General features: G+C 67.0%; 50 protein-coding genes, 1 pseudogene and 2 riboswitches (2 of these 53 cut by a window edge). Of the genes and pseudogenes, 26 read left to right on the top strand and 25 right to left on the bottom strand.

Annotated elements, in window-relative coordinates:
* A protein-coding gene (locus ACFV4R_RS08725) for an FAD-binding monooxygenase (protein ID WP_377201960.1) crosses the window boundary here: on the bottom strand, positions 1-1,073 show its 5' portion. The gene continues 826 nt to the left of window position 1, outside the view; only the first 1,073 of its 1,899 coding nucleotides appear in the window; the start codon lies at positions 1,071-1,073; its stop codon lies beyond the left edge, outside the window.
* A gap of 257 nt (positions 1,074-1,330) precedes the next feature.
* Here ACFV4R_RS08725 and ACFV4R_RS08720 point away from each other — a divergent pair, with 257 nt between their 5' ends.
* From ACFV4R_RS08720 to ACFV4R_RS08695, 6 genes are all read left to right on the top strand, one after another.
* Positions 1,331-2,815 carry a fumarylacetoacetate hydrolase family protein gene (locus tag ACFV4R_RS08720; RefSeq protein ID WP_377202088.1) on the top strand — a complete coding sequence of 495 codons (1,485 nt, stop codon included), beginning with the start codon at positions 1,331-1,333 and terminating at the stop codon, positions 2,813-2,815.
* The gene (locus tag ACFV4R_RS08715; RefSeq protein WP_377201959.1) at positions 2,812-3,498 is read left to right on the top strand and encodes a GntR family transcriptional regulator; all 687 of its coding nucleotides are present in this window, start codon (positions 2,812-2,814) and stop codon (positions 3,496-3,498) included. Before ACFV4R_RS08720 ends, ACFV4R_RS08715 begins: the two co-directional genes overlap by 4 nt.
* 29 nt (positions 3,499-3,527) lie before the next feature.
* The gene (gene hpaE / locus ACFV4R_RS08710) at positions 3,528-5,039 is read left to right on the top strand and encodes a 5-carboxymethyl-2-hydroxymuconate semialdehyde dehydrogenase (protein WP_377201958.1); all 1,512 of its coding nucleotides are present in this window, start codon (positions 3,528-3,530) and stop codon (positions 5,037-5,039) included.
* Between the two features lie 110 nt (positions 5,040-5,149).
* A complete protein-coding gene (hpaD, locus tag ACFV4R_RS08705; protein ID WP_377201957.1) occupies positions 5,150-6,244 on the top strand; it encodes a 3,4-dihydroxyphenylacetate 2,3-dioxygenase in 1,095 nt (364 codons plus the stop codon).
* Between the two features lie 2 nt (positions 6,245-6,246).
* Positions 6,247-7,032: a 2-oxo-hept-4-ene-1,7-dioate hydratase gene (gene hpaH, locus ACFV4R_RS08700; RefSeq protein WP_377201956.1), complete on the top strand. Its 786-nt coding sequence runs from the start codon at positions 6,247-6,249 to the stop codon at positions 7,030-7,032.
* Complete coding sequence (locus ACFV4R_RS08695) at positions 7,017-7,832, top strand: aldolase/citrate lyase family protein (protein WP_377201955.1); 816 nt, start codon at positions 7,017-7,019, stop codon at positions 7,830-7,832. Before hpaH ends, ACFV4R_RS08695 begins: the two co-directional genes overlap by 16 nt.
* Before the next feature lie 43 nt (positions 7,833-7,875).
* On the opposite strand, the gene ACFV4R_RS08690 is transcribed toward ACFV4R_RS08695, so the two are convergent.
* Both ACFV4R_RS08690 and ACFV4R_RS08685 read right to left on the bottom strand, forming a co-directional pair.
* On the bottom strand, positions 7,876-8,112 hold the full coding sequence (locus tag ACFV4R_RS08690; RefSeq protein ID WP_377201954.1) for a hypothetical protein: 237 nt from the start codon (positions 8,110-8,112) through the stop codon (positions 7,876-7,878).
* 188 nt (positions 8,113-8,300) lie between these two features.
* Positions 8,301-11,009 carry a PEP/pyruvate-binding domain-containing protein gene (locus tag ACFV4R_RS08685; protein ID WP_377201953.1) on the bottom strand — a complete coding sequence of 903 codons (2,709 nt, stop codon included), beginning with the start codon at positions 11,007-11,009 and terminating at the stop codon, positions 8,301-8,303.
* 207 nt (positions 11,010-11,216) lie between these two features.
* Between ACFV4R_RS08685 and ACFV4R_RS08680 the strand changes: the two genes are divergently transcribed.
* A complete protein-coding gene (locus ACFV4R_RS08680) occupies positions 11,217-12,626 on the top strand; it encodes an aldehyde dehydrogenase family protein (protein WP_377201952.1) in 1,410 nt (469 codons plus the stop codon).
* Between the two features lie 33 nt (positions 12,627-12,659).
* Here the strand turns inward: ACFV4R_RS08680 and ACFV4R_RS08675 are convergent, their stop codons facing one another.
* From ACFV4R_RS08675 to ACFV4R_RS08650, 6 genes are all read right to left on the bottom strand, one after another.
* Entirely contained in the window at positions 12,660-13,046 is a 387-nt protein-coding gene (locus ACFV4R_RS08675; protein WP_377201951.1) for a hypothetical protein, read from the bottom strand.
* Positions 13,047-13,233: 187 nt separating this feature from the next.
* Positions 13,234-13,659 (bottom strand): heat shock protein transcriptional repressor HspR, encoded by a 426-nt coding sequence (locus ACFV4R_RS08670; RefSeq protein WP_056081345.1) that lies wholly within the window; start codon positions 13,657-13,659, stop codon positions 13,234-13,236.
* A 15-nt stretch (positions 13,660-13,674) separates the two neighbouring features.
* Positions 13,675-14,655 (bottom strand): DnaJ C-terminal domain-containing protein, encoded by a 981-nt coding sequence (locus ACFV4R_RS08665; RefSeq protein WP_172830016.1) that lies wholly within the window; start codon positions 14,653-14,655, stop codon positions 13,675-13,677.
* Between the two features lie 268 nt (positions 14,656-14,923).
* The gene (locus tag ACFV4R_RS08660) at positions 14,924-15,598 is read right to left on the bottom strand and encodes a nucleotide exchange factor GrpE (protein WP_377201950.1); all 675 of its coding nucleotides are present in this window, start codon (positions 15,596-15,598) and stop codon (positions 14,924-14,926) included.
* Between the two features lie 3 nt (positions 15,599-15,601).
* The gene (dnaK, locus tag ACFV4R_RS08655) at positions 15,602-17,473 is read right to left on the bottom strand and encodes a molecular chaperone DnaK (protein ID WP_015938771.1); all 1,872 of its coding nucleotides are present in this window, start codon (positions 17,471-17,473) and stop codon (positions 15,602-15,604) included.
* A gap of 241 nt (positions 17,474-17,714) precedes the next feature.
* Positions 17,715-18,035 carry a helix-turn-helix transcriptional regulator gene (locus ACFV4R_RS08650; RefSeq protein WP_045730691.1) on the bottom strand — a complete coding sequence of 107 codons (321 nt, stop codon included), beginning with the start codon at positions 18,033-18,035 and terminating at the stop codon, positions 17,715-17,717.
* Positions 18,036-18,129: 94 nt separating this feature from the next.
* Here ACFV4R_RS08650 and ACFV4R_RS08645 point away from each other — a divergent pair, with 94 nt between their 5' ends.
* Complete coding sequence (locus tag ACFV4R_RS08645; RefSeq protein ID WP_377201949.1) at positions 18,130-19,425, top strand: MFS transporter; 1,296 nt, start codon at positions 18,130-18,132, stop codon at positions 19,423-19,425.
* Between the two features lie 75 nt (positions 19,426-19,500).
* On the opposite strand, the gene ACFV4R_RS08640 is transcribed toward ACFV4R_RS08645, so the two are convergent.
* On the bottom strand, positions 19,501-19,791 hold the full coding sequence (locus ACFV4R_RS08640) for a hypothetical protein (protein WP_377201948.1): 291 nt from the start codon (positions 19,789-19,791) through the stop codon (positions 19,501-19,503).
* A gap of 203 nt (positions 19,792-19,994) precedes the next feature.
* Entirely contained in the window at positions 19,995-22,196 is a 2,202-nt protein-coding gene (locus tag ACFV4R_RS08635; RefSeq protein ID WP_377201947.1) for an MMPL family transporter, read from the bottom strand.
* A 220-nt stretch (positions 22,197-22,416) separates the two neighbouring features.
* On the opposite strand from ACFV4R_RS08635, the gene ACFV4R_RS08630 reads away from it, so the two are divergent.
* The 5 genes from ACFV4R_RS08630 to ACFV4R_RS08610 all read left to right on the top strand — a co-directional run bounded on the left by ACFV4R_RS08630 (position 22,417) and on the right by ACFV4R_RS08610 (position 27,453).
* On the top strand, positions 22,417-22,947 hold the full coding sequence (locus tag ACFV4R_RS08630) for a MarR family winged helix-turn-helix transcriptional regulator (RefSeq protein WP_377201946.1): 531 nt from the start codon (positions 22,417-22,419) through the stop codon (positions 22,945-22,947).
* Positions 22,948-23,014: 67 nt separating this feature from the next.
* Positions 23,015-23,833 carry a methyltransferase domain-containing protein gene (locus ACFV4R_RS08625; protein ID WP_377201945.1) on the top strand — a complete coding sequence of 273 codons (819 nt, stop codon included), beginning with the start codon at positions 23,015-23,017 and terminating at the stop codon, positions 23,831-23,833.
* Between the two features lie 144 nt (positions 23,834-23,977).
* Positions 23,978-24,601 carry a LysE family transporter gene (locus ACFV4R_RS08620; RefSeq protein WP_377201944.1) on the top strand — a complete coding sequence of 208 codons (624 nt, stop codon included), beginning with the start codon at positions 23,978-23,980 and terminating at the stop codon, positions 24,599-24,601.
* Between the two features lie 160 nt (positions 24,602-24,761).
* Positions 24,762-25,301 carry a low molecular weight protein-tyrosine-phosphatase gene (locus tag ACFV4R_RS08615; RefSeq protein ID WP_377201943.1) on the top strand — a complete coding sequence of 180 codons (540 nt, stop codon included), beginning with the start codon at positions 24,762-24,764 and terminating at the stop codon, positions 25,299-25,301.
* A gap of 19 nt (positions 25,302-25,320) precedes the next feature.
* Complete coding sequence (locus ACFV4R_RS08610; RefSeq protein ID WP_377201942.1) at positions 25,321-27,453, top strand: chorismate-binding protein; 2,133 nt, start codon at positions 25,321-25,323, stop codon at positions 27,451-27,453.
* Positions 27,454-27,481: 28 nt separating this feature from the next.
* On the opposite strand, the gene cls is transcribed toward ACFV4R_RS08610, so the two are convergent.
* Positions 27,482-28,921, bottom strand: coding sequence for a cardiolipin synthase (gene cls / locus ACFV4R_RS08605; RefSeq protein WP_377202087.1), 1,440 nt, complete (start codon positions 28,919-28,921; stop codon positions 27,482-27,484).
* Positions 28,922-29,051: 130 nt separating this feature from the next.
* Between cls and ACFV4R_RS08600 the strand changes: the two genes are divergently transcribed.
* Together ACFV4R_RS08600 and ACFV4R_RS08595 are read left to right on the top strand one after the other, a co-directional pair.
* On the top strand, positions 29,052-29,981 hold the full coding sequence (locus ACFV4R_RS08600) for an aminodeoxychorismate lyase (protein ID WP_377201941.1): 930 nt from the start codon (positions 29,052-29,054) through the stop codon (positions 29,979-29,981).
* 60 nt (positions 29,982-30,041) lie between these two features.
* Positions 30,042-30,506 (top strand): pyridoxamine 5'-phosphate oxidase family protein, encoded by a 465-nt coding sequence (locus ACFV4R_RS08595; RefSeq protein WP_377201940.1) that lies wholly within the window; start codon positions 30,042-30,044, stop codon positions 30,504-30,506.
* Positions 30,507-30,521: 15 nt separating this feature from the next.
* Here the strand turns inward: ACFV4R_RS08595 and ACFV4R_RS08590 are convergent, their stop codons facing one another.
* A complete protein-coding gene (locus tag ACFV4R_RS08590) occupies positions 30,522-31,229 on the bottom strand; it encodes a TetR/AcrR family transcriptional regulator C-terminal domain-containing protein (RefSeq protein ID WP_377201939.1) in 708 nt (235 codons plus the stop codon).
* 239 nt (positions 31,230-31,468) lie between these two features.
* Here ACFV4R_RS08590 and ACFV4R_RS08585 point away from each other — a divergent pair, with 239 nt between their 5' ends.
* On the top strand, positions 31,469-31,723 hold the full coding sequence (locus tag ACFV4R_RS08585) for a hypothetical protein (RefSeq protein WP_377201938.1): 255 nt from the start codon (positions 31,469-31,471) through the stop codon (positions 31,721-31,723).
* Between the two features lie 116 nt (positions 31,724-31,839).
* Entirely contained in the window at positions 31,840-32,433 is a 594-nt protein-coding gene (locus tag ACFV4R_RS08580) for a GNAT family N-acetyltransferase (RefSeq protein WP_377201937.1), read from the top strand.
* A gap of 34 nt (positions 32,434-32,467) precedes the next feature.
* On the opposite strand, the pseudogene opgC reads toward ACFV4R_RS08580, so the two are convergent.
* A pseudogene (gene opgC, locus ACFV4R_RS08575) lies at positions 32,468-34,947 on the bottom strand (OpgC domain-containing protein).
* A gap of 239 nt (positions 34,948-35,186) precedes the next feature.
* Positions 35,187-35,301, top strand: a riboswitch (SAM riboswitch).
* A 13-nt stretch (positions 35,302-35,314) separates the two neighbouring features.
* On the opposite strand from opgC, the gene ACFV4R_RS08570 reads away from it, so the two are divergent.
* The 3 genes from ACFV4R_RS08570 to ACFV4R_RS08560 are packed head-to-tail and all read left to right on the top strand — an operon-like array spanning position 35,315 to position 37,209.
* Positions 35,315-35,593: a DUF1737 domain-containing protein gene (locus ACFV4R_RS08570; RefSeq protein ID WP_377201936.1), complete on the top strand. Its 279-nt coding sequence runs from the start codon at positions 35,315-35,317 to the stop codon at positions 35,591-35,593.
* Positions 35,590-36,000, top strand: a complete 411-nt coding sequence (locus ACFV4R_RS08565) for a rhodanese-like domain-containing protein (protein ID WP_377201935.1) — start codon at positions 35,590-35,592, stop codon at positions 35,998-36,000. Before ACFV4R_RS08570 ends, ACFV4R_RS08565 begins: the two co-directional genes overlap by 4 nt.
* Positions 36,001-37,209 (top strand): O-succinylhomoserine sulfhydrylase, encoded by a 1,209-nt coding sequence (locus ACFV4R_RS08560; protein ID WP_377201934.1) that lies wholly within the window; start codon positions 36,001-36,003, stop codon positions 37,207-37,209. It abuts the gene before it with no gap.
* 95 nt (positions 37,210-37,304) lie between these two features.
* Here the strand turns inward: ACFV4R_RS08560 and ACFV4R_RS08555 are convergent, their stop codons facing one another.
* Complete coding sequence (locus tag ACFV4R_RS08555) at positions 37,305-38,525, bottom strand: glutamate--cysteine ligase (RefSeq protein ID WP_377201933.1); 1,221 nt, start codon at positions 38,523-38,525, stop codon at positions 37,305-37,307.
* A 66-nt stretch (positions 38,526-38,591) separates the two neighbouring features.
* The gene (locus ACFV4R_RS08550) at positions 38,592-40,115 is read right to left on the bottom strand and encodes a UDP-N-acetylglucosamine 1-carboxyvinyltransferase (protein WP_091723654.1); all 1,524 of its coding nucleotides are present in this window, start codon (positions 40,113-40,115) and stop codon (positions 38,592-38,594) included.
* 179 nt (positions 40,116-40,294) lie between these two features.
* Here ACFV4R_RS08550 and ACFV4R_RS08545 point away from each other — a divergent pair, with 179 nt between their 5' ends.
* Positions 40,295-41,143: a hypothetical protein gene (locus ACFV4R_RS08545; protein ID WP_377201932.1), complete on the top strand. Its 849-nt coding sequence runs from the start codon at positions 40,295-40,297 to the stop codon at positions 41,141-41,143.
* A 4-nt stretch (positions 41,144-41,147) separates the two neighbouring features.
* Here ACFV4R_RS08545 and ACFV4R_RS08540 read toward each other — a convergent pair whose 3' ends face one another.
* From ACFV4R_RS08540 to ACFV4R_RS08530, 3 genes are read right to left on the bottom strand one after another with little or no spacing between them, the layout of a single operon-like run.
* Positions 41,148-41,948 (bottom strand): energy-coupling factor transporter transmembrane component T family protein, encoded by an 801-nt coding sequence (locus ACFV4R_RS08540; RefSeq protein ID WP_377201931.1) that lies wholly within the window; start codon positions 41,946-41,948, stop codon positions 41,148-41,150.
* Positions 41,945-43,498, bottom strand: coding sequence for an ABC transporter ATP-binding protein (locus ACFV4R_RS08535; protein WP_377201930.1), 1,554 nt, complete (start codon positions 43,496-43,498; stop codon positions 41,945-41,947). The genes ACFV4R_RS08540 and ACFV4R_RS08535 overlap by 4 nt, the downstream gene beginning before the upstream one ends.
* Complete coding sequence (locus ACFV4R_RS08530; RefSeq protein ID WP_377201929.1) at positions 43,498-44,121, bottom strand: ECF transporter S component; 624 nt, start codon at positions 44,119-44,121, stop codon at positions 43,498-43,500. Before ACFV4R_RS08530 ends, ACFV4R_RS08535 begins: the two co-directional genes overlap by 1 nt.
* A 66-nt stretch (positions 44,122-44,187) precedes the next feature.
* A riboswitch (TPP riboswitch) is annotated at positions 44,188-44,325 on the bottom strand.
* 309 nt (positions 44,326-44,634) lie between these two features.
* Between ACFV4R_RS08530 and ACFV4R_RS08525 the strand changes: the two genes are divergently transcribed.
* Positions 44,635-46,842 carry a hypothetical protein gene (locus ACFV4R_RS08525; RefSeq protein WP_377201928.1) on the top strand — a complete coding sequence of 736 codons (2,208 nt, stop codon included), beginning with the start codon at positions 44,635-44,637 and terminating at the stop codon, positions 46,840-46,842.
* Positions 46,843-46,900: 58 nt separating this feature from the next.
* Entirely contained in the window at positions 46,901-47,164 is a 264-nt protein-coding gene (locus ACFV4R_RS08520; RefSeq protein WP_015938803.1) for a DUF4235 domain-containing protein, read from the top strand.
* A gap of 32 nt (positions 47,165-47,196) precedes the next feature.
* Here the strand turns inward: ACFV4R_RS08520 and mnhG are convergent, their stop codons facing one another.
* The 6 genes from mnhG to ACFV4R_RS08490 are packed head-to-tail and all read right to left on the bottom strand — an operon-like array spanning position 47,197 to position 53,754.
* Positions 47,197-47,607, bottom strand: a complete 411-nt coding sequence (gene mnhG, locus ACFV4R_RS08515) for a monovalent cation/H(+) antiporter subunit G (RefSeq protein WP_377202086.1) — start codon at positions 47,605-47,607, stop codon at positions 47,197-47,199.
* 4 nt (positions 47,608-47,611) lie between these two features.
* Positions 47,612-47,890, bottom strand: coding sequence for a monovalent cation/H+ antiporter complex subunit F (locus ACFV4R_RS08510; protein ID WP_091723671.1), 279 nt, complete (start codon positions 47,888-47,890; stop codon positions 47,612-47,614).
* A complete protein-coding gene (locus ACFV4R_RS08505; protein WP_377201927.1) occupies positions 47,887-48,432 on the bottom strand; it encodes a Na+/H+ antiporter subunit E in 546 nt (181 codons plus the stop codon). Before ACFV4R_RS08505 ends, ACFV4R_RS08510 begins: the two co-directional genes overlap by 4 nt.
* Positions 48,429-50,120, bottom strand: coding sequence for a Na+/H+ antiporter subunit D (locus tag ACFV4R_RS08500; protein ID WP_377201926.1), 1,692 nt, complete (start codon positions 50,118-50,120; stop codon positions 48,429-48,431). The genes ACFV4R_RS08505 and ACFV4R_RS08500 overlap by 4 nt, the downstream gene beginning before the upstream one ends.
* Complete coding sequence (locus ACFV4R_RS08495) at positions 50,117-50,743, bottom strand: Na(+)/H(+) antiporter subunit C (RefSeq protein ID WP_377201925.1); 627 nt, start codon at positions 50,741-50,743, stop codon at positions 50,117-50,119. The genes ACFV4R_RS08500 and ACFV4R_RS08495 overlap by 4 nt, the downstream gene beginning before the upstream one ends.
* Positions 50,740-53,754: a Na+/H+ antiporter subunit A gene (locus ACFV4R_RS08490; RefSeq protein ID WP_377201924.1), complete on the bottom strand. Its 3,015-nt coding sequence runs from the start codon at positions 53,752-53,754 to the stop codon at positions 50,740-50,742. Before ACFV4R_RS08490 ends, ACFV4R_RS08495 begins: the two co-directional genes overlap by 4 nt.
* Before the next feature lie 192 nt (positions 53,755-53,946).
* Between ACFV4R_RS08490 and ACFV4R_RS08485 the strand changes: the two genes are divergently transcribed.
* The 3 genes in view from ACFV4R_RS08485 to ACFV4R_RS08475 are tightly spaced (at most 39 nt apart) and all read left to right on the top strand, a layout consistent with a single transcriptional unit that may run on beyond the window.
* A complete protein-coding gene (locus tag ACFV4R_RS08485) occupies positions 53,947-55,350 on the top strand; it encodes an MFS transporter (protein WP_377201923.1) in 1,404 nt (467 codons plus the stop codon).
* Between the two features lie 39 nt (positions 55,351-55,389).
* Positions 55,390-55,872: a cation:proton antiporter regulatory subunit gene (locus ACFV4R_RS08480; protein WP_056081463.1), complete on the top strand. Its 483-nt coding sequence runs from the start codon at positions 55,390-55,392 to the stop codon at positions 55,870-55,872.
* A gap of 5 nt (positions 55,873-55,877) precedes the next feature.
* Positions 55,878-56,426 carry the start of a cation:proton antiporter gene (locus tag ACFV4R_RS08475; protein ID WP_377201922.1) on the top strand. Its footprint extends 633 nt past the window's final position, so only the first 549 of its 1,182 coding nucleotides appear in the window; the start codon lies at positions 55,878-55,880; its stop codon lies beyond the right edge, outside the window.

Raw genomic sequence — 56,426 nt, 5'->3', positions numbered from 1 at the left:
CCCTGGCCCGCCTTGGCGCTGTGCGTGTGGCAAGCGTCGCCGGTGATGAACACCCGCGGGGTGCGGGTGCCGCGCTCCTCCGGCAGGACGTCGTCGAACCTGTCCGTGAGCCGGTGGCCCACCTCGTACACGCTGTGCCAGGCGACATTCCGCACGTCCAGTGTGTAGGGGTGGAGGATGGCGTTGGCCTTGGCGATGATCTGCCCGATGCTGGTGTTGCGGACCTCGTGATGGGTGGCGGGGTCCACTTCGCCCAGGTCCACATACATGCGGAACAGGTGCCCGCCTTCGCGCGGGATCAGCAGAATGCTGCCCTCGGCGGCCTGGATGGCGCATTTGGTGCGGATGTCCGGGAAGTCCGTCACGGCGAGCACGTCCATGACACCCCAGGCGTGGTTGGCCTGGTCCCCGGCCATGGTGCAGCCGATTGCCTGGCGCACTTTGCTGCGGGCGCCGTCGGCCCCTACCACGTACTTGGCCCGGACCACCCGGTCCTTGCCCTCGTCCGGGCCGGCGGTGTGCCGGAGCGTGACGGTGACGGGGTGGTCGCCGCCGTGGGCCACCTCAAGCCCCACGAAGTCGTAGCCGTAGTCGGGCTTCATCCGGGTGGGTGCGTTGGCCATGTACTCGGCAAAGTAGTCCAGCACGCGGGCCTGGTTCACGATCAGGTGCGGGAATTCGCTGATGCCCATTTCGTCGTCGACGGCGCGGGCGGCGCGGGCGATGTTCGCATGATTGGCCGGGTCCGGCTTCCAGAAGGCCATCTCGGTAATCCGGTAGGCCTCGGCGATGATCCGTTCCGCGAAGCCGAAGGCCTGGAATGTCTCGACGCTGCGGGCCTGGATGCCATCTGCCTGGCCAATGGCGAGCCTGCCGGGGCGGCGTTCCACGATGCGCGTGGTGATGTTGGGGAACCGGGACAGCTGCGCCGCGGCCAGCATCCCGGCGGGGCCGGTGCCAACGATCAGCACGTCCACCTCGTCCGGAAGGTCCTCGGGCCGATTGAGTCCGACGCCGGCCGCGGGCTGGACACGCGGGTCGCCGGATACATAGCCGTGGTGATGGAACTGCACGGGATTACCTCACTTCGTTGTGGGCGGATGACCGCTGCGTCATCTCGTGGACCAAAGCCTGCGTAAGTGTTCCATATGAGAACACATCATTCGATAATAGAAACGTAGAGCTGGCTTCAACTGTACGCCGCCTGTGACGGAGGCGACAAGTAGTCCGCGGAAGGCCACGACGATGCCCGGAGATTCGGGGGTTGACGGCAGCAGCCGGATGGAGAATAGTGATCGTATACGATTTCGTACCTGATGAGGAGACGGTCTTGGAGCAGGTCAACGGCGACACCCTGGCAGCAGCCCGCAAGGTGATCGCAGTGCACATCAACTACCCCAGCCGGGCCGCCCAGCGCGGCCGCACCCCGGCCCAGCCGTCCTACTTCCTCAAGCCTTCCAGCTCCTTGGCCCTCAGCGGCAGCGTGGTGGAGCGGCCTGCGGGCTGTGAACTCCTCGGCTTCGAGGGCGAGATTGCCCTGGTCATCGGAAAGGCCGCACGCCGCGTCAGCGTGGAGGATGCCTGGAGCCATGTTGCCGCCGTGACCGCCAGCAACGACCTCGGCGTCTACGACCTGCGCTGGGCAGACAAGGGCTCCAACCTGCGCTCCAAGGGCGGGGACGGCTTCACCCCGGTCGGTCCCGCACTGATCCCGGCAGACGCCGTCGACCCCGCCAAACTGCGCATCCGCACCTGGCACAACGGCGAGCTGGTCCAGGACGACACCACCGAAGACCTGCTCTTCCCATTCGCCCGCCTCGTCGCGGACCTGTCCCAGCTGCTCACTCTCGAGGAGGGCGACATGATCCTCACCGGCACCCCCGCCGGTGCCTCCGTGGCCACGCCGGGCGACGTCCTGGAGGTGGAAGTCAGCACGGTCGACGGCGGGCTCACCACCGGGCGCCTGGCCACCACGGTTGAGGAAGGCACGACGGCGTTCGCGGACTTTGGTGCCCGGCCCAAGGCTGACGACCTGCAGCGGGAGGAAGCCTACGGATCCCGGGAAGCGGCGGGTTTGGCACCTGCGGAAACGGCCGCTGTCGGGCCTGTCCTTAGCCCGGAACTGAAAGCCAAACTCGAATCCGTGGCAACGGCCACCCTGTCATCCCAGCTGCGCAAGCGCGGCCTGAACAACGTCAGCATCGACGGCCTGCAGGCCACCCGCCCGGACCGCAAGGTGGTGGGCCTGGCACGGACCCTGCGGTACGTCCCCAACCGCGAAGACCTCTTCAAGACCCACGGCGGCGGGTTCAACGCCCAGAAGAAGGCCATCGATTCGGTCAATGAGGGCGAAATCCTGGTGATGGAGGCCCGCGGCGAGAAAGGCACCGGAACCGTGGGCGACATCCTGGCCCTCCGCGCCCAGGTCCGCGGCGCCGCCGCCATCATCACCGACGGCGGCGTCCGCGACTTCACTGCCGTGGCCGGCCTGGACATGCCCACGTACTTCGCCAACCCGCACCCCGCCGTGCTGGGCCGCCGGCACATCCCGTGGGACACGGACATCACCATCGCCTGCGGCGGAGCCACCGTGCAGCCGGGCGACATCATCGTGGCCGACTCCGACGGCATCCTGGTGATCCCGCCGGCCATCGCCGAAGAACTCGCGGACGACTGCGTCCAGCAGGAGAAGGAAGAAACCTTCATCTTCGAAATGGTCAAACAGGGCAACAGCGTGGACGGCCTCTACCCGATGAACGCCGAATGGCAGGCCAGGTACGCGGAGTGGGAACGCAAGGAAGGCAACGCCCAATGACTGAGACAGCAGTGACCGGCGCACCGGAACTCTCCGACGTCCCCGCCGGCAGCAAGTCCGAGCAGGCCTACCAGGCCGTCAAGGCCCGCATTGTCGAAGGCACCTACACCCCCGGCTACCGGCTGGTCCTGAGCATCATCGCCAAGGACCTCGGCGTCAGCGTGGTCCCCGTCCGCGAAGCCATCCGCCGGCTCGAGGCCGAGGGCCTGGTGACGTTCGAACGCAACGTCGGCGCCACCGTGGCAGGCATCGACCCCACCGAGTACCTCTACACCATGCAGACCCTCAGCATCGTGGAAGGGGCGGCCACCGCGCTGTCCGCTCCGCTGGTCGACGGGCAGGCCATCGCCCGGGCGCGCGCCATCAACGAGGAAATGCGGGACTGCCTGGACCACTTCGACCCCGTCCGGTTCACGAAGCTGAACCAGGATTTCCACTCCGTCCTGTTCGAGCACTGCCCCAATCCGCACATCCTGGACCTGGTGCACCGTGGCTGGAACCGGCTCGCGGCGCTGCGGTCCTCCACCTTCCGCTTCGTCCCCGGCCGCGCCCTCGGCTCCGTCGAAGAGCACGAAAACCTGCTGACGCTCCTCGAAACCGGAGCAGACGCCGACACCATCGAAAAGGCAGCCCGCCAGCACCGTACCGCCACCCTGGACGCGTACCTCGCCCAAACCCGTTAGCAGCTCAGCACCAGTAAAGGACTTCAACGATGACGACCTCAACAGAAACTGCCAAGCACTACATTCCCGAGGACCTGCCCACCCACATCCAGCACTACATCAACGGCGAATTCGTTGACTCCGTGGGCGGCAAGACCTTCGACGTCCTGGACCCGGTGTCCAACACGAACTACGCCACCGCGGCGGCCGGCCAGAAAGAGGACATCGACCTTGCTGTCGCCGCGGCCCGCGAAGCGTTCGTGAATGGCCCGTGGCCCAGGATGAAACCCCGCGAACGGGCCCGCGTCCTTAACAGGATCGCCGATGCCGTCGAGGCCCAAGAGGCCAGGCTCGCCGAACTCGAAACCTTCGACACCGGCCTGCCTATCACCCAGGCCAAGGGCCAGGCCCTCCGCGCTGCCGAGAACTTCCGCTTCTTCGCGGACCTGATTGTGGCCCAGTTCGACGACGCCATGAAGGTCCCCGGCTCGCAGATCAACTACGTGAACCGCAAGCCGATCGGCGTGGCCGGGCTGATCACGCCCTGGAACACCCCGTTCATGCTCGAGTCCTGGAAGCTCGCCCCGGCCCTGGCCACCGGCAACACTGTGGTCCTCAAGCCAGCCGAGTTCACCCCGCTCTCCGCCTCGCTGTGGGCCACCATCTTCAAGGACGCCGGCTTGCCGGACGGCGTGTTCAACCTGGTCAACGGCTTGGGAGAGGAAGCCGGCGACGCGTTGGTCAAGCACCCTGAGGTCCCGCTGATCTCCTTCACCGGCGAGACCACCACCGGGCAGACGATCTTCCGCAACGCCGCAACCAACCTCAAGGGCCTGTCCATGGAGCTCGGCGGCAAGTCCCCCTGCGTCGTGTTCGCCGACGCAGACCTGGACGCCGCGATCGACTCGGCCCTGTTCGGGGTCTTCTCCCTCAACGGCGAACGCTGCACGGCCGGGTCCCGCATCCTCGTTGAGCGCGCCATCTACGACGAATTCTGCGAAAAGTACGCCGCGCGTGCCAAGAACATCGTGGTGGGCGATCCCCACGACCCCAAGACCCAGGTTGGGGCGCTGGTCCACCCGGAGCACTACCAGAAGGTGGCCTCCTACGTGGAGATCGGCAAGACCGAAGGCCGGCTGCTCGCCGGCGGCGGACGGCCGGAGGGCCTGCCCGAAGGCAACTACATCGCACCCACGGTTTTTGCCGACGTCGCCCCTGACGCCCGGATCTTCCAGGAGGAAATCTTCGGACCCGTCGTGGCGATCACCCCGTTCGAGAACGACGACGAAGCCCTCGCCCTGGCGAACAACACCAAGTACGGCCTCGCCGCCTACATCTGGACCCAGAACCTGACGCGGGCGCACAACTTCTCGCAGAACGTGGAGGCCGGCATGGTGTGGCTGAACAGCCACAACGTCCGCGACCTCCGCACCCCGTTCGGTGGCGTCAAGGCCTCGGGCCTGGGCCACGAAGGCGGCTACCGCTCCATCGACTTCTACACCGACCAGCAAGCCGTGCACATCACCCTCGGCAGCGTCCACACCCCCAAATTCGGCGCCTAGTCACCACCAGCTGCCCAACTGGGTCGCAATTGTTGTCGTTATGAGCCCCCAAAACGACACTTACTGCTACCTAGTTGGGGAAGAAACCCTTTCAAAGAAGAGAGAATCCCATGACGAACTTCGTTCCCACCCCCACGGTTCCGGCTCCGGACATCGTCCGCTGCGCCTACATGGAAATCGTGGTCACTGACCTCGCCAAGTCCCGCGCGTTCTACGTGGACCTCCTCGGCCTGCACGTCACCGAGGAAGATGAGAACGCGATCTACCTGCGGTCCCTGGAGGAGTTCATCCATCACAACCTGGTACTCCGCAAGGGACCCATCGCCGCCGTCGCCGCGTTCGCCTACCGGGTGAAGTCCCCCGCCGAAGTGGACGCCGCCGAGGCCTACTACAAGGAGCTGGGCTGCCGCACGGAACGCCGCAAGGAAGGCTTCACCAAGGGCGTCGGCGACTCCGTCCGCGTGGAGGACCCGCTGGGCTTCCCGTATGAGTTCTTCTACGAGGTGGAGCACGTGGAACGCCTCACCCAACGGTACGACCTCTACTCCGCCGGGGAACTCGTCCGGCTGGACCACTTCAACCAGGTCACCCCGGACGTTCCCAAGGGCCGCAAGTACCTGGAGGACCTCGGCTTCCGCGTCTCCGAGGACATCAAGGATTCCGACGGCGTGACCTACGCCGCGTGGATGCACCGCAAGCAGACCGTCCACGACACCGCCCTGACCGGCGGCAACGGACCGCGCATGCACCACGTCGCGTTCGCCACGCACGAGAAGCACAACATCATCCAGATCTGCGACAAGATGGGCGCCCTGCGCATCAGCGACAGGATCGAACGCGGCCCCGGGCGGCACGGCGTCTCCAACGCCTTCTACCTCTACATCCTGGACCCGGACGGCCACCGCATCGAGATCTACACCCAGGACTACTACACCGGCGACCCGGACAACCCCACCATCACCTGGGACGTCCACGACAACCAGCGCCGTGACTGGTGGGGCAACCCCGTGGTCCCGTCCTGGTACACCGAGGCCTCCCTGGTCCTGGACCTCGACGGCAACCCGCAGCCCGTCATCGAACGCGAGGAAAGGTCCGAGATGGCCGTCACCGTGGGTGCCGACGGCTTCTCCTACACGCGCAAGGCCGACGGCGACGGTCCGGACGCCGGGGACAGGACCGGTTTCAAGCTGGGGGCGCAGCTGTAGCCATGCTGGAGCCCACGACGATTGAGGCCATCGCGGACGAACTGCTGGAAGCCGCGCGGAGCCGCACCCCTGTTCCCCGCCTGACGGCACGCTACCCGGACATGACGGTGGAGGACTCCTACGCCGTCCAGCAGCTATGGCGCCGCCGGAACGAGGAAGCCGGGCGCACGTTGGTGGGGCGCAAGATCGGCCTCACGTCCAAGGCCATGCAGGCCGCCACCGGCATCACCGAACCGGACTACGGCGCCATCTTCGACGACATGGTCCTCGAAACCGGCTGCTCCGTGCAGTGGGACAAGTACACCCACCCGCGCGTGGAGGTGGAGCTGGCCTTCGTGCTGAAAGACGGGCTCAAAGGCCCCGGCTGCACCATCTTCGATGTCCTCAAAGCCACCGACTACGTGGTCCCGGCCCTCGAAATCCTGGACTCCAGGATCGAAATGGAGGGCCGGACCATCGTGGACACCATCTCGGACAACGCCGCCATGGGCGCCATGGTGATCGGCGGACGCCCAGTGAAACCGGACGCCGTGGACCTCCGCTGGGTCTCCGCCATCCTCTACAAGAACCAGACCGTGGAGGAAACCGGGGTTGCCGCCGGGGTCCTGGACCACCCCGCCAACGGGGTCCACTGGCTCGTCAACAAGATCGCCGCCCACGGTGACGCCCTGAAAGCCGGCGACATCATCCTCGCCGGTTCCTTCACCCGCCCGCTCTGGGCCTACAAGGGAGACACCGTCCACGCAGACTACGGACCCCTGGGGAGTGTGACGTGCCGCTTCGAATAGACCACACCTTCCGGGACGCCCTGGCCGCACAACAAGGCGGCGCAGGCCGGCCGCTGGCTGGGATGTGGGTGTGCTCCGGCAGCCCGCTCATGGCCGAGATCTGCGCCGGGGCCGGCCTGGACTGGCTCCTGGTGGACGCCGAGCACAGCCCCAACGGGCTCGAGTCCATCCTCGCCCAGCTCCAGGCCGTCCACGGCTACCCCGTGCACACGCTGGTCCGGCCCCCGGTCAACGACACCGTGGTGATCAAGCAGTACCTGGACCTCGGCGTGCAGAACCTGCTGATCCCCATGGTCAACTCCGTTGCCGAGGCCGAAGCCGCCGTGGCCGCCACCCGCTACCCGCCCCACGGCGTCCGCGGCGTCGGCTCCGCGCTGGCCCGGGCCGCCCGCTGGAACCGGGTCCCGGACTACCTGAACCGGGCCAACAGCACCATCAGCGTCACCGTCCAGATCGAATCCACCGCCGCCGTCGAAACCGTCGCAGGCATCCTGAAAGTGGACGGCGTCGACGCCATCTTCATCGGTCCCTCCGACCTCGCCGCCTGCATGGGCCTGCTGGGACAGCAGGAACACCCCGACGTGCGTGCCGCCGTCGAGCACTGCCTCGCCGCCGCAAAGGCCGCCGGGAAACCCGCCGGCGTCAACGCCTTCAACCCGGACACGGCACAGCACTACCTCCACAACGGAGCGGACTTCATCCTGGTCGGCGCCGACGTCGCCCTCCTCGCACGGGGCTCCGAAGCCCTCGCGGCGCAGTTCATCCAGAAGACCGACGGCGAAACCCAGGCCAGCTACTGAACAGCTTCTTGCCGGAGGGCGAGGGCAAGGTGCCCGGTGCAGGTCAGCCGACGCGCGTGTAGCTGATCTCCGTCACCTCTGGCTCGCCGTCGGGAAGGGTCACATACGTGCCCTGGGCTTTGCTCGCGGTTTCAGGAAAGTCGTCCGGGTGCGAGACGTAGCTGCCCTCGGTGCGCAGCGACGGCTCCTGTCCGGCGGGCAAGGTGACGTAGCTTCCGCCGCGGGGGACGGCGGTGGCGTCGATGGCGCCGGCTTCAATGAGGTAGGACTGCAAAGCCATGGTGTTCTCCTGCGTTTCTGGGTGGGGGCGCCCATTACCCACTTCGCCTGCGGCATGGCGGCAGGAGGAAGCGTGGTTTTCGCTGGTGGGTATGCGGTGCGTTTGCCTGGATCCGGGGAGGAATCACCCGGCAGTCTTGTCAGGACTTCACCGGCCTGCCGTTGAGTCTAAGGCTTAATATGAGCAGTTCACAATAACTTTTTTATTGATGACGCGGAATCATCGTTGATGGCCTGGGCTGCGGGCAGGACAGTCACCGTGCCGGCGTCCCCGTCCACCAGGACCTGCTGCCCGGTGGTGAGCCGCTGCGTGGCCACGCCGGTGCCGAGCACGGCGGGGATGCCGTATTCGCGGGCCACGATGGAGCTGTGGCTCAGCGGGCCGCCCACATCCGTCACCACCGCCGAGGCCATGGCGAACAGAGATGTCCAGGCCGGCGTGGTAATCCGTGCCACCAGGACATCCCCCGGCCGCATTTGGCCGAAATCCTGGGGCCCGGCCAGCACGCGGGCGGGAGCGCTGACCCGGCCCGAGCTCGCACCGGCGCCCTTGATGACATCACCGCTCTGGTGCTGCGACCCGGCCGGCATCCACGAGCCAAACGAACGTTCCATCCACCGGCTCTCCGGAAGCATCTGCGGGGCAGCGGCCTTCGCCTGGCCCCGCCACAGCATCCGCCGGTCCTCGACGGCGTCGGCGCGGACAGGGCGGGCCGTTCCGGTGATGGCCACGGCCGCCGCGCCGGCCGTATCAGTGCCGGGGGCGGCGAGGCCGAATTCGACGGCGCTCCGCAGCTCCTGGAACTGCAGCCAGAACACATCCTCCGGGGCCGCGATTACGGAGGATGCCACCAGCCGACGCCCGAGTTCGAGCAGTGTCCGCCGCAGCAGCGGCCAGGCGAGTCCGACGTCGGCGAGGGCGTCCTCGCGGATCGGCGCCGTGGCCTGGGCCCACCGCAGCAGACGGAAGAACACGGCGCGCCGCCGTGGGCCCAGCCGGGCGGCGGCATCACGGGTCAGTTCTTCCCGGCGCTCGGTCAGGAGCCGTTGGCGCTCATGCGGATCGGTGCCCTGGCCGCGCAGGTAGAACTTCACGGTCTCCAGCAGGGTGGCGGGGTCATCGGCCGGCACCGGGGTGGCGAAGTCCAGGTTGTAGACGGCGTGGCCGTAGAAATCCAGGTGTTCCTGGAACGTGAACCGCCACTCCTGCCACAGGACGTCGTCCACCCCGGCCGGCGGCGCACCGGTGCGCTGGCACTCGGCGAGTTCCGCCGTCGGCCGTTCCAGCAATACCGCTGTGAGCCCGGGGTCGCTGCGTGCCCAGCCGGCAAGGTCGTAGAGCGACTTCTCGGCGCGGATGGGCTCGCTGTCGAAGCCGAGGAGCAGTGCCTGCGCCGGAGGATCCCCGTCCCGCCGGACCAGCCTGTCGTAGAACGCCCGGAAGGACAGCTCGCTGGTGGCGGCGAGCGGAATGATGGACTGCACGGCGGTGTAGTAGACGGTCCCGGCATCCAGCAGCAACTGCACGCCGGCCAGCAACTCTCCGCCGGACAGTTCCAGCAGCGGCTTGGCAGCCCAGCCCTTGACCACCCGCTGGTACTTGGGGTGCGAGTACTCACGCCACCCGGCCACGCCCATATGCGCCTCCCCGCGGAACAGGGCACGGAAGGCCGCCGGCGACTTGGCCATCATCCGCCACAGGCCGGAGTTGCGGTAGTAGTAATAGGCGTAGCCGTTGACGGTGGGCAGCCGGACGTCGCCGTCGCGGACGGCGCTCTTCCCCACCGCGCCGGCCAGGAGGGCCTGCAGCGACCTCGCCACAGAGCCGTCAATGAGGTCGGCGAACAACGGCGTCAGCGGGTCCGGCAACTGCTCCACGATGCTGGCCCGGAAGTACATGCCTTTCGGGTAGGGCAGGGGCCAGGTGTCCGGGATGTCCGCCGCCGGCTCCGGCAGGGCGGTGATGGGACGGGACTGCAGGATGAAGAAAGTACCGTCGGCACGCGCCCACTCGATGTCCTGCGGCACCCTGAAGTGCTCCGCAATCCGCCGGCCATAAGCGGCCAGTTCGGCAGCTGCGGGGTCGTCCAGGACGGGCGCACGACGGCGGGCTGCCGCGACCGGCTGCTCCCGGGTCCCGCCCTCCGCGTACACGGTCATCACGGATTTGTCGGCCGTCTGCCGCGAGAGCACCTTCCCCGTGTCCGCCTCCACCACCAGGTCATCGGTGCTGACGGTCCCGCTGACCACCGATTCGCCGAGCCCCCAGGCGGCGCTGATCACTGCCTGGTCGCGCCGGCCGTTCGCGGGGTTGGCCGTGAACATCACCCCCGCCGCCTCGGCTTCCACCATCTGCTGGACCACGACGGCGAGCCGCACCTGGCCAGGCAACACGCCTTCGCGGGCCCGGTACGCCATGGCGCGCGCCGTCCAGAGCGAGGCCCAGCAGTCGATGACTGCTTTCGTGAGGGCCTCGAAGCCACGGATATTGAGGTAGGTATCCTGCTGCCCGGCGAAGCTGGCCGAGGCCAGGTCCTCCGCGGTGGCTGACGACCGGACCGCCACCGGGATGTCCGCTCCGCCGAGGAGCCCATAGGCGCCGGCAAGCTCGTCCCGCATCCCGCCAGGCAGGGTGCCGCCCGTGAACAGTGCACGGATCCGGTCCGAGGCAGCCGCGTAGTCTCCGGGCGCGGCCTCCGGTGACACCGCGGCCAGGCGCTGGATTTCGTCCTGGAGGCCGTTGGCGTTGACGAATTCGGCGTAGGCAGTTGTGCCCAGCACGAATCCCGGCGGAACCGGCAGCCCGGCCCGGATGAGCCCGGCAAGGCCCACGGCCTTGCCGCCGGCAGCGGCCAGATCGCCGTTTCCCACATCGCTGAGACCGTTGATATATGGCATGACCGCACGTCCTTGCTGCCCGGAGGGGGCGGTGCCGTGAACCTGATCCTCAACATCATGGCACCGCATGGAAGGCCTTGCCACTGTTCCCTCCGGGTCAACAGTCCTGCGCCACAACACAAGGGTTGCGCCCCGCGCTCAACCACACTGAGAGGAGCCCGCCCAGCCGCCCGGCTGGCGTCCTTGCCTACTCGAAGTGGAGTACCCGTGGAAACCTATGATGCGCTTCTGGCCGCCATCTCGCCCGCCCCCGGCACCGGCCGGACCATCCTGGATCCCGCAACCGGCGCGGCCGTGGGTGAGGCTCCCGTGCACGGAGTGGCGGAGCTGGAAGCGGCCATCAGCGTAGCTTCTGCCGCGCAGCCGACGTGGGCTGCGCTGGGCCACGAGGCCCGGTCCGCCGTCCTCCTCAAGGCGGCCGACGCCGTCGAACGCTCAGCCGAAGAGCTCGCCCAGCTGCTCTCCCGCGAGCAGGGCAAGCCCCTCAACGGGCCCAACGCCCGGTTTGAGGTGGGCGCCTGCGCGGCGTGGCTGCGCGCCGCCGCCAGCACTCCCCTGGCTCCTGAAACCGTGGTGGACGACGGCGAAACCCGGGCCGAACTGCACTACCGGCCCATCGGCGTCGTGGGCGCGATCGGGCCGTGGAACTGGCCCATGATGATCACCACCTGGCAGATCGCCCCCGCCCTCCGCATGGGCAACACCGTGGTGGTCAAGCCTTCCGAGTACACGCCGCTTTCGGTCCTGGCGCTGGCCAAGGTGCTCAACGAAGAACTTCCCGAAGGGTTGCTGACCGTGGTGTCCGGCGGCCGGGACGTGGGCGAAGCGCTGGCACTGCACGGGGCGGTAGGCAAGCTCATGTTCACCGGGTCCACTGCCACGGGCAAGGCGATCATCCGGTCGTCGGCGGCGACCGTCAAACGGCTCACGCTCGAGCTCGGCGGCAACGACGCCGGCATCGTCCTGCCCGGCACCGATCCCCTGGCGATCGCGGAGGACCTTTTCTGGGGCGCCTTCATCAACACCGGACAGACCTGCGCGGCGCTCAAGCGGCTCTACGTCCACGACTCCATCTACGACGCCGTCTGCCAGGCCCTCACCGACGTCGCGAAGGCCATGCCGATGGGGAACGGCCTGGATGAAAACAACGTCCTGGGCCCGCTGCAGAACAAGGCGCAGTACGACGTCGTCGCGAACCTCGTGGAGGCGGCCAGGGCTTCCGGAGCGCGCGTCCTCCTCGGCGGGAACCCGGACTCCAGCCAACCCGGCTACTTCTACCCCGCCACACTGGTGGCGGACATCGACAACGGCAACCCGCTGGTGGCCGAGGAACAGTTCGGCCCCGCACTGCCGATCATCCGTTACGGCAGCATCGACGAAGCTGTGGAGATGGCCAACGCCCTCGACGTCGGCCTGGGCGCCTCGGTATGGTCCTCCGACCCCGCGGCTGCACGTGCGGTAGCTGTGCGGCTGGAAGCCGGCACCGTCTGGATCAACCGGCACGGCGCCGTCGATCCGCGGATTCCCTTCGGCGGGGCCAAGCAGTCCGGCTACGGCCTGGAATTCGGCGCCGAAGGCCTCAAGGCCCTGGGCGTACCGCAGGTCATCAACGGCTGAGGTCGCCAACGCCCAAGTCATCAACGGCCCGGCTCACCCCATGGCAGGGGCCACCGATGTGCGGCCGGACAGGTGGCGGCGGGCCCAACGGGCGAGCTTCCTGCCCTTGCCCTGCCACCAGTTGTCCTCGTCCTTACCGCTGTGGAACCGGAAGATAATGGCGGTGAGCACGAACATGCCCATCACCACATCGATCCACGACGACACCACGATGGCCACCAGGACCGTCAGGGCATCGGCGATGACCGCCGGGATGGCCAGGGTCCGGAAGACGGTGCTGGCCACGTAGCGCCGGTGCGACCGCGGAACGGACGTTGCCCGGACCATGTCGAAGCAGACGCACACCACCACGACTGTTTGCCCGATGGCCAGCAGGGTCTGTCCGGGCACCGAAGCGCTGAAGGACGCAACTGCTTCCATTCCCGGGCTCATGGCCGGGCCAAGAAAAGAGAACCAAACATGGAATAACCCCCAGAAACGAATGGAACCACTGCTGCAACAGCAGTGGTTCCATTGAAGGTTTCCTTGGGCGGGGCTGCACGAGTAGTGGGTACTCTATTTTCGCCAAGCGGCCAGGGACCGGGTACTCACCGGCCGGCTGCTGCCGCTACTGCCCGATGGCGCGGGGCCGCCACAGCACCACGGCCTGCGACCGCGGACGGGGGCGCTGGCCGCGGGCCAGGCTCACGACGTCGCCGGCCGCGCCCGCGGCGAAGATGCGGGAGTCGAACGCCTGCGGGCGCCGCCCCAGTTCCTCGGTCAGTTCCAGCACGCGCCGCTGCAGGGCAGACACCTGGTTTTCGAGTTCCAGGATGCGTTTGATCCCTTCGAGGGAGACGCCTTCCTGGGACAACCGCTGCACTTCGCGGAGCATGTTGACGTCCCGCTGCGAGTACCGCCGGGATTTCCCGGGGGCCCGGCTGGGTTTGACGATGCCCAGGCGGTCGTACTGGCGGAGCGTCTGGGGGTGCATGTCAGCCAGCTCAGCCGCCACGGAAATCACGAAGATGGGCTGGTCAGCGTTGATGTCCACGGCACACCTCCTCCGCTACAGCCGGGCCTTGGCGGCCAGGCCCTCTCGGACGTCGGCACCGGCCGTGGCCTCGGCGAAAGCCTTCACGGCGGCCTCGGCCTCCTTGTTCAGGTTCTTGGGAACCGCGACGTCGATGGTCACCAGCAGGTCACCCGTCGCCTTGGAGGTCTTCACGCCTTTGCCCTTCACCCGCAGGGTACGGCCCGACGGCGTGCCGGCCGGAACACGGACCCGCACCTTCTCGCCGTCGATGGTGGGCACCTCGATGTCGCCGCCCAAAGCAGCCTCGGGGAAGGTGACCGGGACATGGATGCGGAGGTTGTCGCCGTCGCGCGTGTAGAACTCGTGCGGCTTAACCGAGACGGCAACCACCAGGTCGCCGTTGCCGGCCTGGCCCGGCTGGCCCTTGCCACGCACGCGGACCTTCTGGCCGTCTTTGATGCCTGCGGGGACGCGCACGTCGATGACTTCGCCATTGGGTTCGCGCAGGCCGATGGTGGTGCCGCGGATGGCACCGGAGAACGAGATGCTGGTGGATGCGGTGCGGTCCGCGCCCTTCTGGGGTGTCCGCTGGAACCCGGGCGAGCCGCCGAAGCCGCCGCCGAACAGGTCCGCGAACTCAGGCGGGATGTTACCGGAGGACGGGTTGAAGCCGCCGGCGTGCCGCCCGGTGTTGCCGGTGAACAGGCCGCCGAACAGGTCCTCGAACCCGCCGTTGCCGCCCGCGGCACCGCCGCCGCCGGGAGCAAACCGGGCACCGCCGCCCATGGCACGGATGGCATCGTACTGCTGGCGCTCATCAGCATCGGAGAGCACCGAGTACGCCTCGGAGACATCCTTGAATTTCTTCTCGGCAGTTGCATCGCCGGAGTTGGTGTCCGGATGGAACTGCCGTGCCAGCTTCCGGTAAGCCTTCTTGATATCGGCATCGGAAGCGTCCTTGGCAACACCAAGGATCTTGTAAAAGTCCTTGTCCACCCAATCCTGGCTAGCCAATGGCGTTTCCTTTCAAAAGTCTCTAACTAATAGCTCTCCGCGGCACAGGGGCCCCGCCCCTACGCTGGGTGGCTGGGATCTGCGATCCCCAGCCACCCAGCTTCGGCAGGCCCGATGCCACTCCCGGGCCCCTGTACCGCTGCGAGCTTCGTGGTTACCTCACCTTAGGCGAGATGACCGCTGGCGCGGAGGCCGGATATGGGGCGGCGGTGTGGAGGGCACCGCGAAGCGGGCACCGCCCCATATCCGGCGTAGCGCCTGGTGACCGTCAGGCAGGTACTGCGACGATGACCTGCGCTGCGCGGAGCACGCGGTCGCCTGATTTGTAGCCGGAGCGGAGCACCTGGCTGACGGTGTCAACCTCGATGTCTTCGCCGGGCTGCTGGATCAGGGCCTCGTGGACCGTGGGGTCGAACTCCACGCCCGTTTCGTCGATGCGGACCAGGCCGTAGGTCTTCAGCGCGTTCTCCAGCTTGGCGGCGATCGCTGCGAAGGGGCCATCGGTGAGGTCGCCGTGCTGCCGTGCGGCGTCGACGTCGTCCAGCACCGGGAGCAGGGAGTTCAGGACGCCGATGACGGCCATTTCCCCTGCCACGGCGCGGTCGCGTTCCACGCGCTTGCGGTAGTTGACGTACTCGGCCTGCAGGCGCAGGAGGTCGTTCTTCAGCTCGGCTGCCTCAGCGTTGGCGGACCCTGCGGGGACCCCCTGGGCCACGGATTCCCCTGCGGGCACCTCGACGCCGTTGAGGATCTCCTCGGCCTGGGCCAGTGCGTCGCCGTCGGAATCCTGTGCGGAACCGGCATGCTCGCCTTCAGGGTGCCGGGCCTGGCCGGTCACCGGGTCAACCTTGCGGTTGTCCCGGATAACCGGTTCCTGGCTGTTGCCCTTACCCTCGTGGTTCGCGGATGCAGAGTGCTCTTCCTCGTTACCGTGATGGGGCATGGCTTACTTCTTCGCTTCGTCTTCGTCGATGATCTCGGCGTCGACGATGTCTTCGTCGGCCTTGGAGCCGTCGCCCGCTGCTGCGCCTTCGGCACCCGCGGCACCGGTGGCACCGTCCGGCGAACCGGCCTGGGAGTAGATGGCTTCGCCGAGCTTCGTCTGGGAAGCCTGCAGCTTCTCGAACGCGGTCTTGACCTCGGCGTCGTCGGTGCCTTCGAGTGCCTTCTTGAGGGCGTCCACGTCGGCCTGGACCTCGGTCTTGACCTCTTCGGGCAGCTTGTCGGCGTTGTCGGCGATCAGCTTGTCCACGGAGTAGGCGAGCTGCTCTGCGGAGTTGCGGGTGTCCGTTGCCTCACGGCGGGCCTTGTCCTCGGCTGCGTGCTCCTCGGCGTCCTTGACCATGCGGTCGATGTCTTCCTTGGAGAGCGCGGTGCCGCCGGTGATGGTCATGGACTGTTCCTTGCCCGTGCCCTTGTCCTTGGCGGAGACGTGGACGATGCCGTTGGCGTCGATGTCGAACGTGACCTCAACCTGCGGGACGCCGCGCGGTGCCGGAGCGATGCCGGTCAGCTCGAACGTGCCCAGCGGCTTGTTGTCGCGGGTGAATTCGCGTTCGCCCTGGAAGACCTGGATGGCCACCGACGGCTGGTTGTCGTCAGCAGTGGTGAAGGTCTCGGACCGCTTGGTGGGGATGGCGGTATTGCGCTCGATCAGGTGCGTCATGACGCCGCCCTTGGTTTCGATGCCGAGGGACAGCGGGGTGACGTCGATCAGGAGGACGTCCTTGCGCTCACCCTTCAGCACGCCGGCCTGGAGTGCGGCACCAACGGCCACAACCTCGTCCGGGTTCACGCCCTTGTTCGGTTCCTTGCCACCGGCGAGTTCCTTGACCAGTTCGGAGACGGCGGGCATACGCGTGGAGCCGCCCACCAGCACGATGTGGTTGATGTCGGAGAGCTTGATGCCTGCTTCCTTGATCACGTCGTGGAACGGCTTCTTGGTGCGCTCGAGCAGGTCCTTGGTGAGGTCCTGGAACTTGGCGCGGGTTAGCTGCTCGTCGAGGTGGACCGGGCCGTCGGGGGTGACGGACAGGTACTGGAGGGAGACGTTGGTGCTGGAGGAGGAGGAGAGTTCCTTCTTGGCCTGCTCAGCGGCTTCGCGGAGGCGCTGCAGGGCAATCTTGTCCTTGGACAGGTCGATGCCCTTGACCTTGAGCTGGTTCAGCAGGTAGTCAACAACGCGCTGGTCCCAGTCGTCGCCGCCGAGGCGGTTGTCACCGGCGGTGGCGCGGACCTGGATGGTGGAGAAGTTGTCTTCGTCCTTGCCAACTTCCAGCAGGGAGACGTCGAAGGTACCGCCACCGAGGTCGAAGACCAGGATGAGTTCGTCTTCCTTGCCCTTGTCCAGGCCGTAGGCGAGTGCTGCGGCGGTGGGCTCGTTGACGATGCGCAGGACGTTCAGGCCCGCGATTTCGCCGGCTTCCTTGGTGGCCTGGCGCTCGGCGTCGTTGAAGTAGGCCGGAACGGTGATGACGGCGTCGGTGACCTTTTCACCCAGGTAGGACTCGGCGTCGTTCTTCAGCTTCATCAGCGTGCGCGCGGAGATTTCCTGCGCGGTGTACTTCTTGCCATCGATGTCCACCTTCCAGTCAGTGCCCATGTGGCGCTTGACGGAGGCGATGGTGCGGTCGATGTTGTTGACGGCCTGGCGCTTGGCGATTTCGCCAACCAGGACTTCGCCGGACTTGGAGAATGCAACCACCGACGGCGTGGTGCGGCCACCCTCGGCGTTGGCAATAACGGTGGGCTCGCCACCTTCGAGAACGGAGACGACGGAGTTGGTGGTTCCGAGGTCGATACCTACTGCACGTGACATGTGTTGCTTCCTTCTTTCCTTGGAAACTGGTTGGCGCCCGCATGATTGAGCGTTCTGCACTCAACTTTACTCAGGGCCCACATGATGTCAACTGAAGTTGAGCGCACTCCACTCAACCCTGATCCTTTATGGATACAGATCACGACGACGGCAATCACCCCAGGCCTGCAACGGCGGGGAATTCAGGGGCACTGAAGCCCGGTTCTGCTCTGGGAGAACGGGCACCAACGGCCCGGCGGCGCTACTGCGCCGGTGCGTCGAGGACCGCGGGGAGCAATCCCGGGAAGCGGGCCTCCAGGTCCTCGGACCGGAGGGTCAGGCGGCGGCCCCGGCCGTTGGCCTCGTTGCGGATGACCCCGGCCTCCCGCAGGACCTTCATGAGGTGCGATTTGGTGGACTTCGGCATGTCCGGGACCCTGAGCGAGCAATCAGCCATGTCGAGGGGGCCGGAGCGGAGCTGGCGCACGATATCCAGCCGCTCAGGATCGCTCAATGCGAAGAGCACGCTGGGCAGATCGAGATCCGCGCGGGTGGGGTGGGGGAGGTTCGCCGGCGTAGCCACGGTTCGATATTAGTTGAACCATCGGGGTTGGTGCCAGTAGGCTGTTGATTCGACATTTTTCGAACCAACCCCAAAACCCAGAAGGTGGCACGTTGTGACGCACTCCCCCGCAGCCCTGCCCCGTGAAGCACGCCGGCGGCTGGGCTTTGTCCTCGTCGCTGCTGCCACGGCAGCAATGATGGCCGGCGCCAGCGCCCCATCCCCCTTCTACCCCACCCTGCAGGAGCAGTTGCATCTGCTGCCGGTGGCCACCACGGGGATCTTTGCCGTCTACGCCGTCGCACTGCTGGCGGCACTGCTGGTGTTCGGATCCCTTTCGGACCACCTGGGACGCAGGCCCGTCATCAGCGGCGCTTTCATCCTGCTCGCCGGCAGCGTCACGGCATTCCTCCTTGCGGACTCGCTGGCAATGCTCCTGGTGGCACGCGTCCTGCAGGGCATCGCCAGCGGCCTCCTGCTGACCACGCTTTCCGCGGCCATTGCGGATCTCGAAGCTGAGGACGACCCCGGCTCGAGCGCGGCCTGGAACACGGTGGCGCCACTGGGCGGCCTGGCGCTGGGAGCCCTGGCGTCCGGGCTGCTGCTGGATCTGATGGCAGAGCCGCGCACCCTGGTGTTCGTCTCGCTGTCGGTCATCTACATCGCCTTTGCCGCACTGGTGTGGGCCGCACCGGAAACCTCGCCCCGCGCGCCTGGCCTGGCAGCATCGCTGAAGCCGCATCTGACCCTGCCGGCGGCAGCCCGCAGCGGATTCGTCAGCGGCGCCCCGGCCGTGTTTGCCGGCTGGGCGACGGGCGGGCTGTACCTCTCGCTCGGCGCTGCGATCGTCCACACAACGTTCGGCATCCAGGAACACCTGTGGCAAGGCATGGTGATCACCATCCTGGCCGGCGTCGGAGCCGCAGCGGCCGCCGTTCTGCACCGGTTCGGCGCCCGCACCATCACCATCTTCGGAACCACGGCCCTCGCGCTGGGGACCGCCCTGTCACTCCTGGCCATAGGGCTTGGCTCATTCGGCCTGTTCCTGGCAGCCGTAGTGGTGGCCGGGGCCGGATTCGGCACGGCCTTCATGGGCGTCATCCGGTCCATCAGCCCCCTGGTTGAGGACCACGAGCGCGCCGGCACCTTCGCGTCACTCTTTGTAGTGGCCTACACGGCCTTTGGTATTCCGGCCGTGCTGGCAGGCCTGCTGGCACCTGTCCTGTCACTCCCGGTTACCACCTACGCCTACGGCGGCCTGGTAACGGTGCTGGCCACTGTGGCAGCGATCAGCCGGGCCCGCAGCAAGGACGCCGGGCAGTCCGGCAAAGCGGCGGACGGCACCGACGGCGATGCCCCGGACCAGACAGAGCGCATCGGGGCCGGAGCGGCTTCGGACGCCGGGCACTAGGCCCGGCGGGCACAACGACGGCGGCCAGCCGGCCCGGCTGGCCGCCGTCATGGCCGGATCAGCCGGCAGCGACGCCTACCGGTCGGACTCCGGACGCCCGTGCAGCGGCCCGCGCCCGTCCTCCGTGGACTGGACCTGTCCGTCGGTCAGCCCTTCCCGAAGCGCCTTCTCCCCGCGTTCACTCCCGCTGGTTCCGGCGTCGCCGTAGTCGCCGTCGGGATACTGGCCGTCCTCAAGGTTTTCCGAGGGAACCTCGACCGCGCCGGCCTCACCGTAGTCGCCGTCCATGTACTGCCCGCCCTCGCCCTCTATGCCGGGGGCAGCCTTGCCTTTTTGGGGTTGCTCGTCAGCGCGGTTTTCACTCATGCGTCATCTCTCCTTCGAGTTCCGCGTCCAAGCGGGCGCATGGGCAGTTTATCGGGCCACGGAGCCCGCCAACAGGGTGCGGAACCCAACCTTTCCGGCACCCCAGCCGGTCAGCCCGGCCACCGGATACGGCTGCTGCCGCCACCGTGGAGCGGTGGCGGCAGCAGGGCCGAACGGATAGGTGGCCGGCGGTGCGCCGGCCGTCAGCGGCTGGAGACCTGCTCGAAAGGTTCGACGCCGGGCTCCCGCGGCTTCTCCGCAGCGCCGCCGCCGGCCCGGGCGAGCTTGCCGGGCCACCAGATCTTCGGGCCGAGGTCGTAGGCCAGGGCCGGCACCAGCAGCGAGCGCACCAGCACGGTATCCAGCAGCACGCCGAAGGCCACAATGAAGGCCAGCTGCACCAGGAACATGATGGGGATGACGCCCAGGGCAGCAAAGGTTGCAGCCAGGACCACGCCGGCTGAGGTGATGACGCCGCCGGTGACGCCGAGGCCGCGCAGGATGCCGGGCCGTGTTCCGTGCTTGATGGATTCTTCCCGGACGCGGCTCATCAGGAAGATGTTGTAGTCCACGCCCAGGGCCACCAGGAAGACGAACCCGAACAGCGGGACGGTGGCATCTGCGCCCGGGAAGCCCAGGAGGTTGTTGAACACCAGCGCGGAGACACCCATGGCGGCGGCGTAGGACAGCACCACGGAGAGCACCAGCAGGACCGGCGCCACGATGGAGCGCAGCAGCAGCATCAGGATGAAGAGGATGACCACCAGGACCACGGGGATGATGATCACCAGGTCACGCTGGGCGGTGGTGTTGGTGTCCAGCGCGGTGGCAGTGACGCCACCCACCAGGGCGCCGGAGTCAACGGCCTTCACGTCAGTCCGGAGCGCCTTGACGGCTTCTTCTGCCTCGAGGGAGTCCGCTGCCGAGTTCAGGGTGGCGTTGATGAGGACCTTGCCCTCGCGGACGTCCGGCTCGCTGGGCGCGCCGGGGGCTCCGGTGATGGGCACACTGCCCTGGGCCAGCAGGTAAGCGTCGCCCACGCCGTCGGCCGCCTTGACCGTATCCAGGACTTCCTGCGCCTTGGCCTGGTCCGCAACCACGACGGCGGGGCTGCCGCTGCCGGCGTCGAAGTGGCGCGCCAGCGCATCCTGGCCGTCCACGGCATTGGAGGCGGTGAGGATCACGTCGGTCTGGGGCACCCCGTTGGCCTTCAGCTGCAGGACGCCTGCCGAGGCAACCACCAGGAGCAGGACGGAGCCGATCCAGATGGTCCGCGGGCGGCGGGACACCAGTGAACCGGTGGCGCGCCACAGCCCCTTCTGGCCCTCGAGCCCGGTAACCAGCTCGGGCTCGCGCTCGTCGGCGGGCACCAGCTTGGGCCGGAAGGGCCAGAACGCTGCACGGCCCAGCAGGGCCATGAGGGCGGGCAGGAGGGTCAGCGCGGCAAACAGCGAGCAGAGGATGCCCGCCGCGGCCACCGGACCCAGGGCCTTGTTGGAGTTGAGGTCGGAGAACAGCAGGCACAGCAGCGCGATGATTACCGTGGCGCCGGAGGCCAGGATGGGCTCGAAGGATGCCTTCCACGCAGTGATCACCGCCGACGTCCGGTTGATGGTGTGGGTGAGCGCCTCACGGAAGCGCGCCACGAACAGCAGGGCATAGTCCGTTGCTGCGCCGATCACCAGGATGGACAGGATGCCCTGGCTTTGGCCGTTCAGCTGGATCCAGCCGGCTTTGGCCATGCCGAACACCAGCAGGATGGCTGCGCAAAGGGCGAACACGGATGTCAGCAGGACCATGATGGGCAGCAGCAGGGACCGGTAAACGATCAGCAGGATCACGAACACGGCAGACAGCGCCACCAGCAGGAGGATGCCGTCAATCCCGCCGAACGCCGCTGTCAGGTCTGCTGCCAGTCCCGCAGGACCGGTGACGTAGGTCTGCATTCCCTCGGGCGCCGCCTCCGCCACGGTGTCCCGCAACTCCTTGACGGCCTCCTTGACCTCCACCGAGCCGCCGATCGGGGCGATGAACTGCACGGCCTTGCCATCCGCGGACGGAATGGGGCCGATCACCGCGCTGCCCAATTTCAGTTCTTCCAGGGTTGTCCGGAGCCCGGCCACTTCACCGAGCTGGGCGGGAGTGAAGGCCTCGGCGTTCTCGATGACGATTACTCCGGGAACCTCGTCCGAGTCACGGAATTTCGCCTGCCAGTCCTGGGCCTCCGTGGCCTCGGCACTGGCCGGCAGGAACGACGCCTGGTCGTTGGAGGAGACCTCCTCCAACCGGCCGAAGGTGGGGCCGCCGATGCCGGCAAGGCCGAGCCAGGTCAGCACCAGAATGACGGGGATGAGCCAGCGGAGCCAGAACGGGACGCGTTCCTTGGCTGCAGTCTGATGTTTCATGATGCCTTCCATGCGGATGGTCCACGCGGGACAAAGCGGAGTAGGATTGATTCCACCTTAGACTATCTCCATGATAGAGATAAGTGCCAGTCGAGCTTTTTAGTTGGCGAGGTCCGCTGCTGGCCCCGGGCCATTGCCACGCAATACCAAGTCAGCTGCAGTAATATCCTCAGGGCCAGTGCGCGCAGACGGACGGCCCCGCGAACTCCAGGAGGTGACGATGAACGGCAGCAACCCGGGCAACACCGGCCCGGCCGCGCCTGAAACACCTCGCGCCGGCGGACCCCACCCCCTGGTCCGGCTGCTGCAGGACTTCACGCTGGAGGCCAACCGCTACGTGGACGCCGCCGGCGGCCGCAAGGACATGCACCGGACGGATCTGAACGCCCTGGCCGTCATCATGCGCCACACCGCGAAGGGCAACGTGGTCACGCCCGGGCTCCTCCGCAAGGAACTGAACCTGAGCTCACCGGCCACCACGGCCCTGATCGACAGGCTGGACAACTCGGGCCACGTGGTCCGCGAGCGCCACAGCTCGGACCGCCGCCAGGTCCAGCTGAAGATGACCCCCAAGGCCTTCACCGAGGGCGGTGCCATCTTTGCGCCACTTTCACGGCACATGGGAAAGGCCATGGCGGAGTTCACTGACGCTGAGCTGGACACCGTTTCGCGCTTCATGGCCGCCATGGTGGACGCCACGATCGCCGCCCGCGAGGATTCCCCTGAGCCCTCCGGCCACCCCGCCACGTAGCAGACACTCCCGTTTTTGACGGCTCTAACGGCAGTCCCTGCCGCCTGGTTGGGAGTAGCGTTTGTCCATGAGCGACCAGCAGCCTGAAGACGACGTCTACACGCACGGCCACCATGAGTCCGTGGTCCGGGCCCATGCCGCCAGGACCGCCGAGAATTCAGCGGCGTTCGTCCTGCCGCACCTCACCCGGGGAACGAACGTGCTCGACGTCGGATGCGGGCCGGGCAGCATCACGTGCGACTTTGCCGCCGTGGTAAGCCCGGGCAAGGTCACCGGCCTGGACCGCTCACCGGACATCATCGCCCAGGCCCAGGCGCTCGCCGTCGAACGCGAAGTGCCCAACGTGGAATTCGTGGCCGGCAACATCTACGATCTCGACTTCGCGGACGGTACGTTCGACGTGGTCCACGCCCACCAGGTGCTGCAGCACCTGACCGACCCCGTCGAGGCGCTGCGGGAAATGCGCCGGGTGGCCAAGCCGGGCGGCATCGTTGCAGTGCGGGACGCCGACTTCCACGGGATGAGCTGGTACCCCGCCATCCCCGAGCTGGACGAATGGATGGACCTCTACCAGCTCATCGCGCGGCGGAACGGGGCCGAGCCCGACGCCGGGCGGCGCCTGGTCAGCTGGGCCCAGTCCGCGGGCTTTCACGACGTCGCCCCCACCAGCAGCAACTGGCTCTATGCCACGGGCCAGCAGCGCCGCTGGCAGGCCCGCGTCTGGGGTGAACGGGTACTTCATTCGGCGTTCGCGGAGCAGGCCCTGGAGTACGGTTTCGCCAACCCGGCGGACCTGGCACGGATCTCGGCCGGCTGGCACCGCTGGGGTTCCACTGACGACGGCTGGTTCCTGATTCCGAACGGGGAGGTCATCGCCCGCGCATAGGTTGGGCCGGCTTTCCGAACTGCTGAACCTCGTGGAACGCGGCGAGGTCGTGGTCATCGCGAAAGCCGAACGCCCAGCAGGCCTTCGAACCGGTGGCCACACTGTGGTGACGGGCCGGCCGGCCGGCCCGCGTAAGATTGGTTAGTGCAATTTTCCCTGTGGCTGGCCCTTGCAGGCGCCGGCGCCCTCATCAGTTTCACGCCCGGCGCCGGGGCCATCAACACCATGAGCAATTCCCTGAACGCCGGGTTCCGCCGTTCCATCTGGGGAATCCTTGGCCAGCAGGCAGCGCTCATTGTCCATGTGCTCATTGTGGCGCTGGGCGTGGGTGTCCTGGTTTCCGGCTCACCGCTGGCCTTCAACATCATCCGGTACGCCGGGGCCGCCTACTTGGTCTACCTGGGCATCCGGCAGTTCCTCAGCAAGCCCGCCGTCCAGGAGGAGCAGGCGGCCGCGCCCACGTTCGAACCCGCCGCGTCCATCTTCCGCCGGGGTTTCTGGGTCAACCTCCTGAACCCCAAAGCGATTGTCTTCTTCCTGGCCTTCACCCCGCAGTTCATCCGGCCCGAAGAATCGCTGATTACCCAGTACGCCATCCTGACTGCCACCATCGTGGCCATCGACATCCTGGTCATGTGGTTCTTCTTCGCCGCGGCCGCGCGGTCCTTCCAGCGCTTCACGCAGACCGAACGGGGTCAACTGGTCCTCAGCAAGGTGTTCGGAGTGCTGTTCGTCGGCGTCGGAATCCTGCTGGCTTTCATCCACTGACCGGCAAGTTCGGCCGCGGACAGGCAGCCGCCCGGAGGTGCCGGGGCGCTGAACCCTATTCATTACCCATTTCCAGCAGCCGTCATGCATCTTTACAAATCCGTCAAATATTGTGAATCGCCGCTGGCCAACGGTGGCCATAAAGCGCATGCTTAGACACATGAACTCAACGTCGAGCCCATACCGCGTCATTGCCGTTTGCACGGGCAATATCTGCCGCTCCCCCATGGCTGAACTCATGCTCCGGGCGGCACTGGAACGCGAGGGGCTGGACAACCTGGTGATGGTGGACTCTGCCGGCACCACCGGGTACGAGGCGGGGCGGCCCATCGATCCACGTGCCGCCCGCCGGCTGGCCATCACGCAACTCACGACGGACTTCCATGTGGCCAGGGAGTGGGACCACGGCTGGTTCCGCGACCGGGACCTGATCCTCGCGCTGGACATCGACCACTACGCGTGGCTGAGCCAGGCAGCTCCGGACAGGGAGTCGCTGGAGAAGATCCGGATGCTCCGCAGCTTCGACCCCGCCATGACCGGCCGGGACCTCCTGGACCAGGGCATCGAGGATCCCTGGTACGGCGGCCACGCCGATTTTGACGCCGTCTGGCATCAGATCCACACCGCAATGCCCGGCCTCGTCGACCACATCCGGGCAGCGGTTGCAAGCAATGCACGCCTGGCGCGGCAGGCGCACTGAAAACGGTACGCTCTACTCCATGAGCCCAGCCCCCGTCATCATCGCCATTGACGGACGCTCGGGTGCAGGCAAGACCACCCTCGCCGTGGAACTGGCCGCGCGGCTGCGCGCCCGCCACAAGGTGTCGCTGTTCCACCTCGAGGACATCTACCCCGGCTGGAACGGCCTGGCCGCCGGCATCGAACGCTACGTCCGCACCGTCCTTGAACCGCTCAGCCGCGGTGAGGCCGCCACCTGGACCAGCTGGGACTGGGAAAAGCATTACGACGGCGATCCCCGGGTCACGCTTCCCGCCGAGATTGTCATCGTGGAGGGTGTCGGTGCCGCGGCGGCCGCCGCGCGGCCCTTCCTGGGAGCGGTCATCTGGGCGGACTCACCGGAGGAAGTCCGCCGCACCCGCGCGCTGAAGCGGGACGGCGAAACCTATGAACCGTACTGGGACCAGTGGGCCGCCCAGGAGTCCGAGTGGCTGGCCGGGGACGATGTTGCCGCCGAGGCGGACCTGCACATCCGGAACGTGGCCGATGGCAGCGCGCCGGAGGACGTGCTGCAGCTGCTGCCGTATCTCCCGGTGCTGGCCCAGGTCCTCGCCCCCGAACTGTCTGCCCGCCGTGGCCTGACCCTCCGTGCGGAACGGCTCGACGCGCGCCCGCAGGCCGCCGAACTGTTCCGTGCCCTGTACGGCTCGTCCGCCAACGCGGTCTGGCTTGACTCGTCCAATGCCGGAGCATCGCTCAATACAGTGCCGGCGGCGGGCGGGGACCCCGCCGATCCAACTGTCCGTACGGCCGCCGAACGCAGCCGCTTCAGTATTTTGGCGGACGACGGCGGCACGTTCGGCCAGTCCGTCACGCACCGGTCCGGGGCCAGCCACATCAGCGCCGGTTCCGTGACCGCCACCGTGGACGGCCCGTTTTTCCGGTGGCTGGACACCGTGTGGGGCCGCCGGGCGGTCCGCGCACCGGAAGGCTACCCCGGAGAGTTCACCCTGGGGTGGCTGGGCTACCTGGGCTACGAGCTGAAACGGGAAACCGGCGGCACCGATGTTTCCGCGGCCACGCCGGACGCTGCGCTGATCTTCGCCGGACGGGCAGTTGTCCTGGACCATGCGGAAGGCACGGCCTGGCTCCTGGCACTGGACGCCCCGGACGCCTCCGAATGGCTGGACACCGCACGGGCGGCCGTGCAGGCCGCAGCAGCTGCACCCACCGGATCGGGCAGCCAGGACGCCGCGGAACTGGGCGGCGCTGCCGTTGTTGGCGGCAGCACCGGCGTCGGCAACTCCCCTGCGCCTGCGTTCGCGAGCCGGGATACCGGCACCGCCTACCGGGCCAAAATTATTGAGGCGCAGCGCGAAATTTCCGAGGGCAACACCTACGAAGTCTGCCTGACCACCACCCTCGCGGCCCGGGTTCCGGCCGGTTCCCTGGACCCGTGGAACACCTACCTGGCCCTGCGCCGCCGGAACCCGGCACCCTTCGCCAGCTACCTGGCGTTCGATGGGCTGGCGGTCGCCAGCACGTCGCCGGAACGGTTCCTGCGGATAGCGGCCGACGGCGGCATGCGAGCCGAGCCCATCAAGGGCACCCGCCGCCGGGCTGCCGACGCCGCTGAGGATGCCGCCCTCCGCACGGAGCTTGCCACATCGCTGAAGGACCGGGCCGAGAACATCATGATCGTGGACCTGCTGCGGAACGACCTCAGCCATTTCGCGGTCCCCGGCTCCGTGACGGTGAGCCGGCTGTGCGCGATCGAAAGCTATGCCACCGTGCACCAAATGGTGAGCACCATCGACGCCACCCTGCCGCCGGGTTCCCCGCGGGCGGAAGCCGTGGCGGCCTGCTTTCCTGCCGGTTCGATGACCGGTGCGCCGAAGATCAGCACCATGGCCATCCTCGACCGGCTGGAAGCCGGCCCCCGGGGCATCTATTCGGGGGCCATCGGATATTTCTCGCTGAACGGTGCCACGGACCTGGCTGTCGCCATCAGGACCCTGGTGATCAGCGCGGACGGCGACGGTACGGCGGAACTGACCCTCGGCGTCGGCGGCGCCATCACGTCCGACTCCGTACCTGACGAGGAATACGACGAAATCCGCACCAAGGCCTACGGGGTGCTCTCAACCCTCGGCGCGGAATTCCCCAACCCCTAAGGCACCGGGCGGAGCTGGCTGGCCGGCTTTATTGGACGGTTGCCGTCAGCCTCGCCACGTTGTCCACATAGCGTGCAGCGAGCGGCCGGTTCAGCCAGTCCGACAGCCGCAGCTCATGGGAGATGTCCCGGTACGTGTTCTCCACCGCGCGCATCTTGGTCACGATGTCCGCGCCGAGCAGCATGACGGACACCTCAAGGTTCAGCGAAAACGAGCGCATGTCCATGTTGCTCGAGCCCAGGACTGCCACCTCGTCGTCGATGGTGAAGTGCTTGGCGTGCAGCACGAACGGCGCCTTGTACAGGAAGATCCGCACACCGGCCTCGAGCAGCGCCTCGTAGTAGGACTGCTGCGCGTGGTGGACCAGGAACTGGTCGCCCTTTTCGGAAACGAACAGTTCAACGTCCACGCCGCGCTGGGCTGCCGTGGTGATGGCGTACAGCAGGGAATCATCCGGGACGAAGTACGGGCTGCAGATGGAAATCCGGTGCTGCGCCGAGTAGATCAGGGTGTTGAACAGCCGCAAGTTGTTCTCCGTGATGAATCCCGGGCCGCTGGGCACCACCTGGGCGGTGACGTGCCCCGGCGCCGTGTCCACCGGAAGCTGCAGCTGGTGCTCAAGCGATTCATCGGTTTCGCTGAGCCAGTCGGTGGCGAAGACGACGTTGAGGGTGGTCACGATCGGTCCGCGGAGGCAGGCCATCAGCTCAACCCATTCGCGGCCGGCCTTGCGGTGGCGGGGGTTGTTGTAGGAGGGCTCAATGAGGTTCTGCGAACCGGTGAAGGCCAACTCACCATCCACCACCATGATCTTGCGGTGGTTCCGGAGGTCCGGCCTGCGCCATTGTCCGTGGATGGGTAGCAGGGGCAGCATGCGCTTCCACTGGATCTTGCCGGCTTTGAGTCGCTTGAGGAGGTTCTTGTAGCCCTTGACCCGCAGGGTGCCGATGTGGTCAAAAAGCACGCGCACCTCGACGCCGCGTTCGGCGGCTTCCTCGAGGGCAGTCAGGAGGTCATCGGTGATGTGGTCGGTGCTCATGATGTAGAACTCGGCGTTGACGAACTTCTTCGCCTTCCGCACCGCATCGGTCATGGCAAAGATCGAGTCCGGGTAACCGGGGATGAGGTCCACCGTGTTGCCGTCCACCATGGGCAGCGAACCTAGCCGGCGGTTCAGTTCCCCGGCCGATTTCACCCACTCGGGGCCCTGGTAGTCGCTCTCCGCGTCCGAGAGGGCCGTGATGCCCGCCTGCACCCTTTCGTTGACCTGCTGCTGCTGCTCGCGGCGCCGGCTGGACAGCCGGAAGTTGCCGAAGAGCAGGAAGAGGACGATGCCCACGAAGGGCACGAAGAAGATGCCCAGCAGCCAGGCCATGGCCGTAGTGGGGCGTCTGTTGCCGGGGATGATCCCCAGGGCCAGGATCCTGATGGCGAGGTCTGCCACGCCAAGGATCACCACGACCCACATCGGCGCGGTGCCGGCAAGCGAAAATGGCCACAACACGAGTTAACCCCCGGAAGACGGGCTCCCGGGGGACCGTTTCCGCCCGGGGCACTCCGCCCAGCTTATCCGCGTGGCGCCGCACTAAGCTGGAGCCATGACCTCTCCCGCTCCCGTGGTACTCGTTTTCCTTGATCCTGCCTTCCCCGATGGCCGGCTGGCCGACGCCTCTCAGCCCCAGCTGATGGTCACGGACCAGGGGGCAACCCGGGGCGACGGCATCTTCGAGACGATGCTTGCCGTGCGCGGATCGGTCCGGAAGATGCAAGCCCACCTGGACCGCCTGGGCGGCTCAGCCGAGGCGCTGGACCTCAGCATTCCGGGACAGGATGAGTGGCGGCGCGCCATCGCTGCCGGCATTGCCGAGCACCACGCGCAGTACCCGGCCGCCACTCCCGGCGACGACGAACTGGTGGTCAAGCTGGTGGTCACCCGCGGCGTTGAAGGCGCGGCCTCCCCCACGGCCTGGGTGCAGGTCTCCCCGGCGCCCGCCGCCGGCCGCCGCCAGCGCGAAACGGGCATCGATGTCCTCTTCCTTGACCGCGGCTACGACAGCGACGTTGCCGAGCGCGCACCGTGGCTGCTCCTGGGTGCCAAGACGCTCTCCTACGCCGTCAACATGGCCGCGCTCCGCCATGCCCGCAAGCAGGGCGCCGATGACGTCATCTTCCTGTCCTCCGATGGCCGCGTGCTGGAAGGACCCACGTCCACGGTGCTGCTGGCCCATGTGGAAAAGTCCGGCGACGGCACCGTCCTCAAGCGCCTCATCACCCCGCAGCTGGACAGCGGCATCCTCCCCGGAACATCCCAGGGCGCCCTGTTCACCGCAGCAAAGGCAGCGGGCTGGGAACTGGGCTACGGGCCCCTGGAACCGCAGGACCTGCTGGATGCCGACGCGGTCTGGCTGATCTCCAGTGTCCGCCTGCTCGCCCCCGTCAACACGATCGACGGCAAGCAGATCGGCACACCGTCCCTCCAGAAGGAACTGACAGCCGAACTCACCGAGCTTTACGCGGGAATCCAATAGCGCTGAAACAAGGGGTGAAGTCCCTTTTCCGTATTCCGCTTCGCCCGTAAGGTGTGGACCATGGACTCGCTCAAGCTGCCAATCGAAAACCTTTCCTTTGACGACTGCTGGGATCTTCTTTCAGGCGACACGCTGGGCAGGCTGGCCATCGTCGTCGACGGCCACCCTGAGGTCTTCCCCGTCAATTTCGTTGTCCACCGCCGGAGTATCGCGTTCCGCACGGCGGCCGGTTCCAAGCTGTGGGGCGCCATGATGGAACGCCCGGCGGCCCTGGAAATCGACGGCTACGACCCCGCCACGGAGCTTGCGTGGAGCGTGGTGGTACGCGGCGATACCCAGGTCATTGAGGACCAGGCGGAAATGGATGCCGTGGACGGCCTGGGGCTGGAGCCCTGGCAGCCGGGTGAAAAATCAAATTACATCAGGCTCAACGCCAAGGCCCTGACGGGCCGCCGGTTCAAGGTGAACCGGCCGGACATCTGGAACACCCGGCTGCAGGACCGCAGGCGCGCTGCATTCGAGTAGCCGGCAACGGTGCCGCTAGGAGCGGTTTGCCGTCAGGGAAAGCTGCTTTTCCAGCCCCGAGAGCAAGATGGTGATGCCCTGGTCGAGTTCCTCGGAACCGTCATAGTCCGCCAGGGCCGGCGCCAACGCCCGGAGCCGGGGAAATTCCTTCGCAGGCAGCCGATGCAGGCCCAGCCGGAGCAATGCCTCATTCTCGTCCGGGTCAACGATGTACTCCTGCAGCTCGTTGAGGAGATGGCCGTAAAGGAAACCGTAGTAGGCCCGGTAGACGTGGAGTGCGTCGGAGGGTCCGAAGCCCGCAGTAATCAGCAGGGAGAGGATTTGCTCGAGCGGCCGGAGGGTGCCCAGGGGGCGCATTCCCAGCGGCGTGGACAGCGGCCTCGTGACAAGCAGGGGCACCACGTTCGGGTGCTGGAGTGCCAGCAGCCGAAGGTTGTGGGCAATCGTGCGGAGTTGTTCCTTCCAGTCAGGGTCCTCTGGATGGATTGAAAGATCATCCAGTACCAGCTCCGCCACACCGTCAAGCAGAGCCGCACGGTTTTCTGCGTACCGGTACAGGCTCATGGGGTCGCGCCCCAGTTCCTGCCCGAGCCTGCGCATGGTGAGCGCTTCGACGCCGTCGGAATCGACTAGCTCAAGGGCCTTGGACAGCACCAGCTCCCGGCTTAGGCGCGGTTTAGACCGTGCCCCCGCGTCAGGCCTGCGGTTCACTGGGGAAGCCATGTGTACGTCCTTGCGTTGAGATCGCCCGAACCTGGCGGCTGCCGCACCGTTGTTGAGGGGCATTGCTTGTTATGTAGTCTACGGGTAAAGTCTACATTGTAGACGAAGGCATCGACCCGGCTGAGAAACTTCTATTTTCCACAGGGGCCCAGTCACACTCCATCGCCCCGTGCAGGGCGTGGGAGGCCCGCCGCTATAGCCGAATGGCGACACCATGCACTTAGCGAAGGGAAGCCGTCATGGCCAATTCGCAGTTTGATCTGTTCCTCCAGGAAGCCACCTACCTCGACGACGCCACAGAACATGGCCTTAACCGTGACCGCCTGTTCGGGCTGTACACCAGCTGGTGCTTCATCAACCAGCACTCCCCGGGAGCGGAACCGCAGTTCTGGGCAGCCATGAAGCACCGGATCAACCCGCGGCACAACCGCCTGCGGATGAAAGGCCCGGCCGCTGCCGACTACATCGTCGCCAGCTATCCCGGCCTCATCTAGCGAACGAAACAAGATGCTGTGGCACCGCGGGTGCCACAGCATCTTTCATTTAGGCCCCTCAGCAAAACCATCCGCCGGGCTGCAGCTATCTCGCAGCCGCACGGCACAATCGAGGGATGAATACTCCCAGTCCCGGGCCCGCCGGCGATCCAGAAGAACTGCTTCACGGCGTGGGCGTCCGGCTTCTCCATGACGGTGATGGCCATGCCCTGGCAGAGGCCTATACCCGGAACCGGGAGCACCTCTCACCGTGGGAACCCCAGCGGCCGGAGGAGTTTTATACCGCCCGGCGCCAGCTGGAGCTCATCCAAGCCAAGCTTGGGCAGCTGGCGTTGGGGACAGAAGTTCCCTGGGTTCTTACCGAGGGTTCCGGCAGCCCGTCGGCCGGCCAGCGCATCGTCGGAACCATCACCCTCACCGGAATTGTCCGGGGTCCGTTCCTCAGCGCCAACCTCGGTTACTGGGTGGACCACGGCCTCCTGGGGCGGGGGGTCGGCACGGCGGCTGTCAGGTTCGCGGCAGGCTACGCGCACAGGGAGCTTGGCCTGCACCGTATCCAGGCCGCCACCCTGCTGCACAACGCGGCGTCGCGGCGCATCCTGGGCCGGGCAGGGTTCCGGGAGATCGGGGTTGCCCCGGAGTACCTGCAGATCGCCGGAACATGGCAGGACCACCTGCTGCACCAGCTCATCCTGCCGCACGGACAGTGACCGTGGGCGGCCACGCCAGGCTCCCGAACAGGTCCTAGGTGGGAATGATCCTGAAGAGGAACTTCGTCCGGACCATCGCCCACAGGAGCCCGAGGACCACGGCATAGGCGGCGGTGTTAAGCAGAACGTTCTCCTGCTGCAGCGCGGGGATGTTGGCCACCACGGCGATCAGCACCACGTGCATGATGAACACGTAGAGGGTGGCGCGCCCCAGGGGAATCAGGAACCATCCCAGCACCCGCTCGATGGGTTTCCAGTACGCCGTCAGGAGCGCGTAGGCAGCCACCACCAGGATCAGCACGTTGAGCAGCCGGCCCGGAGCCAGATAGGTGCGGGCAAACAGTGCGTCGTACATGGCCCGGTACGTCGTGTCCGGAATCAGGGCCAGGCGGACGTCGAAGCCGTTGGCCAGGTAGGGGTTACCCCAGGACAGGAACGCGAAGAGCAGCGCGACGGCGGTGCATGCCGCTACCAGCCACGTCCTCGCAGACAGCCACGCCACGATGGTCCGCCGGTGGTAGCCCGCCACGAGCCCGATGACGAACAGCACCTGCCATACAAGCAGCGGGAACGAATCCTCGAACTGCGACGGCAGGAGCCGAAAGCGCGTGATGGAGCCGACGGCGTAGAGTCCGAGCGTCGCGGCCAGCACCCAGAGGGCCTTCCCGCGGCTGAGCGCGGCGAGGATCAGCGGGCTGACCAGCAGCAGCACCACGTACAGGCCCATGACGTTGAACTGCCAGGGGCCGAACTGCAGCAGGAGGACGGCAGGAAGAATCTGCGGCGGCACCGGGAACTGGAAGAGGGATTCCATCCCCGCGTACAGGTCGTAGGTGCGGCCGGCACCCTGGTGGCCGGCCCCGCCGGTCCCCTGGTCCACGAACGTGGTGAGGGCTTCGGTCCGGAAAATGGGGAGGAGCGAAACCAGGAACACGCCCACCAGGACCACCAGCGCCGTCAGGTACAGCTTGCCGGCCCGGCGGGACGTCAGGTCCAGCACCGTGCCAAAGTCCTCGCGCACCCGGGGGCCGTAGACCATGCCCACCACCAGCCCGGAAAACAGCACGAACAGTTCGGCGCCGCTGACGAACCCCACAGCTTCCTGGGTCAGCAGCTGGAACAGCGACGTCATGCCCAGGTGGTTGACCACCACGAAGACGATGGCCATGCCGCGGAGCAGGTCAACCCGCGAATCCCGCTTGGAGGGATCGGCGTAACCCAGGCGGTAGCGGCGTTCACCCTGCGGGGAACCTGCCACAGTGCCACCAGCAGGAGGATCAGCGCCACGCCCACCGTCCAGGCTGCGGCGCCCGTCAGGGTGTTGGCCCGGACATAGCTGCCGCCGGCGCCTACCTCCGTGACGGGTCCGGTCACCATTGACGAATCCTTCAGCTGCGCGTGGGCAGCCTCCGCCACGGCGGAATTGCCGGTCAGCAGCCAGCTGATGCTTGCCACTCCGGTGTCCCGGGTGCTGGTCCGTTCGTCCCACACCACCAGCGCAGTCTTCTGGAACTGGGCGGACGTGGCGGCTCCCACCACCTGGTCGAACCAGCCGGCCTTGACGTCCACCTCGGAGGCGCCCCCGGAGGAGGGGCTGTAGAACGCGGCGGTCTGCAGTACGAACGGTTTAGCACGCCCGGCCGAATAGTCGTTGTAGAAGTTTTCCCCGCCGGAGGCTGTGAGCATCTCCTGCAGCTCGCCCGGCCGGGGCACCGTGTTCACCGCCGCCCCGCCGGCCGTATCGTCGTGGAAGGCGGTCAGGCCCACCCAGTCCACGGCGTCATCGCCGGGATAGTACGGTTCGTAGGCGCTGTCGGCCCCGTCCCAGGTCCCGTCACCGTTGGTGTCGAGCAACGCGAAGCCCTCACTGCCGGGCGTGGGCGCGTTCCGGCTACGGGCGAAGGGATAGTCCTTGCCAAGGTACGGCTCCCACACCATCAGCGGGCCGCCGTCGGACTTCTTGAAGGCAGCGGACACCGCACGGAAGGCGTTCCGGTACGCGCCGGGCTGCTGGCCCCATTCCACCCAGCTGGCATTCATATCCGGGGCGAAACGAATGAGCACCTGCCCGGTAAAACCGGACGTCAGCCGCCGCACTTCGCCGGCAAAGGAAGCCGCCGCAGCGTCATCTATCTGGTCCAGGGGCACGCTGGGCTTCACGGTGAATATCGCGTGCGAGCCCTGCAGTGACGCCTGCTCCAGGAAGCCCCGGAGGTTGTTCTGCTCCGACGGGCGGTACGGCAGGGCGAGGTCGTGCCCGTAGGCTGCGGGGGAAGCGCCAAGCCGTTCGGCGAAACCGGCAGCGGAATCCTCACCCCATTCCAGCATTGCCCCGAACAGGGGTTTTCCCTCATCCGGGCTGAGGTCAGCCGCGCGGGCGGCACCTGCGGGCAGCACCACGGCACACGCTGCCAGCAGCAGGACGGCAAGGAATGTCCACCCCCTCGACGCGCCCGCGCGGAACGGACTGACCGAAGGCTTGGTGCGTCGTCGCGCGGATGTACGCGTGCTCATGGAACCCCCCGGTGCCGAAGACCTGGTGGGGCGGCGGCCCCACCTGTACTTTATCGGTCGCGGCCTGCCGGGAAAGCATGCAGGAAGCGTTGTAGAACCCGTCCACCTGCGGCAATGCCGTCGTCGGGCGCTTCCGCGAAAGGGCTCCGCACCCCTGTGACCCTGTGTTTCCGGTTCAGTTACGGAAGATGACGACGGCGGCGGTGCGGCTCCCGGCGGCAGGTGTTACGTTTTTGGGGAGTAATGAGTACCGGCACCAAGCCCTGACTGGCCGGTCGGCAACCCTCCTCCCACGGCGGGGTGCCTCAGGTGAATACTCGGCATATCGACCGATTCGAGCTGCAAGCGTGAGAGAAGGAGATCCGTCATGTCTGACGCACCTGTCCCCGAAGAGAAACTGTCCTACCGCCTGATCAGCGGCCCGGACGACCGCGCCTTTTGCGAGCGGATCTCGGCCGCCTTGGCGGAAGGGTATGTGCTGCACGGCAGCCCGGCAGCGACCTTCAACGGCAGCAGCGTCATCGTGGCCCAGGCAGTGGTGCTCCCGGCAGCCATCGCCTCCGCGGATGCCGCCGTCGCCACCGCCGTGGACAGCCTCGAATCCGCTACTGAAGAAACCGAATTCGACGGCGAGGGCCACGCATGAGCTACGCAGGAGACCTGACACCCCAGGAGGCCTGGGCCAAGCTGGAGCAGGGCGCCATCCTGGTGGACGTCCGCACGGAGGGCGAATGGGCGCACATTGGCATCCCGGACACCAAGGCCACGGACAACGATCCCCTGTTCATCCAGTGGACGTTCCCGGGCGGCATTCCCAACCCGGACTTCATTACAGACCTGGAGCAGCAGGGCCCGGAGAACCGCGGCACCGAACTGCTGTTCCTGTGCCGCTCCGGGCAGCGCTCCATCGCGGCGGCCACGGCGGCAACCCAGGCGGGTTTCACCTCCTACAACGTCCTGGAAGGCTTCGAAGGCGAACCGGACCGTTACGGCGAACGCACCGTCAACGGCTGGAAGAACCGCGGCCTGCCCACCAACCTCGGAAAGAACTAAGTGACCTTCAACGAAGACGCCGCCGGCTGGAGCCCTGACACCCAGGCCGTCCGCGGCGGGCTGGACCGCACCAACTTCCAGGAAACGTCCGAAGCGATATTCCTCAACTCCGGGTTCGTATACGAATCCGCTGCCGCTGCCGAGCGCGCCTTCACCGGCGAGGACGAACGCTTCGTCTACTCCCGCTACGGCAACCCCTCGGTGGCCACGTTCCAGGAACGCCTCCGCCTGCTGGAGGGCACCGAGGCATGTTTTGCGACGGCGTCCGGAATGTCCGCCGTCTTCACGGCCCTCGGTGCGCTGCTGGCTGCCGGGGACCGCGTGGTTGCTGCCCGGTCGCTGTTCGGCTCCTGCTTTGTGATCCTGAACGAGATCCTGCCCCGCTGGGGCGTGGAGACAGTCTTCGTCGACGGCCCGGACCTGGAGCAGTGGCGGTCCGCGCTGTCCGAGCCCACCACCGCTGTCTTCTTCGAATCCCCGTCCAACCCCATGCAGGAAATCGTGGACATCGCCGCGGTCAGCGAACTGGCGCACGCGGCGGGTGCCACCGTCGTCGTCGACAACGTGTTCGCCACTCCCCTGCTGCAGCGCTGCGGACAGCTCGGCGCCGACGTGATCGTCTATTCCGGCACGAAGCACATCGATGGCCAGGGCCGGGTTCTCGGCGGTGCCATCCTGGGCACCAAGGAATTCATTGACGGTCCCGTGAAGCAACTGATGCGCCACACCGGGCCCGCCCTGTCCGCGTTCAACGCCTGGGTGCTCACCAAGGGCCTGGAGACCATGGGCCTGCGCGTCAGCCACTCCTCGGCCACCGCCCTGCGGCTCGCCGAATGGCTGGAACAGCAGCCCGCCGTCAGTTGGGTCAAGTACCCGCTCCTGAAGTCACACCCGCAGTATGGGCTCGCCGCCAAGCAGATGAAGGCCGGCGGCACGGTGCTCACGCTTGAACTGGCGCCCTCGGGCGGGCGCTCCGGCAAGGAGGCCGCGTTCGCGCTGCTGGACGCGCTGCGGATCATCGACATTTCCAACAACCTGGGCGATTCCAAGTCCCTCATCACGCACCCGGCCACCACCACGCACCGGGCCATGGGTCCGGAGGGCAGGGCCGCGATCGGCCTGACCGACGGCGTGGTGCGCCTGTCCGTGGGGCTTGAGGACGCCGAGGACCTCATCGGCGACCTGGAACAGGCCCTCAAGCAGATCTAGGGTGATTCCGCTGCGGCGGCGCTGGTCCGGACACGGACGGCGTCGCGGGCGGAAGGCCTGCCGTGTTTTGATGGCGGGCCGCCCGGCAGTGCGGTCTAGGACTGCCGCACCCGCAGCAGTTCGGGAACATTGTCCACTTCCGAAGGATCCAGGGTGTCGCGCATGGTCACCCTGACCGCGTGTTTCACCACTGCGCCGAAGCCGAAGTCCTCGGGCTGGCCTGTCAGTGCCTTCTCCCGCACCTGCCGCTGCTCCGCCGAGCCCGTGCCGCGGGCAATGATGTCCTCCACGCCCTGCCGTGCCAGTGCCAACTCGCCCTGCTCGTCCAGCACCGGGGCGAGGTAATCCACCAGCGACCGGACCACGTCCGCGGCGCGGGCCGGACGGAAGTTGCCAAAGTCCAGCAACTCGCCCGTGAGCCCTGAGTTGCTCGCCTGCCACGATGCCATCCGCAGCAGGACCGTGGGGACCGGAGCCGGGTCCACGCCGTCGCGCCACTCCCTGCTGGCGGACTCCACCAGGGCCCGCACCAGGCAGCCGATCAGTGCGGCGTCGTCGGCGCGCAGGCAGACGTCCGCTACCCGGACCTCTACGGTGGGGTGGTTCCGCGAGAGCCGGGCGTCGAAATACAGCATGCCTTCGTCCAGCATCACGCCGCTGTCCAGGAGCCGCGTCACCACCCTGCGGTACGCGGCATAGGTGCCGTAGACGGCCGCCGGCCCGGACGTTGGCCACCGGTTCCAGGCCTGGGTCCGGTAGCTTTCGAAGCCGGTGGGCTGCCCGTTCCAGAAAGGCGAGTTGGCACTGAGCGCCGTCAGCACCGCCAGCTTGTCCCTGATCCGGTCCAGCACCGCCACGCCCTCATCCGGCGACTCGATATAGGTGTGGACGTGGAAGCCGCAGGTCAACTGCTCCTGGGCGGTCAACCCAAAGCGCTCCAGCATCTGGGCATACCGGGGGTCGGGAGTGGTGTGGCTGGTGGATCGAAGCGGCGAGGTTGCGAGCGCCGCAATCCGGGCATGGTTCTTTTGCGCCGCCTGGTCAGCGAGGGACCGCCCGGCACGGATCTGGTCCAGCAGCGTCCCGTAGTCCAGGCACGGCCGGGTCTGCGTCTCAATCTGCTCAAGCTTCAGCTCGGCGCTCAGGCCCATCCCGTCGTCGTGCGCCTTATCCTTGGCGGCCGGCGCCTGTGGAGGCTGCGGCAAATCATCGGCTGCCACGTGCCGCCCGGACAGGAGCGCGTCAGCAAGGGCGAGCGGTTCGCCGGACTCCGGATCAACAATCAGGAGTTCTTCCTCAACGCCGAAGGTACGCATAGTCACATTCTGCGGCAGAAAAGGGCCAGCTAAAACGACCCGCCCCTTCATGACGAAGCGTGAATATCAGCCCTGGAAGTACTCAATCCTGGCGCCGATGGTGTTCAGCCGCTCGGCCAGGTCCTCGTACCCGCGCTCGATCACGTAGATGTTGCGCAGCTCGGACACGCCGCGTGCCGCGAGCATGGCCAGCAGCAGGCAGGCGGCCGGACGCAGCGCCGGCGGGCAGCCCACTTCGGCGGCGCGCCATTTGGTGGGGCCGTTGATGTAGATCCGGTGGGGGTCCAGGAGCTGAACCTGCGCGCCGAGCCGGTTCAGCTCCGTCAGGTAGATGGCCCGGTTCTCGTACACCCAGTCGTGGATCATCGTCTGGCCCGTGGCGTTGGCTGCGATCACGGCGAAGAACGGCAGGTTGTCGATATTGAGGCCGGGGAACGGCATGGGGTGGATCTTGTCCTCCGGGGCCTTCAGCTCGGAGGGCTTGGTGGTCACGTCCACCAGCCGGGTCCGGCCGTTCCGTGCCACGTATTCGCCGGAGATTTCCAGCTGCTGGCCCATCTGCCCGAGCGTGGCCAGCTCGATCTCCATGAACTCGATGGGCACCCGGCGGACTGTGACCTCGGAGTTCGTCACGATGCCCGCGGTGATCAGGCTCATGGCCTCAATGGGGTCCTCGGACGGGAAGTATTCGATGTCGGCGTTGATGACGGGCTTGCCGGTGATCCTGAGGGTGGTGGTGCCCACGCCTTCGATGGTGACGCCCAGCATCTGCAGGTAGAAGCAGAGGTCCTGCACCATGTAGTTGGGGCTGGCGTTCCGGATGACCGTAGTGCCCTCGCGGTGGGTGGCCGCCATGATGGCGTTTTCCGTGACGGTATCGCCGCGCTCGGTGAGGACGAAGGAACGGTCCCGTGAATCAGCCGACGGCGCCTGGACAGCGTAGAAACCGGCCGTGGCTTCCACGGACAGGCCGAACTGGCGCAGCGCCTGCATGTGCGGCTCAACGGTGCGGGTGCCAAGGTCGCAGCCGCCGGCGTAGGGGAGCCTGTACTCGGCGGACTCGTCCAGCAGGGGCCCCAGCAGCATGATGACGCTGCGGGTGCGGCGGGCGGCCTCCACGTCCATCGAGTCGAGGTCCAGGACCGCGGGCCGGCGCAGGCGGAGGTCGGTGGCGTTAAGCCAGGTGCATTCCACGCCGATGCTGGTGAGCACCTCCACGATGCGGTTGACCTCTTCGATCCGGGCCAGGCGGCGCAGGACGGTGGTGCCGCGGTTGATGAGGCTGGCGCACAGCAGGGCAACGCCGGCGTTCTTGCTGCTGTTGACGTCAACCGAACCGGACAGGGTGCGGCCGCCCTCCACGCGAAGGTGGGTCATCTGCGGCTTACCCACGTTGACGATGCTCCGGTCGAAGATGGTCTCGAGGCGCTGGATCATTTTCAGGCTCAGGTTCTGTTTACCCTGCTCCATCCGGGCCACCGCGCTCTGGCTGGTTCCCAGCTCGGCGGCCAGCTGGCCCTGGGTCCAGCCCTTCTCGCTCCGGGCGTTCCTGAGCATGACGGCTACGTGTTCGGCGGTTTCCTGGGTCATGCAGCGAATATATCATCTATGAGTTTTTGATGGCCACTCAGGCAGGTTACAGCTCCATCAAGCTCGTTCAATATCTTTTCTATGCGATAGATCCGGGCTGCGGCGTTGCGCCTTGTCCTCTCCGTGATACCGCGGGAGACTGGATCATAAGTTTCTTCAAGCAATAAACGGAGCCCCACATGCCCCGGACTCGAGCCCACCTACCAGTGTTCAGGCTGGCATGGCTGCTGGTGGCAGCAGTGCTTTTCACCTGCGCCGGGCCCGCGTGGGCCGATCCAGCCGATCCCACGGCAGGGCCGCAAGGGGGCAGCGGAAGCCAGTCCCTGCTCGGCAACGACGTTTCCTGGCCCCAATGCGACGCGGAATTGCCGCGGGACCAGGCGTTCGCCATCGTCGGCGTCAATAACGGTTTGGCCAATAACACCAACCCGTGCCTGCAGGAACAGCTCGAATGGGCCGAATCGTCATCCGGAACTGTAGCCTCGCAGCCCAAGGCACAGCTCTACATCAATACTGCCAATCCCGGGCGGGCCGGGTCCTGGTGGCCGGTCAGCGACGAATACCCCACCGGCTCGAAAGTGCACAACCCGTACGGCTCCTGCAAGGCCGGGGACTACGGCACGGCCTGCGCCTACATGTACGGCTACGCCAAGGCCTTCGACGCAGCCTACGTCCGCGGAGTGACCGACCCCGCGGACTACGTCTGGTGGTTGGATGTGGAAACCGAAAACACCTGGTCCGGCAGCAAGGACGCCAACCGCACCGTCCTCGAAGGCATGACGGATTTCTTCCACAGCATCGACGCAGCAGGTGTGGGCATCTACTCCACCGGCCAGCAGTGGCACAGGATCGTGGGGAACGTCAGCAGTTCCAGCAACCTCTACCCCCTGCCGAGCTGGCTGGCGGGATCCCGGAATGCAGATTCGGCGGCCACCGCGTGTTCAAAATCCCCGCTGACGGGCGGCGGGAAAGTGGTGCTGACGCAGTTCATCCACGCCGGGCTGGACTACAACCACGCCTGCACCTAGCGGGTCAGTTCCCGGCCCACACCATGTTCCAGGTGCCTGCGGACACTGCCGCCGTGACGGCCAGGCCGGCCATCACCAGCCCGCCTGCCAGGACCCACGCATCCAACAGCGTGTAAGTGGATTCCCGGGCCCACGTGCGTGGCCCGCCACCGAAGCCGCGCGCTTCCATGGTCACCGCAAGCCGTGACGCCCGCCTGATCGCCTGGACCAGCAGCCCGAAGCTTTGCCCCAGGGTGGCCTTCACCCGTTGCAGCACGCTGCCGCGCGAGCCAACCCCCCGGGCACGCCGCGCCATTCCGATGGTCTGCCATTCCTCGGCCATCAGCCCCACGAGGCGCATCGCAGCCAGGGTTCCCAGGACAAACCGGTGCGGCAGCCGGGCCTTCTGCGCCAGCGCATCAGCGAGGTCGGTGGGGTCCGTGCAGCTCACCAGGAGTATTGCGGGCAACGCGATGGCCAGGCCGCGGAGCAGGAAGCCCACCCCCGTCTCCAGCGAGCCCTCGCTCATGGTCCAGATGCCGGCGTCGATCAGTGTCCGTCCGCTGTCCGGCGCCAGGATGGAGGTGCTCCACCCGCCCACGGCGGCAGCGAGGATCAGCGGCCAGCCGCGCTGCCACAGCAGCGCCAGCGTGAGCCCGGCAAGCGGAAACAGCAGCAGTTCGAAGAACAGTGCCACGGATGCTGACACCCAGTCGATGGACAGCGCCAGGACCACAGTGATGAGCACGACGGCGGCCAGCTTGCTCAGCGGGTTGGCGCGGGCCAGGAGCGCAGCGTTTCCGCGGAGGTTCAGTTCCTGCCTCATGGCGCCACCGCTTCCGCCGCCGCAAGTTGAAGTTCCGTGCCACCAAGGACCGCGGTGAACTCGGCGTCATGGGTCACGGACACCACTGCCGTGCCGGCGTCCAGGAGTTCGGAGAGGAAAGATGCCAGCTCGGCCCAGGTATTGGCATCCTGGCCGAACGTGGGCTCGTCCAGGACCAGTACCTGCGGGCTTGCCGCCAGGACCGTGGCCACGGAAAGCCGCCGCTTTTCGCCGCCGGACAGGGTGTACGGATTGGCGTCCACCAGGTGGCGTAGCCGCAGCCGTTCCAGCAGTTCGTCAACCCTGTCTTCACCGTGCCCCAGGTGCCGGGGCCCGAAGAGCAGTTCGTCCAGGACCTTGCCGGTGACGAACTGGTGCTCGGGTTCCTGGAAGACGGTGCCGATCCGCTCGATCAGCTGTTCCGCCTTCCACTGGTACGGGGTGATTCCGGCACCGCGGCTGAGGTCCGTCGTGGCGGAGACCGTCCCCTTGACCGGTTCGAGGAGTCCGGCAAGGGTCAGCGCGAAGGTTGATTTCCCTGCGCCGTTGGGTCCGGTGACGGCGAGTGCTTGCCCGGCGCGGACCTGGGCGATGATGCCCTCCTGAACCGGCAACGGCGGAACTTTACGGAAACCTTTGCGCCGCGGGCGTTGCCGGGAGACGGCCAGGTTTTCGGCGGCCAGCAGGAGTCCTCCGGCCCCGGGGGCCTGTTCCTCGGCCCGCCCGCGGGTGGAGGGAACATACCCTGGAACCCATACGCCGGCAGCCGTCAGCATGGTCCGCGCTTCGGCCAGCACCCGGTCCGGCGGGCCGTCCAGGAGCACTGCGGGGTTGGCGCCGCTGCCGGGCTGCAGCACCACGATCCTGTCCACGAGGTCTTTCCACACGGACACCCGGTGCTCCACCACCACCAGCGTTGCGCCGGTCTTGTCCAGGCAGCGGGCCACGGCGTCCCTGACTTCGAGCACACCGGCCGGGTCCAGGTTGGCGGTGGGTTCATCGAGCAGGATCAGCCCGGGCCGCATCGCGAGGATGCCTGCAAGCGCGAGCCGCTGTTTCTGCCCGCCGGACAGAGCCGACGTCGGGTGGTCCAGCGGCAGGTGGGACAGCCCGACGTCGGCCAGCGCCTCATGCACGCGCGGCCAGATGGCATCGCGGGGCACGGCAAGGTTTTCGGCGCCGAAGGCGACGTCGTCGCCTACCCGGGAGAGGACCACCTGGGTCTCGGGATCCTGCTGCATGAGGCCCGCGCGGCCGCGCTGGCCGCGGGGCGGGCCGCCGTCGACCAGCAACGAACCGGTCTCGTCGGCCTCGCCTGCCTCGCCGTCGTCGTCCGCATCGCCCAGCACCCCGGCGAGCGCATGGAGGAGCGTCGATTTGCCTGCCCCGGACGGGCCAAGCAGGAGTACCCGCTCACCCGGGCTGATGTCGAGGTCGAGGGCGTGGACGGCCGGTGTGGTGCGGCCCGCGTGCCGCCAGCCCCAGCCGCGGGCGGTGACCGTGGCCGGCCGCACCGTTTGGGGTGCGGCCGCGTGGGAAGGTGCCGGCATCAGGAGAAGACGGGCTCCGTAGCGGCCTTCCGGGATGCAAAGGAGCTCAGCACGCCGGTCCGGGCAAGGCCGCGGGTGGCGATCCAGGCGAGCGCGCCGGCGATGATGGCCCCGGAGATAGTTGTGCAAACGATGTACACCAACTTATATTCGCCGGAATCGGCGACGTTCCAGCCCCACGGTGCGAAGGCATCGTTCAGGCCGCAGAAGAGGCCCGCCGCGGCACCGGCCAGCAGGGAGACCGGGAGGTTGAACTTCCGGTAGACGAAGATGGCGAAAATGATCTCGGCACCCAGGCCCTGGACGAAGCCGGAAAAAAGGACGGATGTGCCGTAGGGCGACCCCATGAAAAGTTCACCGGTGGCGGCAACCGTCTCGCAGAACACGGCAGCGCCGGGCTTCCGGATGATGAGCATGCCCAGGACCGCCGGGATCATCCAGCCGCCGGCCAGGAGGCCCGTGAGGGGCGGGTAGGCAACCTTGATTGGGCCCGAAAGGGCTGTTGCACCTTGAGACCAGGCCCAGAAGATAACGCCGCCGGCGATGGCGATCAGGGCCGCCACCACGATGTCAACGACGCGCCAGGACCTGCTGGCGGGCTTTTTGATTGCTGAAGTAGTCATGTGATCCTCCTGGAAACAGGAGGGGAAAGTGGACGCGGGTGCCGGCTGCTGCCGCCATTCTCCGCGCACTTCGAGAACTCGACTCCCTTGCGCCGGTACTAACCGGATCAGGTTCGAGGGTCTGCGGCTGTCCGCACTCTCAGCGCCCACCTGCGTTTCCCGGCTGGTGCCGGGGCCGACGGCGGCGCTCCCCTGTCGTAAATGTGTTGTTGATGATGCTGTGGATGTATTGCGTTTGAATGTTTCGCACCCTTCCGGGCGTGCTCAAGTTTACACCTGGAGGCCGGTGGATTGTGGGCCATGACTGCCAACCAGGCAGATGTGACTGACCACGGTCACCGTGTCCGGCTGCCTCAAGTGGCGGACCAGCACCTGGTGGTGGAAGCGATGCGCGGGGTACTCGGGACGGCTGGTTGACACTGCCCGGCGTTCTCGCAAGGATTGACTGGGAAAGCGTTTTCTGAGCTGCCTGCTTCCCCGGCCCGGGCCCAGGCATTAGCCAAGGAGTGCAACGTGCACAGCCAGCCGACCGTGATTAACCGCGAAGCGCTGGTGCGGCGCCACAATGTGGAACAGCACAGCCTCGATCCACGCAGCCCCGCTTCGGTGGGCAACGGCGAGTTCTGCTTCACCATGGACCTGACCGGCATGCAGTCCCTTCCCGGGGAATACCCGGTGGCCGCCCGCGACGACCTGCCGCCCGGCACTTTACTGGGCACGCAGGCCCAGTGGGGCTGGCACTCAATCCCGCCGGAACAGGAGTACACCCTTGCCGGTTCCACGGTCCTCTACGATTCACCGCGTGGCCCGGTCCCCTACGTGGACATGGTGGGCGCCATCGTGGATGGCCGCGAAACGCAGTCGTCGCGGGCGGAAACCTGGCTCCGCGCCAACCCCCACCGGCTGGACCTGGGCCGGATCGGCTTTGCGCTCCCGGGAAAGGATGCCCCCGCGCTCACCCGGGACGACATCACGGACGCGCACCAGGTCCTGGACCTCTGGACGGGCACGGCCACCAGCATCTTCACCTTGCACGGCAATCCGGTCAATGTCACCACGGCCTGCCGCCCGGACAGGGACGAGCTGGGCTTCCGCGTCCTCTCCCCCGCCCTCGCCGACGGGCTCGCCGTATCCCTGGCCTTCCCCTACGGCTCCGAGGCCTGGCACAACGCAGCCGACTGGAACAGCCCCGCCGCCCACACCACCATCGTTGAAGAACGCCACGGCGGAGCGTCCGGCCAGCGCTGGCTGATTTCACGCTGCCTGGACGGTTCCGGGTACCAGGTGGCCGTCAGCGGTGCAGGGCTGGAACTCGAACAGGCTGGCCCGCACGAACTGCTCATCCGGGCCTCCGCTGGGCAGGACAGCCTCGACTTCAGCGTGCACTTCATCAGCACGGGGCAGGGCGACTGCCTTCCCCGCGGCAACGGGGGAATCAGCGGGTTCGGCGGCCGTTCAGCAGCGGCATTGGAGCCGGTCCCTGAGGTGTCATCGGCACCGGATGTGGCAGCGGCACCGGGCAGCGCCGCCATTGCCGCGTCCCGCACGGCGTGGCCGGAATTCTGGAACTCAGGCGGCGCCGTCGACCTCTCCGGAACAGCCGATCCCCGCGCCGGTGAGATCGAACGCCGGACGGTGCTCTCCCAGTACCTCACCGCCGTCAACTGCTCCGGGTCGCTGCCGCCGCAGGAGACGGGGCTGGTCTGCAATTCGTGGCGCGGCCGCTTCCACCTCGAGATGCACTGGTGGCATGCCGCCCACTTCGCCACGTGGAACCGGACGGAGCTCCTGCTGCCCGCCCTCCGCTGGTACGCGTCCGCCCTGGAACCGGCCCGGCAGACGGCCAAAGCCCAGGGTTTCGACGGCGTCCGCTGGCCCAAGCAGGTGGGTCCGGACGGGCGGGAAAGCCCCAGCCCCATCGGCACCTTCCTGGTGTGGCAGCAGCCGCACCCCATCCATCTGGCGGAACTGGCCTACCGGGCCAACCCGTCACAGGAACTCCTTGAGGAATTCGCCACGGTGGTTTTCGAAACCGCTGGGTTCATGGCCGCCTTCGCGCACCCCACGGACCGGGGTTTCGAGCTGGGGCCGCCCCTGGTGCCGGCGCAGGAGAGTTACGAGTCGGTGCGCGGGACGGTCACCAACCCCACGTTCGAGCTTGCCTACTGGCAGTGGGCCCTCCGGGTGGCGAATGTGTGGAGGGAACGGCTGGGCCTGCCTGCCGAGGGCACCTGGGCGGCGGTAGCGGACGGCATGGTCCCGCCCAGGGTGGTGGACGGCGTGTACGCGGCGATCGACGTCGAGCCCTTCACTATCCGCACGGACCATCCCTCAATGTTGTGCGCCCTGGGGGTGCTGCCGCGGACGGACCTGGTGGACCCGGAAATAATGCGGGCCACGCTGGCTGACGTACTGGCCGGCTGGGACTGGGACAGCACCTGGGGCTGGGACTACCCCGTGACGGCCATGACGGCCGCGCGGCTGGAAGACCCGGAGGCCGCCGTGGACGCGCTGTTGATGGACGCGGCGAAGAACCTGGTCCTGCCAAACGGGCACAACCGGCAGACGGATTCGCTCCCGCTGTACCTGCCCGGCAACGGCGGTCTGCTGGCGGCGGTGGCGCTCATGGCCGCGGGATGGGATGGCGGCCCGGCGCGGCACGCTCCCGGCTTCCCCCAGGATTGGACAGTGGCATGGGAGGGGCTCATCCCCGCGCCGTAGGAACTTAGCCAGTAGGGTGGGGTGCAGACCGTTTTACCGCCCGCAAGGAGTACCAGGAATGAACCTTCTCATCAAGCTGCTCGGCACCGGCGTAAGCCTGGGTGCAGGATTTGCCGGCACCAAGCTGGTCAACACCATTTGGGAAAAGACCACCGGCAACAAGCCGCCCACCGGCAAGGGCGAGGACGTCCCCACCAGCCTTCGCTCAGCCCTGACGTTCGCGCTGATCTCTGCGTTCGTCAGCACCATCATCCAGGTCCTGGCCAACCGCGGCACGCAGCGCGCCATCACCCGATTCGCCAAGACGCAGGACATCGTCTAACCACCCACGCTGTCCCCGCACGCCGGCCGGCTTCAGCGGGTTGAGCCGCCGTCCTCGCCGTCCTCACGGGCGGCCTGGGCGGCGGCTTTCTGCACTACTGCGTCAAGCTCGTCCGAGGTGAGCAGCTCCCGGTGCAGGTGCTTGGTCCGGTACCCGGCGCGGCCCACCATGTGGGCGGACACCGGAACCGTCAGCAGCTGGAAGATCCAGGCAACCACCAGGACCGGCCACACCCACAACGTGCGCATCTGCAGTCCGATGGAGGCCAGCAGCAGGAACAGTCCCAGCACCTGCGGCTTGGTGGCGGCGTGCATGCGGCTCAGAAGGTCCGGGAAGCGCAGCAGGCCGATGGCAGCGCCCAGGGACATGATGGCTCCCACCACCATGAACACGGCGGACACCACGTCAATCCAACCGTCCAGGCTGGTCAGGTCCGGGGTCATCATGTCAGGGCTCACTGGGGTGCTCCCGCCGGTCGGCCACGAAACGTGCAACGGTCACTGACCCGATGAAGCCGATCACGGAGATGGCCACCACCAGCATCAGGTTGTTCAGGTGCCGGTTCACGGCCATGTCAATGCACAGCGCCGCGCCAAGGATGGCCAAAAGGACATCCGAGGCCAGCACGCGGTCCAGCAGCGACGGGCCGCGGGCAATCCGGATGATTGCCCCGCCGGCGGCGAGCGAGAGGATGACGGCCGTAACGGCCAGGACCACCTGCATCATGCTGCAGCCTCCGCCTGGACGATGGCGAGTTCTTCGTTGGTGCCCATGATCCGGATGAGCCCGGCTTCGATGGTACGCACTTCATTGCGCAGGTTTTCCACGTCCTCGGCGGAGCTGATGTTGATGGCGTGCAGGTACAGGGTGGAGGTTGACCGGTCCACTTCCACCACCAGGGAGCCCGGGATCAGCGAGATCACGTGGCCGGTGGCGGTGACGATGAGGTCCTGGTGGCTCCGCAGCGTCACGGCCACCACCGCGTTGTGCACTTTGGGTCCGCGGACGGCGGCGAGGTAGAGGATCTGGAAACTGGCCACCACCACCCGGCCCAGGAACATCAGCGCGAAGGGGATGGCGTGCCGGACGTTGAACCGGCCGCTGAGCTCCACGGGCGGCAGGTAGAACAGCCGGGCGACGGCGATGGCCAGCAGCGCTCCGAACAGCAGGTTGCCGGGGCTGAAGTCCTGCCAGAGGGCGCCCCAGACGATGACCAGCCAGACGAGGAGCGGAAGCTCCTGCCGCAGGGAAATACGGCGGCGGCTCATTTTCCTCCTCCCGCGGGTGCTCCAACGGCCGGGACCGTTACGTCCTCACCCAGGACGGCGTGGATGTAGGGGCCGCGGTCCAGCATCTCTGCCGCTGCCCGGTCGGACAGCCCGAACAGGGGTCCCGCGAAGACGGTCAGCGCCATGCCCAGGACCACCAGGCCGGCGGTGGGCCCCACCATGGTGCGGGGCATCAGGGTGGAACGGACCAGTGTGCTGCTGCCGCCGCTTCCCGCCCGGCTGAGGACCGGCACTGCCAGGCCGCTCCTGCCGGCCCCGTCCGCCACAGGTTCGTCGTCCACGACGTCCTCCTCCACCGGCTGCCCCGGGGCTGCCAGAAGGACGGGATCCGGGTGTTCGGCGTCGGCAGGACGCCGCCAGAAGGCACGGTTCCAGACCCTGGCCACGGCCAGCAGTGTCAGGAGGCTGGTCACCACGCCGCCGATCACCAGGGCGTAGGCCAGCGGGGTTCCCAGTTCCACGCCGGCCTGCAGCAGGCCCACCTTGCCGAGGAACCCGGAGAAGGGCGGGATGCCCGCCAGGTTCATGCCGGGAATGAAGAACAGGAGCGCCAGCAGTGGCGAGATCTTGGCCAGGCCGCCCAGCCGGTCCACGGAGGAGCTGCCTCCGCGGCGTTCGATCAGGCCGGTGACCAGGAACAGGCTGGTCTGGATGGTGATGTGGTGGGCCACGTAGAAGATGGCGGCCGCGAGGCCCACAACCGAGGACATGGCCAGTCCAAACACCATGTAGCCGATGTGGCTGACAAGGGTGAACGAGAGCAGACGTTTGATGTCGCTCTGCGCCAGGGCACCCAGGATTCCCACCACCATGGTCAGCAGCGCCGCTATCATCAGCGGGGTGTTCAGGGTGTCTCCGGGGAACAGCAGGGTCTCGGTGCGGACCATGGCGTAAACGCCCACCTTGGTGAGCAGGCCGGCGAACACGGCGGTGACCGGGGCGGGGGCTGTGGGGTAGGAGTCAGGCAGCCAGAAAGACAGCGGGAAGACGGCGGCCTTGATGCCGAACGCCACCAGCAGCATGACGTGCAGGAGGGTCTTGGTGCCCTGGTCCAGTTCGCCGAGCTTGATGGCCAGGTCCGCCATGTTCACGGTGCCGGTGGCCCCGTAGACCATGGCGATGGAAATCAGGAACAGCACCGAGGACACCACGGACACCACCACGTAGGTGACGCCGGCGCGGATCCGGGGTCCGGTGCCGCCCAGCGTCATCAGGACGTAGCTTGCCGTCAGCAGGATCTCGAAGCCCACGTACAGGTTGAAGAGATCGCCGGAGAGGAAGGCGTTGGACACCCCGGCCACCAGGATCAGGTAGGTGGGGTGGAAGATGGACACCGGCGCGTCCTTGTCGCCGTCGGCCATGCCCTGGCCCGTGGCATAGACGAGGACAGCGAGGCTCACCGCGGAGGAAACCACCAGCATCAGTGACGAGAACTGGTCCACCACCAGCACGATGCCCCATGGCGGAATCCATCCGCCGATGCTGACAGCCACGGTGCCGCCGTCCCACACCGCCGCCATCAGGAAGCATTCGAGCAGCAGGGTCAGGGACAGCAGCCCGATGCTGACGGCCCGCTGGGCACGGGAGTGCCGGATCAGCAGGAAGGTCAGGGCGGCGCCCAGGATGGGAAGTACGACGGCGAGCGGGGCCAGACTGGCGATGTTCACTGTCCGCCTCCTTCCGGGCTGGGCTTGACGTTGGGTGAGCCGGGTTTTTCTTCCTGGGCCGCGTTCTCGGTGGGGATTTCGCGGTCGCCCGCCACCACGGTGGCAGTGCCACCGTGCACCCGGGCGCCGGCCTCACGGCCGCCGGACGTATCATCGCCGGCCCCTGGCCTGTGGTCCGAGATATCCTGGCCGTCGCCGCCCAGCATGGTGAGCGGGAACTCGGACGTTTCGGCGGGAATCTCGGCGTCGTCCTCTGCGTCGAAGCTGGGGGTTTCGGCGACGCGGAGGTCTTCCACGTCGTCCTGGATTTCGTCCTCGCGTGCCAGCACCCAGGTCCGGTAGATGATGCCGAGCATGAAAGCGGTCACCGCGAACGAGATCACGATGGACGTCAGGATCAGCGCCTGCGGCAGCGGATCGTTATAGTCCCCCGCAGCGGTGTCCTTGGAGAACAGCGGGGCCAGGCCGGAGTAGCCGCCGGTGGAAAGGATCAGCAGGTTGGTGGCGTTGGCCAGGAGCATGAGCCCCAGCAGGACGCGGGTGAGGCTGCGTTCCAGGATCAGGTAGATGCCGCAGGCATACAGGGCACCCATGACCAGGAGCAGGGCGAGGTTGATGCTCATGCCTTGCCTCCTGAGATGGTTTCGGCTGGCATGTCTTCGGGTTCCTCGTACTCTGCGGGTTCGGAGCCCCGCTCCTCGATGTGTACGTCCACTTCGGCGCCGAGGCTGCGCAGCACGTCCAGCACCAGGCCCACCACCACGATGTACACGCCAATGTCGAAAATGGTGGACGTAACGAACTTGATGTCCCCGAACACGGGCAGCCAGAACTGGATGATGGCGCTCTGGAACACCTGGCCGCCCAGGAACAGCGGGGCAACGCCGGATCCTGCGGCTGTGGCCAGCCCGATGCCCAGCAGGCCACCGGCGCTGACGGGAGTTGCCTCGCTGAGTTCGAACCGCCCGCCGGCCAGGTAGCGGATGGTCAGGGCCAGGCCGGCCGTCAGGCCGCCGGCGAAGCCGCCGCCAGGCAGGTTGTGGCCGGCGAACAGGAGGTACAGCGAGAAGATCACCAGCGAGTGGAAGACCAGCCGGGTGACCACTTCGAAGATGATGGAGCGGCGTTCCGGGGCCAGCGTCCGGCCGGCCACCAGCCAGGCGTCCCGGGTGGCCGTGGCGAACTTCCTGCTGATCGCCAGGGCAGCGCCGTCCCGGGAACCCGGGTCCACGCCATGGAAGCGGCCCACGGTTCCTTCCGCCACCGAGGCTGAGGCCCGCAGCCGGTCACCGCGGCCGCGGACGAAGATGAGGCTCGCAACACCCGTGGCGGCCAGTGCCAGCACGGTGATTTCACCGAAGGTGTCCCAGGCCCGGATGTCCACGAGCGTGACGTTGACGATGTTCAGTCCGCCGCCGCCTTCGTAGGCAAGTTGCGGGAACTGCAGGGAGATGGGCTGGGCCACGCGGGCGCCCATGGCGTAGATGGCCGCGAACACCATGGTGGCTCCGAAGGCCGCACCGATGATGACACGGACCACACGGTATTTGCCGCCGGTACGGTCCCGCAGTTCGGGCGGCAGGCGGCGCATGCCGAGGACGAAAGCCACCAGGATGATGGTTTCCACCAGCATCTGAGTCAGTGCCAGGTCCGGGGCCCCTTGGAGGGCGAACATCAGGGCGATGCCGTAGCCGGTGACCGACACCATCAGCACCGCAAGGAAGCGCTTGTTCGCCTTGACGGCCGCGAGGGCGCCGATCACGATGCCGATTCCCGCGACGATCTGCAGCGGAGAGCCCGGATCCACCAGGTAGATATTGTCCGGAAGCGGCTTGCCGGCGAAGAGGATCGCGGTGAGCGGCAGGACAAACGCCACTGTGAGGATGACTGCGAGGTAGAAGTAGAGCGAACCGCGCTGGGTCCGGCCGGTGATCCACACGGCGATGTCGTCCAGCGCACCGATGGTCAGCTGGTAGGCGCGGTCGGCATCCACCCAGTCCGGCACCAGGGCCTGCGCCCGGGCCACGGCGTTGCGGCCGAAGTACATGGCAGCGCCGAGAACAAAGGTGAGCGTCGTCAGACCAAGTGCGGGGGTCAGCCCGTGCCACAGCGCCAGGTTCCCCGCCTGCTCGGCCGGTGTTCCGGCGTCGGGCGCCGTTGACGCCAACAGCGCGGCGTACGGCTGGATCCAGGTGTCAACCGGCGCCGGCCACAGGCCGTAGGCGATGGTCAGGACGCTCAGGATGGCCGGGGCCGCGATGAAGGAAGGCCGGACGGCCTTGAACTGGGTGGGCTCCACGCCGGGTTTGACGGCGAAGGCACCCCACATGAAGCGCGCGCTGTACGCGAAAGTAAGAACTGAACCCAGGACCAGCCCCACCAGGACCACCATGCCCCACGGTCCGGCGTCAGGGTCCCCGGCGTGGTGGACGAACGCTTCCAGCACGGATTCCTTGGCCACGAACCCGGCAAGGAAGGGGATGCCGGCCATGGACGCGGCACCGATGCCGGCCACGATCCCCAGGGCGCGGGAGGACCTGAAAACACCCGAAAGCTTGCGGACATCGCGCGTTCCGGATTGGTGGTCGATAATGCCGACCACCAGGAACAGCGTCGCCTTGAAGAGGCCGTGGGCGAGCAGCATCGCCAGGCCGGCCAGCGCGGCGTCCGGCGTACCGAGGCCCACCACCATCGTGAGGAAGCCCAGCTGGCTGACGGTGCCGTAGGCGAGGATGAGTTTGATGTCGGTCTGGCGCAGCGCACGGTAGCCGCCAACCAGCATGGTGGCCAGGCCCAGGCCCAGCACTACGGGCTGCCAGTAGGCCGTCTCCGCGAATCCGGGCGCCAGCCGTGCCACCAGGTAGATGCCGGCCTTCACCATGGCGGCGGCGTGCAGGTACGCGCTGACCGGGGTGGGGGCGGCCATGGCACCGGGAAGCCAGAAGTGGAAGGGGACCAGCGCGGATTTGGTGATGGCGCCCACCAGGATGAGCACGACGGCGGCGCTCACCACGGCGCCGGTTGGGCCTTCCGCGAGCCCTTGGGCCTGTTCAAGGATGGCTGAGACGCGGTAGGTTCCGGCCGTCTGGCCCAGCATGATGACTCCCACCAGCATGGCCAGGCCACCGGCGGTGGTGACCATCAGGGCCTGCAGCGCCGAGCGCCGGGCCGCCAGCCTGGTCCGGGCAAAGCCGATCAGCAGGTAGGACAGGATGGTGGTGAGTTCCCAGAAGATGAAGAGCAGCAGCAGGTCATCGGCCAACACCAGGCCGAACATGGCGCCGGCGAAGGCCAGGAGCTGCGCGCCGAACGCACCGAGGTCCTGGTCCTTCCGCTTGAAGTACCGGGCGCAGTAGAGCAGCACCAGGGCACCAACGCCCAGTACCAGCAGGGACATCACCCAGGCCAGCGGGTCCATGCGGAAGGCGAACTCGAGGTGGAGGCCGGGAATCCAGGGGATGACCTCGGACACCGCACCCTGCTCCGAATAGACGGGGCCGTACTGGAACAAGAGCCAAATGAACGAGGCGGCGGGAACCGCTGCCAAAGCGTAGAATGCGTTGCGGCCCCACTTCCTGAAGAACAACGGCGCCAGTACAGCCACCGAAAAGTGCACGGCAAGGACTGTGATCACTGGTATCTCCGCAACGTCAGGAATTCGATTGTCAAAAGTTGGAGCAGGCGGCAAAGCGTTGGGTTCGGGAGTCCCCAGTTTATCAAGCCTGCGCATGCTGCCGGCGCCAAATTTCGTCCCGGCCGCCCATCACCCCCGCCAGTCCGGGGCGCAGTCCGCGATCTGTTCGCGCTCGGCGGATACGATGCAGCTATGAACAGCGCCAGCGCTCCCCGGGCCACGCAGCCGTCCTCGGAACTCGCATCCGGCAACCAGGCGTCCAGCAAGGGCCGCATCCTGGCCTGGGCGTCCTGGGACTGGGGTTCGGCAGCCTTCAACGCCGTGATGACCACCTTCGTGTTCACCGTCTACCTGACGTCCAACGCTTTCGGCGGCAAGGACGAAGCCTCGGCGGTCCTCGGCGCCGCCCTCGCCGTCGCGGGCCTCGCCATCGCGCTGCTGGCACCCGTGACCGGGCAGCGCTCCGACGCCGGCGGCAGGCGGAAGCTGTGGCTGGGAGTCAACACGGCCGCCGTCGCCGTCCTCACCGCGCTGTGCTTCTTCGTCTTCCCGCAGCCGGAATTCCTCCTGCTCGGCGTCACGCTGATCGCCCTGGGCAACGTGTTCTTCGAATTCGCCGGGGTCAACTACAACGCCATGCTGGCCCAGATTTCCACCCCCCGGAACATCGGCAAAGTCAGCGGCATCGGCTGGGGCGCCGGGTACCTGGGCGGCATCGTGGCACTGCTGATCGTGCTGCAGCTGTTCGTCCAGCCCAGCTTCGAGTGGTTCGGCGCGTCCACCCAGGACAGCCTGAACATCCGGCTGGTGGCCGTGTTCTCGGCCCTGTGGTTCTTCATTTTTGCCCTGCCGGTCCTGTTCGCCGTCCCGGAACTGCCCCGGACCGGCCAGGCAGCCCGCCTCGGCATCGTGGCCAGCTACCGGCTGCTCTTCCGACGGATCCGCGCCATCTACGCCACCAGCCCGCACACCATCTACTTCCTGCTGGCCAGCGCCGTGTTCCGTGACGGGCTGGCCGCAGTGTTCACCTTCGGCGGCATCATCGCCGCGGGCACGTTCGGGTTCGAGCTGTCACAGGTCATCTTCTTCGCCATCTTCGGCAACGTGGTGGCAGCAGTCGGAGCCATCATCGGCGGGTTCCTGGACGACAAGGTGGGCCCGAAGACCGTCATCATCGGCTCACTCGTGGGCCTGCTAGTGGCAGGCACCGTCATCCTGGTACTGGGTAACGGCGACTATTCCTTCTTCGGCATGGATTGGGCCGGCAGCACCACGTTCTGGGTGTTCGGCCTGTTCCTCTGCCTGTTCGTAGGTCCGGCGCAGTCGTCATCGCGTGCCTACCTCGCCCGGCTCGCGCCGCACGGAGAGTCCGGCGAACTGTTCGGTCTCTACGCCACCACCGGCCGGGCTGTGAGCTTCCTGGCACCGGCCCTCTTCACGCTGTGCATCACGGTGGCAACACCGCTGGTGGCGGCCGGAGAGGCGCAGCGCTGGGGCATCCTGGGCATCATGGTGGTCCTGCTCGCCGGGCTGCTGGTCCTGCTGCCGGTGAAGTCGCCGGACAAGGCTCCCATCGCCGTCGTCCCCTCCGCCTGACACCACCCACGCAACGCTCCGGAAGACTAGGCTTTAACCATGAACGTGGACGAAACGAACCTTCCCGGCCTCGGCCGCCGGAAGGACTTCATGACAGCTTCCGGACGCCGGATCGGCGTGGTGGAGCTGAGGGAAGGCCAGACCGAGCTCATCGTCTCCACGTGGGACGATCCCGATACCTGCCAGGCCTCCATTCCGCTGACCAGCGATGAAGCCGCCACCCTGGGCAACCTGCTGGGCGGCCAGCACCTCGCCATGAAGCTGACGGAAGAGCACAAGGACGTCCCGGGCATCGTCACCCGGCAGTTCTCCATCGCCCCGGAGTCCCCGTTCCAGAACCAGCCCATGGGCAAGGCATGCATCCGGACCCGGTGCGGCGTCTCCATCGTGGCCATCATGCGCGAAGGGGAGGTCCTGCCCTCGCCCGGACCCGACGTGATCCTGCATACCGGTGACCTGCTGGTTGCTGTCGGAACCCTGAAAGGCCTCGATTCGGCAGCCGACATCCTGCGCCACGGCTGACCCCTATGGACCCGCTGGCCCTGACCCTCATCGAACTGGGGGCCGTTGTGTTCTGCCTTGGCCTGTTGGCCAGGCTGGCCGGACGGATAGGAATGTCACCCATCCCGCTCTACCTGCTGGGCGGGCTCGCTTTCGGAGCCGGTGGCGTGGTGAAGCTCGAAGGCATGCACGAGTTCGCACACCTTTCCGGCGAGATCGGCGTCATCCTGCTCCTGCTTATGCTCGGACTGGAATATACGGCGGCGGAGCTGTTCACGGGCCTGCGGCGGTCGTGGCAGGCCGGCGTCCTGGACCTCGTGCTCAACTTCATTCCGGGAGCAGCGCTGGCCCTGCTCCTCGGCTGGGGCGGTGTGGGGGCCATGGTGATGGGCGGCGTCACCTACATTTCCTCGTCCGGAATCGCCGCGAAGGTCATCACGGACCTTGGCAGGCTGGGCAACCGTGAAACACCGGTGGTGCTGTCCATCCTGGTGTTCGAAGACCTGGCCATGGCCGTCTACCTTCCCATCCTGACTGCCACCCTCGCGGGCGTCAGTTTCCTGGGCGGGCTGACC

This window comes from Pseudarthrobacter sp. NPDC059871, assembly GCF_042731175.1.
Lineage (GTDB): Bacteria > Actinomycetota > Actinomycetes > Actinomycetales > Micrococcaceae > Arthrobacter.
This window is presented reverse-complemented; position numbering and strand designations above follow the sequence as displayed.

Excerpts from the sequence above, each read along its gene's own strand:
- ACFV4R_RS08715 (WP_377201959.1), top strand. The coding sequence starts at position 2,812 with ATGACTGAGACAGCAGTGACCGGCGCACCGGAACTCTCCGACGTCCCC.
- hpaE (WP_377201958.1), top strand. The coding sequence starts at position 3,528 with ATGACGACCTCAACAGAAACTGCCAAGCACTACATTCCCGAGGACCTG.
- hpaD (WP_377201957.1), top strand. The coding sequence starts at position 5,150 with ATGACGAACTTCGTTCCCACCCCCACGGTTCCGGCTCCGGACATCGTC.
- hpaH (WP_377201956.1), top strand. The coding sequence starts at position 6,247 with ATGCTGGAGCCCACGACGATTGAGGCCATCGCGGACGAACTGCTGGAA.
- ACFV4R_RS08690 (WP_377201954.1), bottom strand. The coding sequence starts at position 8,112 with ATGGCTTTGCAGTCCTACCTCATTGAAGCCGGCGCCATCGACGCCACC.
- ACFV4R_RS08685 (WP_377201953.1), bottom strand. The coding sequence starts at position 11,009 with ATGCCATATATCAACGGTCTCAGCGATGTGGGAAACGGCGATCTGGCC.
- ACFV4R_RS08675 (WP_377201951.1), bottom strand. The coding sequence starts at position 13,046 with ATGGAAGCAGTTGCGTCCTTCAGCGCTTCGGTGCCCGGACAGACCCTG.
- ACFV4R_RS08660 (WP_377201950.1), bottom strand. The coding sequence starts at position 15,598 with ATGCCCCATCACGGTAACGAGGAAGAGCACTCTGCATCCGCGAACCAC.
- dnaK (WP_015938771.1), bottom strand. The coding sequence starts at position 17,473 with ATGTCACGTGCAGTAGGTATCGACCTCGGAACCACCAACTCCGTCGTC.
- ACFV4R_RS08640 (WP_377201948.1), bottom strand. The coding sequence starts at position 19,791 with ATGAGTGAAAACCGCGCTGACGAGCAACCCCAAAAAGGCAAGGCTGCC.
- ACFV4R_RS08635 (WP_377201947.1), bottom strand. The coding sequence starts at position 22,196 with ATGAAACATCAGACTGCAGCCAAGGAACGCGTCCCGTTCTGGCTCCGC.
- ACFV4R_RS08630 (WP_377201946.1), top strand. The coding sequence starts at position 22,417 with ATGAACGGCAGCAACCCGGGCAACACCGGCCCGGCCGCGCCTGAAACA.
- ACFV4R_RS08625 (WP_377201945.1), top strand. The coding sequence starts at position 23,015 with ATGAGCGACCAGCAGCCTGAAGACGACGTCTACACGCACGGCCACCAT.
- ACFV4R_RS08615 (WP_377201943.1), top strand. The coding sequence starts at position 24,762 with ATGAACTCAACGTCGAGCCCATACCGCGTCATTGCCGTTTGCACGGGC.
- ACFV4R_RS08610 (WP_377201942.1), top strand. The coding sequence starts at position 25,321 with ATGAGCCCAGCCCCCGTCATCATCGCCATTGACGGACGCTCGGGTGCA.
- cls (WP_377202087.1), bottom strand. The coding sequence starts at position 28,921 with ATGTGGGTCGTGGTGATCCTTGGCGTGGCAGACCTCGCCATCAGGATC.
- ACFV4R_RS08600 (WP_377201941.1), top strand. The coding sequence starts at position 29,052 with ATGACCTCTCCCGCTCCCGTGGTACTCGTTTTCCTTGATCCTGCCTTC.
- ACFV4R_RS08595 (WP_377201940.1), top strand. The coding sequence starts at position 30,042 with ATGGACTCGCTCAAGCTGCCAATCGAAAACCTTTCCTTTGACGACTGC.
- ACFV4R_RS08590 (WP_377201939.1), bottom strand. The coding sequence starts at position 31,229 with ATGGCTTCCCCAGTGAACCGCAGGCCTGACGCGGGGGCACGGTCTAAA.
- ACFV4R_RS08585 (WP_377201938.1), top strand. The coding sequence starts at position 31,469 with ATGGCCAATTCGCAGTTTGATCTGTTCCTCCAGGAAGCCACCTACCTC.
- ACFV4R_RS08580 (WP_377201937.1), top strand. The coding sequence starts at position 31,840 with ATGAATACTCCCAGTCCCGGGCCCGCCGGCGATCCAGAAGAACTGCTT.
- ACFV4R_RS08570 (WP_377201936.1), top strand. The coding sequence starts at position 35,315 with ATGTCTGACGCACCTGTCCCCGAAGAGAAACTGTCCTACCGCCTGATC.
- ACFV4R_RS08565 (WP_377201935.1), top strand. The coding sequence starts at position 35,590 with ATGAGCTACGCAGGAGACCTGACACCCCAGGAGGCCTGGGCCAAGCTG.
- ACFV4R_RS08555 (WP_377201933.1), bottom strand. The coding sequence starts at position 38,525 with ATGCGTACCTTCGGCGTTGAGGAAGAACTCCTGATTGTTGATCCGGAG.
- ACFV4R_RS08550 (WP_091723654.1), bottom strand. The coding sequence starts at position 40,115 with ATGACCCAGGAAACCGCCGAACACGTAGCCGTCATGCTCAGGAACGCC.
- ACFV4R_RS08545 (WP_377201932.1), top strand. The coding sequence starts at position 40,295 with ATGCCCCGGACTCGAGCCCACCTACCAGTGTTCAGGCTGGCATGGCTG.
- ACFV4R_RS08540 (WP_377201931.1), bottom strand. The coding sequence starts at position 41,948 with ATGAGGCAGGAACTGAACCTCCGCGGAAACGCTGCGCTCCTGGCCCGC.
- ACFV4R_RS08535 (WP_377201930.1), bottom strand. The coding sequence starts at position 43,498 with ATGCCGGCACCTTCCCACGCGGCCGCACCCCAAACGGTGCGGCCGGCC.
- ACFV4R_RS08530 (WP_377201929.1), bottom strand. The coding sequence starts at position 44,121 with ATGACTACTTCAGCAATCAAAAAGCCCGCCAGCAGGTCCTGGCGCGTC.
- ACFV4R_RS08520 (WP_015938803.1), top strand. The coding sequence starts at position 46,901 with ATGAACCTTCTCATCAAGCTGCTCGGCACCGGCGTAAGCCTGGGTGCA.
- mnhG (WP_377202086.1), bottom strand. The coding sequence starts at position 47,607 with ATGACCCCGGACCTGACCAGCCTGGACGGTTGGATTGACGTGGTGTCC.
- ACFV4R_RS08510 (WP_091723671.1), bottom strand. The coding sequence starts at position 47,890 with ATGATGCAGGTGGTCCTGGCCGTTACGGCCGTCATCCTCTCGCTCGCC.
- ACFV4R_RS08505 (WP_377201927.1), bottom strand. The coding sequence starts at position 48,432 with ATGAGCCGCCGCCGTATTTCCCTGCGGCAGGAGCTTCCGCTCCTCGTC.
- ACFV4R_RS08495 (WP_377201925.1), bottom strand. The coding sequence starts at position 50,743 with ATGAGCATCAACCTCGCCCTGCTCCTGGTCATGGGTGCCCTGTATGCC.
- ACFV4R_RS08485 (WP_377201923.1), top strand. The coding sequence starts at position 53,947 with ATGAACAGCGCCAGCGCTCCCCGGGCCACGCAGCCGTCCTCGGAACTC.
- ACFV4R_RS08480 (WP_056081463.1), top strand. The coding sequence starts at position 55,390 with ATGAACGTGGACGAAACGAACCTTCCCGGCCTCGGCCGCCGGAAGGAC.